This is a genomic window from Siminovitchia fortis (assembly GCF_003605365.2).
Classification (GTDB): Bacteria; Bacillota; Bacilli; order Bacillales; family Bacillaceae_C; genus Siminovitchia; species Siminovitchia fortis.
In genome coordinates, this window is record NZ_QYTU02000014.1 from 1 (window position 1) to 57,671 (window position 57,671).

Consider the following 57,671-nt stretch of genomic DNA (forward strand, 5'->3'; position numbering starts at 1 on the left):
GTGTCGCCATGGGAATCAAAATGGACGAGCGCGATTTTGCCGTATCTTTTATGGAAAGCACGAAGGTTGCCCAATGTGATCGAATGGTCTCCCCCCATAATGACAGGGATGACATTTTTCTCAAGCAGCGGCGTCAGTCCTTCGACCATGCTTTCATAAGTGCGGAGCGCATTTCCCGGAATGACGTTGATATCCCCGTAGTCGACCCCTGAGCAATATTCGAATATATCAATATCCATATCCGGATTGTAGGGACGGAGAAGGACGGAAAAATCACGAATATGCTGGGGGCCGAACCGCTGTCCTGTCCGGTTGGATGCTGCCGTGTCAAAAGGAACGCCAAGTACAGCGAAATCTATATCGTCAGTCGTTCTAACCTGCTCTAATCTCATAAAAGTCCTGTTTCCCACGAAACGGGGAGATTGTGATGAGTCTTTCGGTTTATACATATAATATTCCTCCTAAAATCCATTCTGCAGATGTTTCGTTTTTATACGAAGCAAAAAACGTGCCAACTATAAAATCCTATTCCTTTTGTTCCTTTTGGATTTTCTAAGAAAAGCGCAAGGCGCGCAGCCTTAGGCGTAAAGCTAGACTACGCTTCCGAAGGCGTAGTTTGCCTTCATCAGCGATTGGCTTAATCCTTGCGCCGATGGCGCCTGAAGCTGGACATATCACATCATCATTCCGTATAGAAACTTTCTTAAACAGCGAGAAAAAAATCCGCATTCGCATCAACAAACGGATTATTGATGCAAATGCGGATTTTGATTCGATTATGAATTAATTCCGTATTTTTGAAGCTTCCTGACGACGCTCGACTGGCTGATCCCAAGATAGTCCGCCATTTCATACGTAGTTTTATATTGTCTGTATGCCCTTTTCAGCCAACGGATTTCCACGTTTTGGATTGCTTCCTGGAGATTTTCCGCCTGCTCGGGGGTCTCTTCTGCTTCTTGTTCATCAGCAACTGAACGGGCCTCCTTCGTATGAAACGGAAGTGCGCTTGGATAAATGATCCGATTTTCTGTCGTAATCACGAGGCGCTCCATTAAATTTTCCAGTTCCCTGACGTTTCCCGGCCAGCTATAGTCGAGCATTTCATGGATCGTCGTCGCATGAAGCACTTTATCCGTTCCATATTTTTCATTGAACATCCCAAGAAAGTACTCGCATAACTGCAGCAGGTCATCCTTCCGCTCCCTTAAAGGAGGAACGGTAATCGGCACAACATTCAGCCGGTAAAAAAGATCTTCGCGGAATGTCCCTTCCTTCACCATCTCTGCCAGATCCCTGTTCGTCGAAGCGATGATTCGAAAATCGATCTGTTTGGGCTGCGTCCCGCCAACCCTTGTCATTTTTTTCTCCTGGATCACTTTCAGCAGCTTGGCCTGAAGGTTTAACGGCAGCTCTCCCACTTCATCAAGAAACAACGTCCCTTTATTGGCCAGCTCTATGAGGCCTGGTTTCCCTTCCTTGTTTGCCCCTGTAAAAGCACCTTTCTCATATCCGAACATTTCGGATTCAAAAAGCGATTCCGGAATAGCGCCGCAGTTCACTTCAATGAAAGCTTCCTTGCTCCGACTGCTTTTTTCATGAATGGCCCTTGCAAAAACATTTTTTCCGACTCCGGATTCACCCAGAAACACAACGGTCGCATCAGACGGAGCCACCCTTTGAATAAGCTGCCAGACATGATTCATCTCTTTACTTTTTAGCACAATGCCATCTGTATGCTGTTCCTTATCCCGTAACTCCTGGATTTCCGACTGATAATATTCCATCTTTGCCCGGAGTTCTTCGTAATCTTCTTTGATCTGCCTGAGCTCGGTCAGATCATGGGAAAAGCTGATGACCCTTATCATTTCGCCGCTTTCGTCAAACACGGGCAGGGCGGTTGCCATGACGGAGCGCCCCGTCAGCGTATGCTGCATGACTTGGACTTCCTTTTTCTCCTGAAGCACCCTTTTGGTAACCGAAGGGGAAAAAACCTCCATCTTTTCAAGTTCGTCCACCGTCTTTCCAATTAACTCTTCATTTTTCATTCCGTAAATGAATTGACAGTTGGGACTGCTCCTCAACACTTTCCCCTGCCCATCCGTGATGACAATATTATCATTAGATGCTTCAAGAATAGCCCTTAATTCCAGCTCACGAATGTCTTCTTCCATCATTTATTATCACTCCCTGCACCAGGGGGCATGCCCCCCCTATCCCTGCAGTCATTTTATCACGAGAGATTTGAATAGTGAAAATGTAGGGGCATATCCGACTTTCTTACTAAGGTGTCGGCAGCCTTTTTCTTTGGGTTCAACAGGAAAAACGGACTATTTTTTATTGTTCAGAAACCTTTTATCCAGTAAACCGTAATTTTTACAAAGGAGGTTTACATATGGCTGCTTCTGATTTGCAAAATGACAAAATGGGTTTCGGATGTATGACGTCGATTTTGGCGGTCTTCGCTTCCATCATTTTTTTCATAAAAGGCTATGCATGGATAGGATGGCTTTGCATAATCCCTACCCTCTTCCTCAATCTCATATCTTTTCTCAAATATTCTAAAGGCATCAAAAGAAATAGAGAAGAACTTTCGAAACAACTGGAAAATCTGAAACCGAAAACCGGCAACTTCAAAGCGGGGCAGACATTCATCTCATCCAACCAATTGACGAAAATCGCCGTGGACGAACAGGCAAAACGGATTTGTATATGGGCGCCTGAAAATCCGGATACTTCAGCAGCCCTGGCGGGAATGGCATATGAAACATTTGAATACGATTACTCTGATATTTTGGCGGTAGAAATGTCAGAAGACGGGGTATCCTTAGGAACCAAATCAAGCCAATCCCAAACAGCCCGTTCCCTATTGGAGGGCTTTATTTCCAAGGCAGACGGCACATTCATCGGCGGTGCGCAGCCGGCTGAAAAAAAGAAAAAGAATGTGGACTCATTGGACTTGACGATCATTGTAAACAGTCCGGCCCGCCCTCTGCATACAATCAACTTTTTTACATTTATAAGCGAAGGCAGTCAGCCTCCGCTGAAAAAAGGCTCCCCGGCCTATCGGGAACATATCAATAGGCTGAGACACTGGTATATGCTGCTAAGCTTTGTTATGCAAGAATCAACCGAGGAGGATAAGCCGGTGCATGAAACTGTGCTAAACGATATCCTTCCTGATATAGATACTTTATCCGCGATGGATGAATTGCTGGAGGAAAGCAAGCGAAGGCAGCAAGGAGGATAAAATTGACGTTTAAATTGCCGGCAGCTGAACATTCGCCGGCAATTTTATATGTTCCCAGGCATAGGAAAGAGGTATTCGGGCGATTTTGACAAATTCATGTAATCGTCTGTTATTTTCTTGAAAATTTTCAAGGAAAATGTTGACAGCTATGACAAAAGTCAGTAATCTAAACCTAAGTGAATAAGACAAAATTCCTATGAAGGAAGCAATGAAGTACGGTCCCATATATGGGCACCTGGGCCGTATGGAGCAAGTGGTGCAACCGGCCTTTCCGAATCTATTTGGAGAGGCCTTTTTTTACTGAGTAAAAAAGTATAAGATGTTTTAGCTTTAAAATTTTGAACAAAGCCTTTTGTTGTCTAGCTCCAGCGCCTATCGACTAGCAGACTTCGCACCTCCTACGATAAGTCAACATCGGCTCGTTCCTCGCCGTGTTTCCTTTATCTCGTCGGAGGCACTCCAGTCTGTACGTCGATGGGCAAGGCGCTTGCGCTTTTCTTATTACAATTTTCTACAAATTTAATTTATAATGAGGTAAATAATGGTAATTGCAGAAGGGCGGTCCGCCATATGTTGAAAAATATATGCAAATACATGTTGATCCTGTCATTGTTGGCATGGCTGCTGCCGCCTGAAATGGCAAAAGCTGCAGGCACCCTGCCCAAGGGAGGAACAATCGCCGGTATCGCTGTAGGCGGCCTTTCATATGAAAAAGCGTATGAGAAAGTGCAGTTGGAAGTGGACTCCTGGCTGACAGAGGCACCGATCCAGGCAGAAGGCACCGATGAAGCCATTTCGATCCCGAGGGACACTTTTCTTTTCGATATTGATAGAACGTTCGATGAATTGGAACAACAGACGAAGCGCCCATGGTACCTTTTTTTCCTGAAGTCTAAGCCTGTCCAGATTCCTCTCCATGTTCAAATAAGCGAAAATCATCAAATTGAATGGCTGGACTATGCTGATGCCGATGCAACACTGCAAAAAGCGAAAGAGGCAGCTGCCACTCTCGGCGACCAGCCTGTAACCATCATTTATAAGGAAGAATCGGAGCTGCCAAAGGGAAAAGTGGCCGAAACAACCTTCCAGATCCCGGATATCTCCCATGTAGAAATCGAGCAGATGGCAGATAAGATTGACGGACAGACCGTTGAACCGGATTCACAGTTTTCATTCATCTCTTCCGTACTGGAAGAAGTTCGCCCGACAGTTTCGCAGGAAGGCGCCAGCTTTTTCGCAACAGCCTTGTATGCTGCAATTTTAAAAACAAATATGGATATTATTGAGCGGCATTCACAAAGGAGCATTCCTTCATACTCTGAAGCCGGAATCGAGGCTGCTGCAGATCTCACGGCAAAAAAAGATTTCATTATATATAATCCAAACTTTCATTCTTATACATTCTCAGCGGAAGTAAAAGAAAACAAGCTTCATATATCTGTAAGCTCCGTAATGAAAGATACAAGCTACGGGTACCAGGTGGAGAACAAAAGCGAAGTGAAGCCACGGACATTGTACCGCTTTAGCTATAAGCTTGCTCCCGGACAGCGCGTCCCTATGGAGTCCGGTCAAAAAGGAATGCAAGTTGAAGTTTACCGTATAAGTTCGGTAAATGGGACTGTTCAGGAAAAAACACTGATCAGCCGTGACTTCTACCCTCCCACCCCGACTATTTTTCTAGTGTCTTCACAGGAGCCGCCTGAAGTGATGGAAGAGGTCAATGGGGAAAATGATGCCAGTCTGGAAGATACGGAGAATCCCGATGGTTCCCCTTCAAAAGGAACTGAGGATTTTGGGAAAGCAGATGAAAAAAAGGAAATGTTAAAAATCATCAATCAAGCGGCGTGCCGGCAGTTTGAGGATCAAACAAAACGGAAATCGTGCGAGCAAATTTTGAAAGACAATGGTTTGACTGAAGATGTTCAGAGCGAAACAGAAACAACAGATTAAAACGCAAAGGGGTGAGCGGAATGTCAAGAAAACGGCTGGGGGATTTACTTGTAGAGTCAGGATTAATCACAGAACAGCAGCTGGAAACGACGCTGCGCCGCAAATCACCGGAGGAAAAGCTCGGGGACGCTCTCTTACAGGAAGGGCATATCACCGAGCAGCAGCTGGCTGAAACACTTGAGCGGCAGCTCGGAATACCAAGGATCAACCTTTACCAATATCCGATGGATCCCGAAGTCATCCAGCTCATTCCGAGGGATCTGGCCAAACGCCATCAGGTCATGCCGATCCGAAAGGAAAATCACAAACTGTTTGTCGCAATGGCCGATCCGATGGATTACTTTGCCATCGAGGAGCTGCGCATGGCGACCGGTTATCAAATCATTCCTGCATTGGCAACGAAAGAAGAGCTTCAGAGGACCATTTCCAAACATTATGATTTGCAGGAATCACTCGATGAGGCGCTGAGCGGATATACAGTGGAAGAAACACTGGATGAAACCGGCATTACGGATGAAGATTCCCCTGTCGTCCGCCTTGTCAACCAGATCATCAACCATGCAGTCACACAAAGGGCAAGTGATATCCACTTTGACCCGATGGAAACTGAGCTGAAGGTCAGGTACCGCATTGACGGGATTTTAAGGACTGAACGTTCTTTGCCAAAGCATATGCAAAACGTCATCATTGCCAGGATCAAGATCATGGGAAATCTGAATATAACAGAAAGCCGCGTGCCGCAGGACGGCCGGATCAAAATGAATGTAAATTTTAAGCCGGTTGATATCAGGCTTTCCACTCTTCCATCCGTTTACGGCGAAAAAATTGTCATGCGGATCTTGGATTTGAGCAATGCATTGGGCGATTTGGAAAACCTTGGGTTCGCAGAAGACAATTTACATAAATTCATTGACATGATTGAAAAACCGAACGGAATTGTCCTGATCACCGGACCGACCGGATCGGGGAAATCATCGACGTTATACGCGGCTTTGAACCGCCTGAACAGCGAAGAAGTGAACATCATTACGATCGAAGACCCGGTTGAATATCAGTTGGATGGTGTCAATCAGGTACAGGTGAACGAGGATATCGGAATGACTTTCGCCAGCGGGCTCCGCTCGATTTTACGGCAGGACCCGGACATCATCATGATCGGAGAAATCCGCGATCTGGAAACCGCACAAATTTCGATCAGGTCTTCCCTGACTGGGCATCTGGTTTTGAGTACGCTTCATACAAACAGTGCTGTCGCCGCCCTGACCCGCCTGATTGATATGGGCATTGAACCGTTCCTGATCTCGTCTTCGCTCACGGGAGTCGTCGCCCAGCGGCTTGTCCGGAGGGTTTGCCGGGATTGCAGCGAGGTGCTCCCTCCGACAGAGCGTGAAAAGGAAATTTTTCAGGCGAGCGGGCTTGAAATCAATTATATCCATAAAGGACGGGGCTGTCCGAGCTGCACAATGACCGGATATCGCGGAAGGATTGCCATTCACGAAGTGCTTACGTTGGACAACCACATACGGGAGCTCATCATGAACGCAGAAAGCTCCTTTAAAATCCGCCAATATGTACAGGAATCGGGCATGAAATTTCTGCTTGCCGACGGCTTGTTGAAAGTGGCCGAGGGATTGACGACGACGGAAGAAGTACTGCGTGTCGCAGCGATGGAATAGGAGGCCTCGATATGCCATATGAAATAAACGATTTGTTGAAAAAAGCATACGCAGACGGTGCTTCCGACCTTCATATTTCAGTGGGATCACCGCCTGTTTACCGATTGAACGGATCTCTCCGCCCTTACGGGGAGGTCAGGCTGACGCCCGGAGTCACGGAAATCATGGCGAAAACCGTTATGCCGGAAGCTGATTGGAAAAAGTTGATGGAAAGCGGGGAAATCGATTTTTCTTACAGCATTGAAGATGTGGCACGCTATCGGATCAATGTGTTTTACGAACGCGGACAGATCAGTTTTGCAGCGCGTGTCATCCCGATGGAAATCCCGACGATTGAGCAGTTGAAAATGCCGGCAATTCTGCAGGAACTGGCCCAAAAGCCGCAAGGATTGATTTTGGTTACGGGGCCTACCGGTTCGGGGAAATCGACGACGCTAGCTGCGATGATCGATTACGTGAACCGCAATTTTGCAAAGCATATCGTGACTTTGGAAGATCCCATTGAGTATGTACATCGCCACCGGATGTCAATTGTCCATCAGAGGGAGATCGAATCGGATACAAGAAGTTTTTCGACCGGCCTGCGGGCTTCACTCCGCCAGGATCCGGATGTCATTTTAGTCGGGGAAATGCGAGATCTCGAAACGATATCCACTGCCATCACGGCAGCGGAGACGGGACATTTGGTCATGGCGACATTGCATACCAATAATGCGCCGCAGACGATCAACCGGATCATCGACGTATTCCCGCCGCACCAGCAAAAGCAGATCCGGATTCAGCTTTCAGCTGTCTTGGAAGGAATCATTTCCCAGCGGCTTTTTAAAAAGACGGACGGCTCGGGCAGGGTTGCCGCTACGGAAATTATGCTCAACCTCCCTTCGGTTGCCAATCTGATCCGGAACGAAAAGGTGGAGCAGATCCAAAACATCATGCAGACGAGCCGGTCCCAAGGCATGCATACACTGGATATGTCGATCAGTCAATTGCTGGCGTCGGGCCTCATCTCGCCTGAGACCGCCAGGCCATACATGGCAAACGCGGGTGGATTTTAATGCCGGTATACAAATTTGTCGGCCGCACTATGAAAGGGGCGGTCAAGCGCGGAACGATCGAAAGCGACAATCGGAACCAAGCCATCAAGCAGCTTCGTGAAAAAGGCATCAGTCCCCGTGAAGTGAACGAAACGAAAGCGACTATCTTCAACAAGAATATTTCTCTTGGGGGAAAAAATGTCAAAAATCAGCATTTTGTCGTGTACTGCCGCCAATTTGCAACGCTGATCCGCGCGGGGATTTCCATCGTGGATTCGACTCATATTTTAGCGGAACAGACGGAAAGCAAAGGCTTGGCAAACGCTTTGCGAGAGGTTGAAACGGAAATTCGGGGCGGCGTCGCTTTTTCAGATGCGGTGCAAAAGCATCCAAAGATCTTCCCGGCGATTTTCATCAACATGGTGAGGGCCGGCGAGATGACCGGTAACCTGGACGAAACGTTGGACAGGCTTGCCTCCTACTACGAAAAGCAATACAACTTGAAGAAAAAGATCCAGTCAACGATGGCTTATCCGATCGTGTTGATGGTACTGATTGTGGCGGTTGTCATTTTCCTTATGCTGTCAATCGTGCCGAACTTCACGTCCATGTTCGAGCAGTTTGGAGGAGACCTCCCTGCCATAACGAAATTTGTCGTGATGGTAAGTGATTGGATCCAGCAGCTTTGGTGGCTTGGCCTGATCTTTGTTGCAGGTATAACAGCGGCATTCCTGTTTTTATATAGAAGCAATAAGGAATTCAACTATTCCGTTCACGTGGCATTGCTGAAGATGCCGATTTTCGGGGCGTTACTGCAAAAGGCGGCGATTGCAAGAATGACGCGGACACTTTCATCGCTGTTTGCAAGCTCCGTCCCGATTTTGCAGGCACTCGATATTGTTGAAAAAGTGGCCGGGAACCCTGTCGTGGGACGGGTCGTCCGCGAATCCCGCAACAATTTGGAAAAAGGAAGCCCCCTTTCCGATCCATTGAAAAAAAGCTGGGTCTTCCCTCCTCTTGTCTCACATATGACAGCCATCGGGGAGCAGACAGGATCGCTCGATTACATGCTCGCCAAAATCGCCGACTTCTACGAGGACGAAGTCGAGCGGAGCGTCGACTCATTGAAATCACTCATCGAGCCGGTCATGATCGTAACATTGGCAACCGTCGTCGGATTCATCGTTCTGTCCATCATGATTCCGATGTTCACGATCTTTACCGAAATTCAATAAGGGCAATGTACTTTAAGGAGGTGATGGATAAGAGAGCTGGACGAAGTGCGCAGTTATTTATAAATTCTTATCCTATCAGACTATCAAATTATATTGGGGGCAATTTTATGAAAAAACTATTAACTAGATTTAAAAAGGACCAGCGTGGTTTGACACTTGTTGAACTGTTGGCGGTTGTCGTTATCTTGGCGATTGTTGCGGCGATTGCATTTGTAATGATCGGGAAAGTTATTGAGAATTCAAAGAAAGATGCTGTCGTTGCAGATGCCCAGCAAATGATTGCTGCTGCTAAATTATATGAAGCTAATGTTGATGAAGTAGGTACAACAGGGGTAACTGCTAAAGCCCTAAGTGATGAAGGGTTCCTTGGGGCGCTAACTGATCCCTGGACAAAAGACGCGTATGGAGAAACTGCTCTTAGTGGCTTCAAAGTAACAAAGGATGACAGCAATGTATACAGAGTTACATTGACAGGCAATGCAAAATGTAACATTAATAATCAAACAGAGGCAGATCTTAACAAAGATGGACGTAAAGTTTGTAATAAAGATTAAAATTAATTAGTTTTAACTAACAACTTTGCTCTCACGCCATGTCAATTAATAATTTTCCTTGCAAAGGACGATGGGAATGCTCAATCTACTTTTATACAGCTACTTGTTCATAATCGGTCTTGTTTTCGGCTCGTTTTTCAATGTGGTCGGCATTCGTACGGCTGATGGCGAGTCAATCGCAGCACCGCGTTCCCATTGTCCCCGCTGCAATCATTATTTGACGGCCTCGGAGTTGATTCCGGTCGTCTCTTATCTTTTGCAAAATGGGCGCTGCAAAAACTGCGGCTCCCCCATTTCTATCAGATATCCGCTGTTTGAATTGCTCACAGCATGTCTTTTTACGATTTCGCCCATGGTGGCGGGATGGTCAAAGGATTTGCTGGTTGTCCTTTTGCTAGTTTCGCTCGTCGTGATTGTTACTGTTTCAGATACGTATAAGATGCTCATTCCCAATCGTGTCCTATTATTCTTTTTCCCGGTCATGGTCATCGTCCGGCTCTTCATTCCGACAACCCCGTGGTGGGACGCCTACGCCGGGGCATTGCTCGGGTTTGCCCTGCTGCTCCTCATCGCTGTTGCCAGCAAAGGCGGGATGGGCGGTGGCGACATCAAATTGTTTGCCGTTCTGGGGCTGTTTTTAGGGATAAAAGGAACAGTCCTGACACTTGTATTGGCAGCAATTCTGGGCCTGCTCTATGCTCTTGTTTTACTCGCAGCTAAAAAACTCAACCGGAAAGAGCCGATACCTTTCGGACCTTTTATCGGGGCAGCCGCCCTGATAAGCTATGTGTATAGCGAATCAATCTGGGCTTCATATTTGAATCTATTAACCTAGGAGTTCAGGCAGGAGATGTACACCATGTTATCCTTTGGAAAATCAAAGAAATTCGCCAACATTGTCATCGACGATTACGTGATCCGCGTTGTTGAAAGCAACGGACCGCAATTGTTGAACGTGAAGCAGTTAAAAGAAAGGCCTATTCCCGCTGAGCTTATTGAACAAGGCAGGATTGCCGATGAAATCAAATTTTTCGACTTCATGAAGCAGCTCGTGCGGGATTGGAAATTGAAGCATTTGAATGTTCGCTTCTACGCACCCGAGTCACTTGTCATCATGCGGCAAGTGGAATATCCGGCCCATTTGAACGGAAACGAAGTCACCGACCACTTTACGTTCGAACTGGGCCAAAGCATTCATCTGCCGTTTGAAAATCCTGTTTTTGATATCCATCCAATGCCGGAAGGCGAACAGGCAAACGGAAGGAAAAAAGCAACATTGTTCGCGGCTCCGGAAGAAGAAATAAGCAAGTTCACCCATATTTTTACCGATGTACATCTTCAGCCGAAAGTCGTGGACGTCCGCCCGCTGGGGATTTACCGCTACTTCCATCACTTGGATAAAGACAGGCCGGGAGAAGTGTACCTATTCTTTGAACTGAATATGCTCTCCCTTAACATCAGCATTTTTTCAGATAACCGGCTGGAATTCTCCAGATTCCAGCCGCTGGATCTTGATCCTAACCACTTAAGCTACTCATTGAAAGACGAAGATCTATTCAATTGGAGCTATTCCGGGGATGAATCATTCCTGGAGCGCCTGCTCGACGATCAGATCAGCGAGCTTGATAGAATCATGGGCTTTTACCGCTACTCACTGTATAAAGGAGAGAAAAACGTTTCTCAGATCATCATGACAGGAGACCATCCCCTTTTGGAAAATGTAAAACAAAAAATTGAACAGCAGTACGGGCTTCCCGTCACACTTTTAAAGGCATATTTAGCGCCCTCCGGGGACAAAGAAACAGAAATAAGATTTGTTCCGGCACTCGGGCTTGTGCTCAAGGAGGGAGAATAGATGCTTCCTGATATAAACCTTCTGCCAAAGTACAAGAGAGAACGGTCCCTATTGTATATTTTATTTCTTGCCGGATTAATCCTGGCCATCCTTTTTACAGGCTTCCTTGGGTATCAATACATCACTGTACATAATGAGCTGAAGGAAACCAACGAGCAAAACAAAGAGTTGACTAAACAAAAGGAAACCCTGCAAGTGCAAACAGCCGAACAGGAGTCCAATCAAAAAGAGGCAATGAGAGAAGCGGTTGCCTATGCCGAAAAATATGTCATTCCTACGTCCAAATTGATCGATCAATTGATGACATTCCTTCCGACAACAGGATATATGAGCCAATACAATTACAACGAAGGGGAAGTCGTGATTGAATCCCACTTTGAGACAATGACAGACGCTTCATCCTATATGGCCAAGCTTAATGCTTCCGATTTTATAAAAAATCCTATTGTGAATCGCCTCGAAACTTTTGAGCTGGAAGCGCCCGAAGCGAATGCGGACTCCGAAGATGAAGCGGACAATCAAGCGGAATTAAGTATATTCGAACTGCTTCCGCGCTATCAGGTCACCTACTCCTTTGAAATCAATCCTGCCCAGTTAAAAAAGGAGACCGAAGAAAATGAATAATCTTTTTGAAGAAAAAAGGACACTGTTTCTGCTTTTATTATGCCTGGTCTTCCTGGGTCTCCTGGCATTGTACTTGTTCTTTCTTCAGCCCCTGTCCGCTGAATTGCAGAACACAAGAAATATGAATGCCTCGTTGGAATCGGAGTTAGCAGTCCTTGAAGCGAAGAAGGATCCCGAATCTGGTCAGGATATCGATACACTTTTACTGCAGAAAAAAGTGCCCCTGAACCCTGAGCTGGAAAAGCTTTTGCTAACATTCCAGCAGATCGAGCAGACAAGCGGAAGCCGGATTGAAGAAGTCGATTTTCTTTACGACGGAAGCGAGCCGGAGTTTGATTTCGTAAAGGAAGAAGATGAGGAGAGCAACAGAGTCGAACAGGATTCAACAAACGAAAAAGAGCCTTCATCCTCAGAGAAGACATCCAGCGAAAACAGTGAGGACACCGAAAAACCGGATAAACTTCATTTAGTTACGGCAAAGTTGAACGTCCTCTCCCCTGATCACGAACACTTTATTCATTTTTTACGTGAAATTGAAAAACTTGAAAGGGTTACACGGGTGGATCAGTTGCAAGTAAACAAACCGACGGAGCAAGTACTGGATTTCCATGAAAAACCGGACAAGACTGTATCCTTCACTGTTGATGTTACAACCTTTTATTATGAAAAATAGGTGTTCCGAAATCGGGGCACTTTTTTAAAATAGGCAGAATGGGTGATTTTGATGAAAGTATCAGAAGTTGAAATTTCAAATGAACATGGTGTGACACTCGTGGAGCTGCTAGCTTCAATCGTATTGATTACACTCATTTTGACTACTTTCATCACCATCTTTATCCAATCAGCCAAAACATATAAGACATCGGAAAATATAATTGACGCCACTTATGTAGCGCAAGCGGAAATGGAGAAGATTTATGCTGTGAGCGTCATAACCAATTATGGGGAAAGAAAGAATGCAATGATCTCCAAGCCGTTGGAATATCATTACTTGGGAAAAGAAGGAAATTGGCTGGTTTACGAAAAAACTGAAGATACCTACACAATTAAAATCAAGCTCGAGGAAAAACGGATAGAAATAAATATTGATGATGACAAACCGCCGATAGAAAGTGATATGAACCAAATTATCGTTGAAGCATTTGATGGTCCCGAACAAAAAGAAAGAGCCAAGATGCAAGGTATTCTTCATTGGGGGATTGATCGACAATGAGGAAGCTGCTCAATAACGGAAAAGGACTGACTCTTGTCGAAGTTCTGGCTGTCTTTGTCATTGGTGTTATTGTCCTGATTCTTATGACTGGTGTTGTAACATCCATTCAGAAGCAGTATAAGAAACAGTCCTCGGAAACGGGGAATTTATTTGAGGAGACCTATGCTGCAAAAGTGATTACAAAGGATGTCAGGGAAGCTGTGTCAGGTAAAGTCTGGATTTCTTCTGATGGTAAATCACTTGAAATAAAAAAAGTCGATGAGACAACCAAGTATTTTTTTCATGAGCCTGCAAAGACAATTGAAAAAAACGGTGTTCCTCTAAGCAAAAATATAAAGAAGTTTTGCGTATCTTTGCCGGATGATGATCCGTGTTCAAATGAATTAGAGGAAATGAATTTAATTGAAGTTGACCAGTTTAAACTGACAATAATCAGCCTTTCAGATAAAAAACTCGAGACAATAATCACCATAAGGAGCGGTGATAATGATGAAGAAGCAGAGACGAAATAAACATTATTTAAACGAGTCGGGCTATTCCCTTGTTGGTGTATTATTGCTGGTTGTTCTTATTTCCGTTTTGGGCTTAGGCCTGCTAACCGTGACAACAACTTCTGTCCAAACCACAACAAGCGAGCGCAGCGACCAATCGGCTTTTTACATTGCGGAGGCGGGGGCTACCGTGAAAATGGCAGAAATAGAAGAAATCGTCGCTGAGGAGGTCCAGGAGTTTGAAAAGACGAAAGATCAAAAAGATGAGAATGACATAAGTAGTAAAATCTATCATTTTTATGATGTCCTAACCGACAGGTTAATAGAATCGAAAAAGTCAACGGAAGAATACGGTTTGAACTTCGAAGAAACCTTTGGTAAGCCTGCCGAATTTGATGTTTCTACCAATGAAGACGGCGATGTTCAGATTAACAGCAAAGAACTTAAAGGCAGCAAGCAATTCAAAATCATCTCCACTGGTGCGATCGGCAACCAAAAAAGAACGGTTGAACAAGTGTTCACGGTCGAGTATGTGCCGGCTAAAGGTGGAAGTGGCGATGGTGGCGGCGGGGGCGGTGACGATAACACTGGAGGGCCGCAAATCGTTCCGTGTATGGCGGCGTATGTGAATGATACTATTAGAATGACCGACGGCGCTTATATTAAAGGCGATTTTACTAATGATGAAGATAAATGCGGAGTTCAGGCTGGAAGTATAGGTACAAGGAAGGCCGGCGCTGGAAGTATTACAGTCAGTGGCGGCCCCACTATAGAAGGATCGATTTATGTGCCGCCAGGTTCAGAAGGCAATGCTTTAACTGGAGACTCAGAAACAATAAGGAAATTGCCTAAACCTGCAGGAAAAGATATGGGAGAGCTGCCAAAGCTGCCTGATTTTCCACCGATTCCTGAAAATTATATGATTCCTCCGAATAAGGAAGTACAAAAGGATGGAAATAAACATCTTGTAATAGATAGCGGGAACATATTAGTCACACACTATGCTGCTAATAACTATGTCTTAGAAATGGAAAATCATATTAAACTTGACAAAATTGAAGTTAATAGTGATAGAAAATTATATATTGATACAAAAAAATCCAATAAGGAAATTGTCGTAAAGGATTTAAATATCACTAATGGACATATCTTCATAAAAGGCGAAGGCAAACTAACCATTTATGTTGAGAATTCAATTACCATGGGAAGCGGCAGCTCTATTAACAAAGATGGAGAAGTAAAACAGCTGAATGTCTTTTTAAAAGGATCCCACGACCCAAAAAACCCTAAAACATTAAAACTCGGCGGAGATCAAAAAATCTTTGGATCTTTATATGCAGAGGATGCGAATATTGAATTTGGCGCTGGCGGTGGATTTCAAGGTAATTTATTAACTGGAGGGAAAAGTATCAAACTATCCGGCGGTTCCAGAACCACCTCCGCACTGGTATTGGCACCAAATGCCAACGTGGAGCTCTCGGAAGGGGGCATGGTTACAGGCGCAGTCATTGCACAGTCGTTAAATATGAAAGGTGGCGCAGGTATCACCTACAAAAAAATAAAATTGCCTATTTTCGGTGGACCCGGCGACAATTCCGATTCGGATGAGGGTAAGGTTGAAGATCCGGATCTTGATCCTGGTGAAGGTAGGAATAAAGGGTCATTTAAGGTGACTAAGAAGGCTTTAAGAGAGCAATCGCCACGATAACTTAGTCCAAACTATGTCACAAACTTAAAATTAAATGAAGAAGAGGAGGAAAAACTGATGGAAGAAGTCAAAAAGCTGCCGGAAGCGGATGAAATTTTTGAACTTCCGATTTCGTATGAAGAAAAGGGAAAATTAGAAGGAAAAAGGGAAGTTGCCCGCCGAATGCTAAATAAAGGATTATCCGTAAACTTAATCGCTGAAGTTACCCAGCTGAATAAAGAAGAGATTGAAAAGCTTCGCAAGGAACTGTGACCCCTTCCCATTTTCTAATATGAAAACCTTTTGATTTAGCTGAGGAGGAAAACAGTGGAAAAATCTGAAAAACAGCCCTTTGAGAATGAAATTATGGAATTGCCCATTTCATATGAAGAAAAAGGAAAGGCGATTGGACGTGAAGAAGGAAGAATGGAAGGAAAGAAAGAAATAGCACTCCAAATGCTGCAAAAAGGTCTGTCCATAGATTTGATTGTTGAAATTACTCAATTGGATAAAGAGGAAATCGAAAAACTTCGAGACAAACTATGAGGCCCTGTCAAAAATAGGAGGACATTGCCACTCGATAGCAATGTCCCCCCTGGTTTCAACCAATCGGTCTCAACACAGCCCTCACCGGACTCCCATCCGCTCCTTCAATGGAAAGCGGCAAAGCGATCAATTCATAGTCTCCCGGTTCCACATCAGTCAGTACGATGTTTTCCAAAATATATACGCCGTTATCATTGAGCGAATGGTGGGCATCCATCGTTTTGCTGTCGACTGCATCGACGGAAGGGCTCTCCGTTCCAATCAGGCGGATTCCCTTTTCTTTTAGAAAAGGGCCGATATTTTCGCGGAAAACGGTGTATTTTTCCGGAAATCGGTTTAAGTCCCTTCCATCCGTTGTTTTAAGAAGCAGCCGTTCCACTCCTTCCAATTCAAACCGCTCCAGTTCTTCTTTTCCAACCATTTCACACCCTGTCACATCAACAACCCGTGCTCGCCCAACATACAAATTGAGATCCAGTTCGTGCACTTTCTTCCCGTGCTCGTCAAAATGATACGGGGCATCAACATGCGTCCCTGTATGGACACTTGTTGTAAATTGGCCGATGTTCACGGAGCCCGTTTGCTCCTTCGTAAAACTAAGCCTGAAAGCAAACGGCGTGTCCCCCGGCCAAACGCCGATATCATTCGTCAATGGCTGCGATATGTCGATCCATTTACGATCTTCCACTTTTTCCACCGCCTTAGTTAACACTTATCCTTTTATAATCCCTAGCGTATTCAAAAATACTAAAACAATTGTAACCGGCACAACCCATGTCATCAAGACGCGCCAAGAGGAATACAAGCCCGCTGAACCCGATCCGTTCAATTGGAACTCTTCTTTTACAAGCGCTTTGTCCATTCGGTGAATAATAAACAATGCAATCAGAAGGCTTCCAAATGGCAGCATGATGTTGCTGACAAGGTAGTCGGTCGCATCGAATACGCTTTTTCCAAAAATCGTGAATTCCGCCAGGCTGCTTGAAGAAAGTGCCGCAGGAATTGCTGCAATAATGATGACCAATCCGGCAATCCAGGTAACCGGCTTCCGTGAACGCTTTCCGTTCGCCGTGAATGCGGCTACAATAATTTCGTACAGGCTGAATGATGATGTCAAAGTAGCGAATAAAAATAAAATCAGGAATAAGCTCAGGAACAATTCGCCAAACGGCATTTGTGCAAATACCGAAGGCAATACGATGAACAGCAAGCCAGGTCCTTCGGCAGGTTCATATCCGAACGCAAAGACGACCGGAAAAATCGCCAGGCCTGCAAGCAGCGAAACAAAAATGTTCATTCCAACGACTGATCCCGCAGAAGAAGTCAAACTGACGTCCCTTTTTAAATAGGAACTATACGTCACCATACACGAAAAGCCGACTGCAAGCGAGAAAAACGACTGTCCCAAAGCGTATAGTATCGATTCACCTGTTATATTTGAGAAATCCGGTGCCAGGAAGAATTTGACCCCTTCCATTGCCCCGTCCAGCGTCAAAGCACGAACAACAAGAATAATAAAGAAGATGAACAAAAGCGGCATCATGTATTTATTTGCCTTTTCGATTCCGTTCTGGACTCCCATGGCAATGACTAAAATATTAATCAATGAAAATAGCAGCAATCCCAAAAGGGTCACCCCCGGGCTTCCGATGACAGAACCGAACAATTCAGGATAATTGGCGCCGTCGCCAATCACCTTGCCTACAACGGACATTCCGGTATAAATCAACACCCAGCCGCCGACAACACTGTAAAACGAAAGCAGCAGGAAACAGCCGAGCACTCCAAGCCTTCCGACCCATACCCAAAAACTGTCCGGAGCCAGCTTTTTATAAGCGCTGATCGCTTCAACACCGGACCCACGTCCGATGATAAATTCAGAAACCAGCATCGGAAGTCCGATTAATAATGTAAATGCGACGAAAATGAGGAAAAAGGCTCCTCCCCCGCTCATACCCGTTACATAAGGAAACTTCCAAATTGCACCAAGCCCGATTGCGGCACCCGCCGAAGCCAAAATAAAGCCCAGCTTGGATGACCATTGATCTTTTCTCTCCTCCATTGCTCTTCCCCCTGCTCTAAACCGTCTGATTATTTTTTATCTAAAACCATCACCAGCCCATATGCGCCAGTGATGGTTGCAAAACAGCCTTATAACTCAGTTCTCAAATCCCAAAGTTCAGGGAAAAATCGATGATCCAACACTTGCTTTAAGTAGTTGACCCCTGAAGATCCGCCGGTTCCCACTTTGAAGCCGATGATCCTTTCAACGGTTTTCATATGGCGGAAACGCCACTGCTGCAGCCAGTCTTCGATGTCGACAAGCTTTTCGGCAAGCTCATACAGGCTCCAATATTTGTCCACATTGCGGTACACTTCCCGCCAGGCTGCTGCTACGGTAGGGTCGCCGGCGTACACTTTTGAAAAGTTGCGGTCCAACAGTTCCGGATTGATATCAAACCCGGCACGGGCCAGCGCCTTGATAGCTACATCATAAATGCTTGGAGCTTTAAAAGCCAACTCCAGCGCCTCATGAACTTCCGGATCTTTTTCGTAGATTTTTAAAATATGGGTTGATTTATATCCGAGCGCAAATTCAATCAGTCTGTACTGATAAGACTGGAATCCGGATGCCTGGCCAAGGGAGTCCCGGAACTCCAAATATTCGGCCGGTGTCAAAGTTGACAGGACATCCCATGCCTGAATGATCTGCGTCTGTGTTTTGGACACACGTGCCAGCATCTTAAATGCAGAATGCATCTCGTCTTCATCAATCGCTTTGATGGCAGCTGTCAATTCGTGCAGAATCAGCTTCATCCACAGCTCACTCACCTGGTGGATAATGATGAACAACATTTCATCATGATGATCGGACAGCCGCTTTTGGCTTGATAAAATTTTATCCAGGTTCAAATAATCCCCGTAGGTCATGTTGTTTTTAAAATCGGTATGGATTCCCTTCTCGCTGTCTAGCTTTTTATAAAGCTCTGATATGGACTTTGACAATGTTGTCTCCTCCTTTTAATTTTGTGAGCGCCTTCAAACGAAAAGCGCAAGGCGCGCAGCCTTAGGCGCAAAGCTAGACGAGCGCTGAAGAAGGCGTAGTTTGCCTTCATCAGCGATTGGCTTAATCCTTACGCCGATGGCGCCTGGAGCTGGACATTACGTAACCCTTGTTTGAAGAGAAAATTCGGCAAAATTTTAACTGTTAAACAAGGACGTCCGGCAGAGCCGGCCTCCATCCCTGCTATGCGACAACATCACGTTTATTTTCAAATTTCTTGTATTCTTCATTTTGCATGATTTTTTTCAAAATCTGAACGACCTGCCACACTTCTTCAAATGTATTGTAAAGCGCGATCGGTGCCAGGCGGATCCCGTTCGGTGTACGGAAATCCGGTATGACGTTGTTTTCCTTCAATGCTTTGCAAATCCTCGCCGCTTCCTGATGTTCAAGGAAAATATGGCCGCCTCTTTTTTCATCATCCCTAGGATTGGCCACGGTAAAATCAAACCCGCTTAGTTCGGCATCAATCAACGTCATCATATACCCGGTCATTTTCAGCGACTTTTCGCGGATTTTTTCAATGCCCGCTTCCTCGAACATTTCCAGAGACCCCAATAGCGGTGCTGCGCTGAGCAAATGCGGTGTCCCCATTTGCATTGATCCGGCATCAGGTGCCGCCGTCAATTCATGCTCCATGTCAAACTGCTTATTTTTATCTGAACTGAACCAGCCTGCAAGCCCAGGGCTCGTTCCAAAGTGCTTCTTGTTCACATACATGCCGGCAACCGCACCTGGCCCGCCGTTTAGATGCTTATACGTACACCAGAAAGCGAAATCCACATCCCATTCGCTCAAGGAATGGGGAACGGAACCGATGGAGTGGCACAGATCAAACGCAATCAAAATGCCGCGTTCGTGTGCAGCTTTCGTCAAACGTTCCATATCCAAAATCTGTCCGCTCCTGTACAGGACGCCTGCCAGAACAATGATCGCCACTTCATCCGTCATCGCCTCAATGATGTCGTTCTCATCAAGCGTCTGTCCGTCCCGGCTTTTTACCTGGATCAAATGCTCTTCGGGATCAAGCCCGTGGACCCGAAGCTGGCTTTTGATCGCATAAATATCCGTTGGAAAGTTCAATTCATCCGCTAAAATTTTCGTCCTTTTCCCATTCGGCTTATAAAAAGTCGATAAGATTTGATGCAAATTGACAGTTGTGGATCCGGTTACAATCACTTCCTCCGGATCGGCACCAATCAATGGAGCGCTCATTTTACCGAGCTTTTCTGAAAAATAAAACCATGGATTGTCTCCTTTTAACCAACCATCAATTCCGAACTTCTTCCATGAATCAAGCATGGACAAAAGTGATTCTTCTGCTCTTTTTGACAATAGCCCAAGAGAATTCCCGTCAAAATAAATCGTTCCGGGCTGGATGTAAAACTCCTCCCTGTATTTCTTCAGTCCGTCCTCTTGATCTAACTGTCTGGCATATTCTCTTGATAATATCTCAGCCATTTTACCTACTCCTTCGCCCCTGAATTTTCAGTATAAATTTACTATAACCGAATCGAATACTGCTAGTCAATGATATTATGTCAATGACATTATATCATCATTTTGATTGCCTATAAACATAGAACGCGGTAAAATATTGCTAAACTGAGAGAAGGAGCGAATAGGATGGACGGCTCTGAACAACTATCCAAGCGGCAGCTCCAGGCGATGCGGACGAGGGAAAACCTTTTGAATGCGGGCCGCGAGGTCTTTTTGGAAAACGGTTTTCAAAAGGCGACTATGACGCAGATCAATAAGCTTGCGCACACGGGTTACGGCACTGCATACGTCTATTTCAAAAATAAAGACGAGCTGTTTACGGAATTGATGGAAACGATCATGAAAAAAATGTATGACGTCGCCGGCCTTCCTTTCAAGCCCCGCACCAAAGAGGAAGCCTTCGCGCAAATTCTAAAGCAGACACGCCTTTTCATGCAGTCAGCCTTGGAAGAAAAAGAAATGATGAAGGTTGTAAAAGAAGCGATAGGCGTTTCTCCAATCGTTGAAGAAAAATGGAATCATATCCGCGCCCGTTTTATCGGAGGAATTACAAAGGATATTCAATTTGTCCAGGAAGCAGGATTGGCAAATGAAAAGTTTGACGCCTCCCTGATCGCAAAGGGATGGTTTTACATGAATGAACAGGTTATGTGGGAGCTGGTTCTGGGGGAAATTGAAGAAAACTTGGATGCCGTCTCTGAAAACCTGGCGGAGCTCTATACCGGGGGACTTTATAAATAAGAAAAGCGGAAGGCGCCCGTTTAGCGACGTACAAACTGGAGCACTCCGTAATGAGATAAAGGATAAGGAAAGGCGGAGAGTGCCTGCTTATCGGCGACAAGCATAAGACGAGCGCTGAAGAAGGCGTAGTTTGCCTTCAGCAGCGATTGGCTTATGACCTCGAGCCGATGGCACTTGTAGCCGGACAACACGGCGACGAAGGCAGGCTCAAGATGCGACGTCCTGTCGCTTCGCCTGCACTAGCACATCCTGTGCGTCGGAGCCGATGTTGACTTATCGTAGTGCACTGAGCCACTTCCTCGAATAAACATCCGCGCAGAAAAAGCAAAGCCTTTTCGAGGAAAGGAGGGCGAAGTTTGCTAGTCGCTGGGCGCTGGAGCTGGACATATCGATCATCAATCCATATAGAAAGCCAGTCAAATTTTAAACTCCCTTAATCAGTTAAAAAGCGAAAAGCCTTTGAGCACCTTAACCGCTCAAAGGCTTTTCGCCAGTGCTTTTCCCCGTTCGTTACTGTCAATCAGTTCAAACCGTTCGCAAACCAGCAACAGATCCTCGGAAAATGTAAGTCCCTTTTCGTTCAACTCATTTGTGAAAAATCTCACATGGGTATCCCACCATTCCTCATAGGATCCTTCCCCTTCCGAAACAGCAAAATCCTCCGTCACTTCGTTCATCGGAACGACTTCAACTTCGGCTGTTCGAATGATGGCAACCGGCTGGTCTTCGCTGTCAAGAATGACACTGTAATCATCCACCTTTGGCAGCGGCTCATTTTCAAGGTCATAAAGCAGCCGGCATGAACACGTTGCCCGTTTTTTGCCGGCAATCACCAGGCGCGCCAGCTTATCCGCATCATCTCCGAACTGCCAGGCGCTTACGGAAGAAGGCTTTTTTTCACTTCCCCAGTATTCATTCCAATACGTTAAAGAAGCTTCATTCATTTGAAAAATACCTCCTACATGCCGAATCCCACTTTGGAAAAGTCCTCTTCTCCCCATTCCTGTGTGCGGGTTTTTTCGTTGGCTGCTTCCAGATTCTGTATAATGCCATCAATATCAACCGCTTGATCATAATGCCATTGAAGGGCTGCGGATGTGTACAGTTCATTCAATTGGGCAATGGAAAATTTTTCAGTTTGCTCGGCAATATAAAGAATGTCCGATTTCGCCATGAACCGCTCCATCTGTTTGTTTTGAAGTAAATATTGAAGGCGCAGTTCGAAGTCAGGACGCTTAATTTCGTAGGCACGGTCGAACCGGCCGGCACGGTTGATCAAAGCGGGATCAATTTTTTCCGGGTAATTGGTTGTGCCAATTAAGAAAATGCCCTCTTTCGAAGTCGCACCATCCAACGTGTTCAAGAATACGGATCTCGATGATTCCGGCATGGAGTCAATGTCCTCGATCACCAAAACCATCGGTGCCATCTTCGCTACAATGGAAAAGACCTCTTTAATCGAGTAGCTCGTTGTATACTCCGTGATCTGCCAATACGCAACAGGCGCATCAATACTGCCTGCAATGGATTTCACAAGCGTTGTTTTTCCATTGCCCGGCTGCCCGTAAAGCAGGATTCCTCTTTTATAAGGGATGTTATAAGTTTTAAAAAAGTCCCCGCTTTCGTTGAAAAATTCGTCAATCGAACGGTAAATTTCGGATTTCAATCCTTCTTCCAATAACACATCTTCTCTGCTTACAAGGGAAGTGACTTTCTCCTTTTCCCGTTCCACTCCTTCTTCCGTATCGGTGAAGACGCTGACGCAATCCTTCATGATTTCCTTTTGGCGCTCGTAAACGTATTGCAAAAATGAAAGCAGGCTTTCATCGTCTTTGGCATAGATGAATTCACGCTGATAATCTGTAAAGCTTTGAAAAATCGGCAGTTTGACCAACGCTATTTCATAATCCGGGTAAAAATAAACGGCATTGTTAATGGATGGTTTGATGACAAATCCATTATCGTTTTGCTCATAGTCAATGCACCCTGTTTCCACGTGGTCAAAAATGTAGGAAAGAAGCTCCGCTTTTCCGGAAGCCAAATCCTCTTCCAGCACATTCCAGATTTCTTCCACATTTTCATTGTCGAGATACATTTTTAAAATAAGCCCGGTCTGTTTTAAAATAAATCCGTGCACTTTGTCCAGCGCCACACCGTAATCGTAATAGTATGGCAAAATTTCTCGGTTGTTTTCCGGCAGTCGAATAATAAATGATTCTTTCAATGTCATTTCCTTCCGTCTATATAGGCTGTATTACTCATTTAGTTTACCGAAAAATTTGCAGCTTGAAAAGGCGCTTTGAATCGGAATATGCAGATCTAAAAAAAACAAAACAGGGCTTGCTGCTGATTTTCGATTGTGTTTTCCGATTGAAGAAAACTGGATGAGAAGCATATTCAAGGACGATGGCTGGAACAGGACATATATGAATGGATCAAGTTCCTGGGCATGGTTGACGGAAAGCAGTAAAAAGCGGGAACTTATCCATTCGTGTCTGGTTTCAGCGATGGAGGCAAACTTAGGGGCATCTCCGTCTGATTCGTGACCGTTTTTGGGGAGGTGGAGATAAATTCGGGAACTTATCCGGCTGTTTCGTGACCGTTTTTGAGAGATGGAGGATTATTTGGGAACTTATCCGGCCCATTCGTTACCGTTTTGGGGAGATGGAGGCCTATTCGGGAACTTATCCGTCACATTCGTGACCGTTTTCACAGCCAACACCAAAAAACGGGCACGAATATGCCCGCTTTCCTATTTTGAACCTGACCACTAGCGTTATTTTTAAAATTAAGCTAAGCAAAAACTACTGCATCCCCGGATGCCCTTTCGGGAATAATATGATCTCTTCCCTGAACGGAAACAGTTTCATTTCCCTCGCCTTTTCCCCGTGGTTGATCATGATTTCATGAAAGATTTCCTGATCGGTTTTTCCATCCGTGTTGACACCTAATTTTTCAGCTGCATTGTGAATCATCGCTTTTCGCACGTCCATCGCCACTTCGCGAAGGTCCCGGCCCTCCGTTTGAATGCCGTACTCTTTGGCATACTTCAGGATTTGTGCTTTCCGCACCTCGTACGTGAGCTCTTTCAGAGATTTGCCTTCACTGGAAATTCCCAGTTCAGAAGCTTCCTTTTTAACCTTTGCTCCTTTGATTTCTTTCTTTAAGGTTTTGATGTCTTTTTCCTGTGTGCTGATTCCATATTGCTGTGCAATTCTTGTCACCCAAACCTTTTCAATCTCTTTCTCCAATTGATCCGTGCTTTTTCCTTCAGTTGAAATGCCCAATCCTTCCGCATGCTTTTTAATGTAAACATCACGGATCTCTTTGTTGAGCGTTTCCATATCTTTGCCTTCTGTGTCGATTCCCAGCATTTCCGCATACTTCTTCGTCATTTCCGGGTCGCTTTTAAATTGGCGCTCCCCCCACTCCGCATCATGCATTTCAGCGGAGACAGCTGATCCCATGCCAACAATGACTCCAAGCGCAACGACTGCCGCAAGAAAATATGTAGCCAGCCTCTTCATTTTGAATTTCCTCCTTAAAGTGTATAGTTCGCTTTTTAGCATGCCCTTTAATAAAAATGCCATGAATAAGAAATGCGCAAGGCGCCCGTCTATCGGCGCAAAGCTAGACTACGCTTGCGAAGGCGTAGTTTGCCTTCATCAGCGATTGGCTTAATCCTTGCTCCGATGGCGCCTGAAGCTGGACATTACGTTAATCTTGTTTGAAGAGAAAATTCGGTAAAATCTTATGATTTCTTTAGCTTTTAAAAAAAAAGAATGCCGGACCCGGCATTTCCATTTCACTGATTCTCTTCCTTGCTTTCTTTTTTCTGCTCCTTTTGCTTAAGCAGAAAAAGCTGCAGCGGCTCCACGGAGCCGGTCATAAGTTTATAAACGTACGAGGAAGTGAGCTTGTAGCTGTTTTCGATTTTTTCAGCGAGGTAGTTGGCTCTTTCAAACAGGATCGAGCGGATGTTTGTAACTTGCCTCAGGATTTTTTCAGTGACCGCTTCTTGGCTGTCCAAACGGCTGATTACTTCCTGATGCCTTTCCTCTTGCTTCGAAATTTGTTCCGCCATTTCCCTTTGGAGTTCATATTGCTCGTTTAATTTTGTTAAAAGCTCTTCGTTGTCGGCTTCAACAGATTTCAAACGATTTTCGATTTCCTCATTCGTTCCACTGACCTGCAAAAGCTGCTCCATTACCTCTTTTTTAAAAAGAGTCTCCTCATCCAGCTTCTCCTCCAGCCTCCGGCTCTTTTCATCAATGGCCGTCAACTGCTCCTTCACATTTTCATGGACCTCATCATGTTTCCGGTCATTTCTTCTTAAATCTTTCAACTGATAGGATATTTTCTTCCATTGATTTTTTCGCACCTGCTCCTGATATTCCACCATTTTATTTAAATCCGAAAAGGATTGCTGCCAGATGGCATTAGCTTTTTTCTGCACCTCTAAAAATTCGGCCCATTCATCTATTTGAGCAACCGATTGGTTGGGTTCATCAATCTCTTCCACACTTTTATAAATATACAGGTGTTCTTCTTCATTAATATATAACCCCATATTCCTTGTACACCCCCTTGCTTTTAAATCCATGTATTAGCTTATGCAAAGCGGCTGCAAGGAGGGACGACAAAAATTGATCCGGAATATCATTAGAAAAAGCTTGTAGAAAAATCCGCTTTTTCTACAAGCTTTTTAAAAATTTATGGTCTCGGCTGAACCATTGTCATGCAATGGATATTGCCTCCGCTTAGAGACCACTCCTTCGTCGGAAGGCCGATCACTTTTCGATCCGGCATCAGTTCCTGAAGTTTTTGAACAGCTTCCTGATCCCGAGGGTCATTAAATTGAGGAACCAAAAATCCGCCATTCACGAAATATCCGTTAATATAAGTTACGGCCAGCGGCTGATTCGGCTCACGCGGCGCCGCATCCGCAGCAATATCAAATCCTTTGTTTTCCTCTTCTGTTATATGGATGACTTCCGGGATATGAATTTTATGGATTTCAAACTTTCTCCCTTTCGCATCCGTTTCATTGCTAAGGATATCATACGCTTCTTTGAACACCGGATATTGCGGGTGATTCACATCATCCACCCATGAAAGGGCGATGACGCCGGGTTTGATGAAAAAGAGGATATCATCCACATGCCCGTCCGTTTCATCATACAGCATCCCTCTTTTTAGCCAAATGACCTTGTCCAAACCAAGATATTCCTTGCAGTTCCTCTCCACTTCCTCTTTGGACATATCCCCGTTCCGATTCGGGTTCAAATTGCACTGCTCCGTCAAAATAATGGTGCCTTCTCCGTCTACCTGCGTTGCTCCGCCTTCAAGAATAAAGTGTTTGGCATCATAGGAATCTATATTTTCCAGTTCAAAAAGCTTTTGCGCAAATTGCTGGTCCAAATCCCATGGAAAATAGAGCCCTTCCTTTAGTCCACCATAAGCATTGAAGCCAAACTGGACTCCTCTCATTTCCCCTTCATCATTGATGACGTAAAATGCCCCTTTATCCTGGACCCATGATTCGTTCGTCGACATTTCCACAACCCGGACTTTTTCCGATAATCTTGCCCTTGCATTTTCATACTGGTCAGCGGAGCAGATCACCGTCATTTCTTCATATTCTGCGATTGTATTTGCTACGATCACAGCTACTTCCTGAGCAGGTTTTCCCCCATTCCGGAAAGCAAAGCCTTTTTCCGGCCAAATGATGATTGACCCTTTATGCGGTTCAAATTCTCCCGGAATTCTGAATCCATCTTTTTTAGGTGTGCTGTCTTTAATTGTTCTTGCCATAATGATTCTCCTCTTTTCATATGATGTAATTTTTTATATGTGTTATTGATCATTATTACTGAGTTCCGGCGGACTGACTTTAAAAAACTTGGTCAAATATAAAATATAGACAAAGCCGATCGCCGCCCAAACTACCCCAAGTATCATAGCACTTTTCTCAAGGCTGAACCACAAGTATATGTTAAATGCCAAACCTGCCCCTGGTATGATAATGGAAGTAATAATCGATTTGACGGACCGATTTTTTTCCCGCCTAAAGAAATAGACGATCACAGATAAGTTGACAAATGTGAAGGCCACAAAGGCTCCGAAGTTAATAAGCGAAGCTGCCTCCGTAAGATCCAAAAACATAGCTGTCAAGGCCAAAGCCCCTACAAGCAGGATATTAAACACCGGAAGCCCAGTCCGCGGGTGAACATATCCAAAAAATTTCTTGGGTAAGACTCCGTCACGCCCCATTCCATATAACAAGCGCGATGCGCTCATTTGCTGGGTGATGCCGCAGGCAAGTACCGCTACAACATAACCCGAAATGAATATAGAGTGGAACAAAGCCCCGCCAATATACCGCGCGATTTCCGGTGAAGCGCCTTCAATATCGCCGAAAACGGATACATCCGGAAATAAGGATTGCATGAAATAGGTTACGGTAACAAAGAAAGCTCCTGCGCTCAAGGCAATGATGAAGATCGCCCTGGGGATGTTCTTCTTTGGTTCAATCGTCTCTTCAGCCAACGTTGTTACTGCATCAAAACCAAGGAAAGAAAGTGCCAGAATGGATGCTCCTGCAAAAACAGCCGGAAAAGAAAGCTGTTCGGTATAAAACGGGTTAAGGGAAAATGTATTTCCGGTATCGCCATACATGATCATTCTGATAGTCAAAATAACAAAGATCACGGTGACCAACACTTGCAGAATAACCAAAAGGTAGTTAAAAATGACCGCCAGTTTGACCCCAAAAAGATTCAGCGCCGTTGTAATGACAATGGTCAAAAAAATCCATATCCACGATGGGACACCAGGAAAAGCGGACGACATATAAATACTTGCCAGCAGCGCGTTGATCATCGGAAGAAAAAGATAATCCAGCATGGCGGACCATCCGACAAGAAAACCTAAATGCGCATTCATTGTTTTTCTTGTATAGGTATAAACGGAGCCTGCCGACGGATATTTTTTTACCATTCTTCCGTAACTGTACGCTGTAAAAAAAATGGCCACAATGATCAATAGGTAGGCCGCCGGAACATGGCCGCCAGTAATGTCGGAGATGATGCCGAATGTATCAAAGACTGCCAAAGGCGACATATACGCCAAGCCGATAAAAACGACATGCCTTAGTTTTAAAGATCGCTTTAATTGTCCCCCGTCAGAAATTGCACTCTCTTGCAAGGAACCGTTTAATTCTTTTGCCTCACTCAGGTTCATATACTCCCCCCATTCAAAATAAACCTTATAAAACTTTTTAGGTTTTTCCAGTTTTCAAAGGGATTAAAAAATGCCCCTTTTCCATATAAAGTGGTTGCCACTTTCTAGAAACACTTCCTTTGCAGCAGGCGTGATTCCTTTTTGAGAAAATTGTTCATAACAAATGATGTCGCTTTCAAAGATATAAGTGCCCGAATTTTCTCAAGGAAAATTTGCAATGCTAGTCCAGAAAGATTCATAAATTTAAAATTTAATGCTATTCAGCCCCCTTCCTAAATGAACCAAGGGCTTAGTTCACTGCGCCTTGGATACTTGCATTTTTTAATATGCAAAATATATTCCACTTTTAATATTTTTGCAAATTGGCCTAACCTCAGGCCTTTTCTAAAAATAAAAATCCTCACAAGATATGATTCGAACCGATTTCGCATAAAACGATGCGATAGCGAATCGGATTTGCAGCTTCGTAAGCCGCAAATATAAAACATGAAAACAATGCAATGTTTGTCCATAACAAAACATATAGTTTATGAGGGGGGATGGGAATGATCACTTTGGTAAGGTGGGCGGTCGCCTACGTGTTCGTCGTTTCCGGTACAATGAAATTGATGAATCCGGAACTCGCCAACACATTTATTCAATTGAGGCTGCCGTATCCCGAACAGTTGATGATGGCAGTCGCGGTAACTGAAGTTGTGTGCGGGATTCTGATTTTAATCAATAGGGGGACGAGACTTGCCGTAATGCCATTAATGGGAATCATGGTCGCGGCATTGATTTTAACGAAAATACCATTGCTTTCATCCGGATTCATGGATTTTGCTTTCGGCGCAAGGCTGGACATCGTGATGCTTTTACTGCTTTTTGTTTTGCATAATCATCGGGGTATATTGAAATAAGGGAGAAAATCAGTTTTCTCCCTTGAAAATTGGACCTTGCGCTCCTCATTTTTCCACTGTAACATTGACCCCTGTTTCGCCGTATTTCTGATAGGCGGCATGGTATGTGGGGCCGACTCCGCGTTTAAATGTAATGGAGTGGCGAATGGCGGCTGTGATGAATTTTTTCGCTTCCTCCACAGCTTCCTGGACTGATTTTCCTTTTGCCAGCTGGGCCGTGATGGCGGCCGAGTAGCTGCATCCCGCTCCATTTGTATGGATTGTATCAATGCGCGGCGCTTCAAGCAGATGGAATTTCTCGCCGTCAAATAACACATCGACCGCCGGTCCTTCGAGACGCCCGCCTTTGACAAGGACATATTTCGGGCCGAGCTTTTGTAATTCGGCCGCTGCCTGTTTCAAATCATCAACGGAAGTAAGCTGCTGTTCAGTTTCCAACAGCCGCGCAGCTTCCGGCATATTCGGCGTAATGATTGTGGCTAATGGGATCAGTTTTGTTTTTACAGCCTCAATGGCGTCGTCTTTTAACAGCGCAGATCCCATTTTGCCAATCATGACCGGGTCCACGACAATATTGGGGGTGCCCGATTCCTCAATCCACTTGGCCACATGGGTGATGATTTCCTCTGTAAAAAGCATCCCTGTTTTTATCGCGTCCGCCCCAATATCGCGCAGCGCCGTATACACCTGTGCTTCAATAGCATCAAATGCAATCGGAAAAACACCCTGATCTGTGCGCGGATGATTGGCGACAATCGCAGTAATAGCACTTAACCCAAACACATCCATCTCCTGGAATGTCTTTAAATCCGCCTGAATTCCGGCTCCGCCCCTTGCAGCAGAACCCGCAATCGATAATGCTCTAGGTATGCTCATATGATCAATCCTCTCTGGCCAATCAATCAACTTTGTATCAGTTTTTTTATAAAAAATCCTAGTAACATTATCCTGTATCCAACCGGTACATTGCAAGGGTTTGACCCCGTGATTTGGGAACGTTTATTTTCTCTATATTCATACAGACGGGTCAGCATCCATGATTTAATGAATTCGATTCCGGAGCAAGCTGTTTATTAAAACTTATGTTGATCACATTGAAATTGGGATAAGGGGCTTGAATTACTGTGAAACTGGGCTTTCACACATTGAGGCTGAGCTGTGCCATATCTCTGTTTTTAAAAAATAGTCGCTGATCAAAACGACAACCATGGTCAGGCAAAAAACACGTATGACTACCGAAGAAGAGTTAAATTCAAATACTCGGGAGGCATTGGATACGTATGACTACCGAAGAAGCGTTAAATTCAAATACTCGGGAGGCATTGGATACGTATGACTACCGAAGAAGCGTTAAATTCAAATACTCGGGAGGCATTGGATACGTATGACTACCGAAGATAAGGCAAATCGAAAACCCAGCCGGGCAGCATTAATTTTCGCAAGTGGAACGCGCATTTTCGCCCATCAAAGCCGCCTCCCTTTAAGTCTTCCATACAAAAAATCCGGCTCAAAATAAACGAATCATTTTGAGCCGGACCAACTACCATCCCTGAATTATTCCTTCACAGGCAATTCAAACGTAACAGATTTCTCTTTAAACAGTTCCTTGGCGTTCTCATCTTTTAGCGGGCCAACCTGCATATCAAACTTTTTAAAGATGTCAAATTCGTCTTTCCTGAACAGGAAAACCGTGAGGAATTCATCTTTGTTCCCTGGGTTTGATGTACCGGAATAGTTCGGCTCAAGCATTCCCTGGTTGAACATGGTTCCGCGGTCCCCATCGATCGTCAATTTTCTGTCAACCAAAAATTTATCAAATGGCGTGTCGCTTCCGTTTTCAATGGTCATTTTTACAGTCAACGCCACCAGACCGCTATCCCCAAAGTTCGAAAACCTTTCCGCATGGCCGTCTGTCGGAGTTACGTCGGCATACTGCACGCCGTTAAGCGTTATTTTTACACCATCAATTTCTTTTGTTTCATTAATCTCAGTATTCTCAAAAAAGATTTCCTTGTCCGCAATATTGTCTGTCACCATTTTATCCTGATACAGTTCCCCTGATGCTGCGGCTTTTTCGGCCCCTTTATCATTAAATGGCAATTTAAAAACAGCGTCTTCGCCCAATCGTTTGGATGTGTCGTTATTCAGCCATAGCGCATCGATTCTCAATGTCGGTGAACTCAGCTTCTCAAATTGTGCTTTCGTCATTGAATGGGCGTTCATTCCGGTGAAGCTTTTTCCTTTGGAATATTGGGAAGCATCTTTCGTACTTTCATCCTTCAGCCATTGGTCTCGATCGACCAGATGCTGTCTCGGGATAATGTAATCCACCCCGTTATCCGCCAATAAGGTTACGCCGCCCGCATAAAATACGTCTTCATCGGACTTGTTATCCAATGTCATTTTATATGTAAGAACATAACCCTCATCCTCACCATCGAAGTTCGTCTTACTTGATTCATTCATATTGGAAACATGGACAATTTGATACTCATCAATTTCCATTGTCACCTTATCGCTGTACGCATGTTTCAATCCCGGGTTTTTATTCGTATACACCACTTTCACATCTGCGTCCAAATCCTCTGCGATATATGGATTCAACACTGATCCATCGTCTTCTTTTTCAGCGGACTCCTTTTCCTCTTCTTTCGGTTCGGCATCCGCTTCTACAGCCTTAGTATCGTCTGTTTTCTCTTCTGTCGTTGCCGGCTTCGCTTCTTCTTTTTTATCATCGGCCTTGCTTCCGCATGCGCCCAGCAATAGGACAGCCATTACAAACATGGCAAGTTTTTTAATGAGCATTCCATAGTCCCCTTTTACATTTTCTTTTCAAAGGTATCATAGCATTTACAAAGTGCACTGAGGGCTTTTTGAAAAAAACGAAACAATTGGCCTACCTGTTTAATTGGGCACTATTAGTACTTAAGACTTGTTTGTTTCCTTATATTAACAAATATAACTATCTATTGTTTTTAGTCGTTGTTTTTTCACATATTAGTTCAAATTTCGACATGGGACCATTTGACGAATGACACATTGTCATTTATACTGGAAGTGTAGACATGACATTGTGTCATAATAAAAATGAGGAGTGAAGCAGCTATGACTCCAATGGCAAATATCCCTCCTTTTATCCAGAGGGAGCTTGAAAAACTGAATGAGCTGATAACCCCTTTAATGAAAAAGGCGTCCAAATACGGATTTTGGTCCCTGCCTTTGATCCTTATTTCTGTTTTCAATCTGGTCACCATCTTATTTTTCATTCCGGACAGGCAGAACATGGTGCTGACCATCATCCTGTACGCAGTGCTGGGGGCACTTGGCATGGCGCTGTCCAAGGAAGCGAAACACCAACGGAAAGAAATTCAAAAAATCAGCGCGGATTATGTCATCAGCCGGATTGAAAAAAGCGACATGGCTTCGCCTTCACTAAAAAGGAAATACACGGCAATGGTGAAGGAATCGCCGGTACTGGCCATCAATCACTTTGTAAAATTTTTGGAAGCGGAAAATAGAGAAAATCAATATTAAAGGATGAAGGAATCATGCCTAAATTGACATTTTACAATTTACCCGATGAAAAAAGACAAACATTGATTCAAGCGCTCAAAAGTGAATTTTCAAGGGTACCTCTGTTTGAGGCTTCCGTTTCCAACATTGTAAAAGCAGCGGGAATCCCGCGTGGAAGCTTTTATCAATATTTCGAGGACAAAGACGATGCTTTTTTCTACCTGCTTAACGAACTGGCGGAGCAGGAAAAATATAATTTCCTCTCCATCCTCAGCATGCATAACGGAGACCCGTTTGAAACAGCCATTGATTTTTATAAACGAATGCTTGAAGAAGAGGAGCATTTCCACTTTTTGAAAAATGCTTTGTTAAACATGACGCAAAAAATTGAAAGTTTCTTTGGAAGAATGATCACCGACCCTGACAAAAACAGCGAAAACTTTAAAGCGACTGCTGCATTAGTTGATCGAAGCAGCTTAAATATATCCAGCGAAAAGGAGCTGTATCACGCTTTACAAATCATTTCGACCATTATATTTAGAAATTTAGCCGAAACATTTGCGCACAATCTATCCCCTCATGAATCTTTGGCTAATCTTAAAACAGAAATCAATCTGATTAAAAGAGGACTTGTCCGGGAATCTACACTCACAAAATAATGGCAGGGAATCGATATCCCTGTCATTATTTTTCCCAAAACAAGTCTCAGCTTTTTTATTTCCCATCAAAATTTTTCATGAATCCTAATAAATTAGGTTATTTTAAGTGAATTCGAAATGTCCTGACGGGCTTGGAAAATATTTCTCGGGAAATATGTCGAAACGGAGTGTTATTGGTGTTTCCCCCACCTTCTCCTATAAAATAGGTTATAGACAAAAAACAAGAAATATTTTTTAAGGAGTAAAAAAATGGGACCCATACAATTAACAATCACAATGGCTGCATTTGTAATCATCAAAAATTACTTTTATGAAAAAGAAAAAAGAAAAATTACTGTTACAGAAACCATTATAGAAATAATAGGAGTGGTTTCTCTTATCATGATCATTGACTACTTTATTTTAGATGGAATCAAAAAACTGAAAGGCGGGTAAAGCATGGTCAAGCTTCATTTTCATCCTGTTTGGGATAGCAAATTAACAAAGGAACAGAAGGATGAATTGGTGAAAATCTTAAAGTCACTGTCCAAACCATCAGGCGACCTGGAAGCTGCACTCGTCAGAGGGAAATATAAGAAAAACGGCGGATTGGTTGCAACTGTCCTATTATTGAACGGTCGGGAAAAGAGACTGGAAATCGGCCGCATCAAAGTACAAATAACGGACGATAAGGGAGTAGTTGTTGCAGAGGAAACTTTTGATCCAAGTCTGCATCTGGAGCCGGATACTGCACAGCCGTGGTCATTTGTCTTTTCCAAAGAATCAGTTCGAATACCAAACGCAAATCCCATGATTTGGAAAATAAACCTCCTGATAAACGGGCAAATATAAGAATTCGTTGTATTTGCCCGTTTTTTGCGTCTCCTTAACACGGCTGCTTCACATCCACAAACAATGTGTTGAGATCATTCACAATATAATCGGGATATATCTTGGCTTTGTCGACTTCCTCTTTTCTCGTCACACCAGTCAAGACGAGACAGGTACTAATTTCATTGAACTTTCCCAATAAAATATCGGTTTCCAGGCGGTCGCCTACGATCAGACACTGATCCCTGTCCACATTTAGCTCCTTAAGGATCCGCTCTCCGTAAAAAACGGAGGGTTTCCCAGTCACCTGGAAGATGGACTGACCTGAAGCGACTTCAATAGCACGGGCAATCGCATACGTGTCGGAAACGACCCCTCCCGGAACCGGACAGGTAGGATCCGGATTTGTCACAATAATTTTCGCACCGTTTCTGACAGCGTTCATGGCCAAGTTCAATTTGTCATACGTAAAAGTACGGTCAAGGCCGACCAGTACATGAGTCGCTTCCATCGGTTCTTCTGTCATGTTCAATTGAAAATAGTTAAATTCAGTCTTGATTGCTTCTTCGCCGACAACATAAATGACGGCGTCTGGAAAATTCTCTGCAAAATACAATGCAGATATGAACGGACCTGTAAGAATTTCCTCATGACAAACATCGATTCCCAATGTTTCCAGTCTCCGCTGGCAGTCTTCCCGTGTCTGCGTGGGTGAGTTTGTAATAAACAATAACTTTTTGTCGTTCATCCTTAACGCTTCCAGCATTTCTTTTGCACCAGGCAAAATTTCATTCCCCAAATAAATCGTACCGTCCAAATCGAAACAATACGCCTCAAAGTCATTTATATACATTCACTGTTCCCCCCAATATCAAGAAGAAGTTAGTAAAGCCCCATGATAAACTTCCAGGCTCTTTAGCCGTTTCTTTGTGCTTTTGTCGAATAAATGGATTGCATTTTCATTAAAAGAAAGATAAATTGGATCTCCCGTTTTCAAATGATCATCAGTCTTGCATTTGACCACAATCTGCTGGCCGGCCAACCGTGTATGCACGAGCATTTCCGCCCCATTGGTCTCAATTAAATCCACGACGCCTTTTATTGAGGTTTTTTCTGCGGAAATGGTGATATCCTCAGGCCTGACCCCCAGGATAACCGCCTTGCTCTTATGTTTCTTCAAAAGCAGCTGCTCACTTTTCGAAAGTGGATAGACCGCCTCTCCGGAACCGATGATAAATTGATTCCCTTCAATATTTCCTTCGAAAAAATTCATCCCGGGCTGCCCAATAAAACTGGCTACAAATACATTTTCAGGAGATCTGTACACTTCAGAAGGTGTGCCGATCTGCTGAATCTCACCGTCTCTCATGATGACAATTCTTGTCGCCATCGTCATCGCTTCCGTTTGATCGTGAGTTACATAAATCGTCGTTGTTCCCAACTGGCGGTGCAGCCTGATAATCTCAGCGCGCATTTGGACACGGAGCTTCGCGTCCAAATTGGACAGCGGTTCGTCCATCAGAAAAATACTGGAGTTCCGAACAATTGCCCTGCCAAGCGCAACTCTTTGCCTCTGCCCGCCGGAAAGTTCTTTCGGCTTCCTCTTCAGCAAGCTGCTCAACCCAAGGATTTCAGCCGCCTCTTCAACTTTCGCCTTCACTTCATTTTTCGGCACCTTTTGGCGTCTCAATCCAAAGGCCATATTTTCAAAAACAGTCATATGGGGATAAAGTGCATAGTTTTGAAAAACCATGGCAATACCCCGATTTTTCGGTTCCACATCATTGACTCTTTGGCCACCGATTAATAAATCCCCTCCTGAGATATCCTCTAAACCTGCAATCATCCTAAGGGTTGTTGATTTTCCACAACCAGAAGGGCCAACCAGTACAATAAATTCCTTTTCCTGAATATCCAGGTTGAAGTTCCGCACAGAATAATCGTTGCTTCCAAGATATTTTTTACACACGTCACGTAATTGAATGTTTGACATCCTGCATCCCCCAGCTATTGATTTTGACCAGATTCATCGAATGTTCAGCACGATCAACCGTATTTGTTTCAAATACATATTTGATCGGCCTGCCCTTTAACTCTTGCAAAAGTGGTTGAAAAGGGATCGTCCCTTCACCGATTTGCAAATGCTCGTCGCTTGAACCATGGTTGTCATTAATATGAAGGCCGTACAAATACGGGTATGCTTTCCGGCATTCATCTAAAAACCCAGCCTGCCCATTTATATAGCAGTGCCCTGTATCCAGCATTATGCCAGCACGCGGATCATCGATCATTTGGATGACTGAAACGAGCTCATCAATAGAGGTACCTATAGCATTTTCCGCATCAGGAACATTTTCAATCAGCAGCCTTGTTTTTTCAGGCAATTCCTGCAGCATTTTGTTTGAAAAATCGGCCGCTGATTTCAGCCCGCCATCAATGGAAGGATTGCTGCCCAGATGGAATAGCACATATTCCACTTCCAGTATTTTGGCTATCGACAAACATTTCTTCCAAATTTGTTCCGTCTCTTCATCTGGAGAAGCGGGATTGAACCCTTCAATGGGCAGATGAAATCCGAAAGAAACATCGTTCTCTTTTGCAAGTCTTGCCAAATTTCCGATTTCTGACCTTTCCATATACAGCAGGAGCCTGCCATGATACTTTCCTTCTCCCATGATTTCAATCGATTTCCAGCCGCCTTTTAACATAAGAGCTTCAACGGCCGGCTCAATGGGCAATGCGAATAATGTATAAGTCGAAATAGAGTAACCCAATAATCATCCGCCTTTCTGTTACTTGATTCCTGAATGCATGAAGCTTGATATGAACTGCCTTTGAAAAATGAAGAAAGCCATCAATAGCGGCAAAGCGACAAACAAAGTGGCAGCACCGACCACTCCCCACTGCGCTCCGGAGTCAGATGCTTTGGCAAACATCGAAAGCCCGACAGTCAGCGGCCGATTCATATCGGAATCCGTGATAATCAGCGGCCATAAAAAGTTGCTCCATTGATGGCATACTGATATAAGTCCAAAGGCGATATAAGTTGGCTTCGCCAAAGGCACATATACATGCCAAATCGTCTGAAGCCGGCTGCACCCTTCCATTTTTGCGGCTTCTTCCAATTCATAGGGAACACCTTTAAAGGTCTGCCTCAGCAAGAAAATTCCAAAAGCAGAAATGAAGTAAGGAACCATGATCGCCAGCTTAGTATCGTAGATTCCGAGCTGGGCAATCGTGTTTGAATTTGGAAAAATCAACAGCTCAATCGGAATCATAATTTGCACAAGGTACAAGAGGAACATCATCCCCTGTCCGATGAAATTCATCCGGGCAAATGCATAGGCAGCAAGCGTCATCGTGACAAGCTGGACAGCCAGAATGACAATGACAATAACGAGCGTATTGATATAATATTGCGCGAAAGGAGCCGTCCTCCAGGCTTCGGCAAAATTATTGAATGTCAGCGAAAATTTCTCTGCCTTTGTGTCTGTAAAGGCCATATAGATGATTCCGAAGAGCGGAAGGGCCCAAAGCAGAGCCAAAACATATGTCGAAATATTGATGAGGCGATTCAACTGTATACCACCTTAACTGTAATGAATTTTACGGTCTGCTCCAAAGAACTGAATGGCTGCGACCATCAGCATCAAAACTAACACAACCACTGTCGCAGTCGACGCTTTCCCGTAATCCATGAAACGGAAAGTACTTTCATAGATGTAGTAGAGCAGCAGATTGCTGGCATTGTTTGGGCCGCCCTGTGTCATCACGACAAGCTGGTCCACGGTTTTGAACGCATTCGTTGTCGCGATGATAAAAGAGAACAGGGTTGTCGGCATCAGCAATGGAAAGATGATTTTTCTAAATTGGACCCACTTGGACGCTCCGTCCATATAGGAAGCTTCAAGCAGTTCCTTAGGAATATTTTGTAGGGCGGCCAAATAAAAGATCATAAAGAATCCGGCTTCCTTCCAAATCACCATCACCATGATGGCAATAAGGGCTGTACTTGAATTCCCCAGCAGATTCATTTCCCCTGCTCCAAACATCTTGAACAGACTATTGACCATCCCGTACTCCGGCGTATAGAAAAACAGCCATATGAACGCCGCAGTCACCATCGGAATCACAACCGGGTAAAAGAAAAATGTCCTTGCAAGACTGCTCCCTTTCATTGCACGATTGACCAGCATTGCAAGCCCCATTCCGATCAACACGCTTGTTGGTACGGTCCCAACCGCAAACCAGATATTATTGATCAACGCCTTCCGAAACACCTCATCTTCCCACATCATTTTAAAATTGTCCGCACCGATATAAACGGGATCCGCTGTTGACAGATCTGATTGAAAAAAACTCGTAAACAGCGTCTTGATCATCGGATACAACGTAAACATGATGAGGAATATGAGGGACGGAAGGAGAAAAAGCCATGCTGTTGCATTTTCTTTCATGTTTTTTCCCAATTCCTTCACCTCATGAAAACTTATTTATATGGCTTTAACAGGGATTCAGCCTGTTCTTGAGCCTGATCCAATGTTTTGTCCACGTCAGCTCCATCAATTGCCGCCTGAATGGCATCTGATAAAATCTTGATGATTTTCCCTTGCTCGTAAACCGAGATTTCCTTATGTGCATTTTCCAGCTGCTGCATGGCAGTCAGGGCCTGCGGGAATGAATCTGTGTACTCTTTTAATGCTGGAGTTTCATAGCTTGATTGACGTGTTGCAATATAGCCTGTGTCAATGCTCCATTCCGCTGCACGCTCAGGATCCGCAATCCATTTAATAAATTCCATGGACGCAAGCTGTCTTTCTTCTGCAATATCCTTGAAGATATAGAAGTTCCCCCCGCCTGTCGGAGTAGCAGCGCGCTTATTTTCCGGCAAGAAGGCAACGCCAAATTCAAAATCAGCGTTATTTTTAACATTCGTCAGGTTCCCTGTGGTAGAAAGCATCATAGCCGTTTTACCTTCAATGAAGTCAGTAGGAACAGTATTCCAGTCAAGTACGCCTTCGGGCATCACCTTGTGTGTCTTAGAAAGGTCAATCCAATATTTTAGAGCTTCCTTGGCCGGTTCGGAATCAAAATAAACCTCTTTTCCGTCGTCACTCATCAGGTTTCCTTCACCAGCCTGGAGTGCTAAAGCCTGATAGATCCAATAACCGCTGATCGTAGCCGGCAATTCAATCCCCCATTGGCCGTCCTTCGTAAGCTTTTTACCATACTCCACAACCTCATCCCAGTTGGCAGGAGCAGCTTCCGGGTCGAGGCCCACTTCCTTGAACAGATCCTTGTTGTAATAAAGCAGGACCGTGCTTCGCTGGAACGGGACAGACCATGTTTTCCCTTCCGCCTGGGAATTCAGCATGAATCCAGGGAAGAAGTCATCCATCATTTTTTTTGCTTCCGGATCTTTTTCAATCATATCGTCCAGTGGCAGGATAGAGTCCTTCAATTGGAAGAGGTCAACGGACAGAAGAACCGCCATATCCGGGGACTTTCCGTTTTTTACAGCCGTCTGGACCTTCGTCATGGACTCATCATAGTTCCCGCTGTAGACCGGCGAGACCGTTACTTTTTTTCCATTCACTTCAATTCCTTCTTTATTGAACTCCTCTGCATATCCGTCAATCACTTCCGTAATTTCACCGCCGACGTTCACCGGGTAATACCACGTCAGATCGATCGTCTCTCCGTCAGTTGTTTCGGACTTAGCACCATCCGAATTGCTATTGGAACCGGCACTGTTGCTGCCGCATGCGCTTAATAAGCTAAAAATAAACAGGAAGAGTGCAAGAAATATGGGAGTTTTCCTCAACGCTTTCAACCTCTTTCTTTTGGAGATATTTTTACTGATAAATTGGATGCCTGTATAACGCTTAGTAGACCGGATTCCCCCCTTTTTATTAGAAAAGCGCAAGCGCCCGCCTAGCGACGTACAAACTGGAGTGGCTCCGACGAGATAAAGGAAACACGGCGACGTAGGCCGCCTCAAAACGCCACATCCTGTGGCTTCGGTGGCACTAGNCGCCTCAAAACGCCACATCCTGTGGCTGCGGTGGCACTAGGACGTCCTGGCCGTCGGCATGCTCAGAACGCGACATCCTGTCGCGTCGCTTGCACTAGTACTTCCTGTACGTCGGAGCCGATGTTGACTTATCGTAGGAGGAGGCGCGAAGTTTGCTAGTCGCTGGGCTCTGGAGCTAGACAAAGCCCCCTCCCTTTTTAAGGGGAAGCTTAGTCTGACTATTTGCTTTCTTCACGGACGAAAAGAGACCACAAATATACTGTTCATCACAACAGATATTTGCGGCCTCTCTCATTGCGCCTGTTTGCTATCTACTTTTCACTTATGAATATACTGGACTATTATTTAGCTCCCATTAATGTAATGTAAAGATTTGTTAAAGTTGGTTGAAATCAAGTTTCCACAGCTTGGCATTCGAGGTGGTAACGGCTGCAGCTCCGCGTTCCAACGCTTCTTTCGCATGGTCAGAGGTTGTCAGCAAACCACCTGTGATGACTGGAACAGGGGACACCTTCGACAGTTTTTCCAGGAAATCAGGTGCCCTGCTCGGCATAATCTCAATAATATCAGCCTGCAGGTGATCGAAACTATCCAGCAGATGCTCATAGACCTCGGTATCAATAAGAAAAACCCGTTGAATCACGAACATTCCTTTTGATTTGGCCCTCTTGATAATGCTCGACTTTGTGGTGACAATCGCAAATGGCTTGACGTAGTCGGTAATAAAATCGATTCCGTAGGGGTCCACCTGCAACCCGCCAATTTTCTCCACATGCAAAATGACTGGGAGCCCTTCCTTGTGCAGTACATCCACATACTCTTTTGCAGTTAAGATATTTCCTGTCATCAAAATGACAGCCGAAATGTTCTCCTTATATTTGATCGCCCTCTCAATCGATTTAGGCTCCTTAATGGCAGCAATCAGCTTGCGCCGCTCTAATCTCTCCCGAAACATTTTTTTCATAGGTTCATTCACTTCTGGCCCCCCCTTGTCCAGGTATTTAAGATGCTACTCCAAGTGTAACCCAATATACTTCGCCATTCACTTTGAATCCAATAAAAGAAGACGGCCATTTGCGCCGCCTCCCCTAGGATTCCATTGAGATTTCCAATCCCTCAATCTCTTTAATTTTGCCAATCAGATATTCACTTTCCGTCACAATGTAGCTTTCTTCCTCGTGAGCAATATTCACCAGCCACGGTTTCCCTTTTTTCAGAAAAGACAAATCCTCCGGCAGGTCAGGCTGCAGCCAAGAATGGAGGGAATTGGCCGTTTTTTTAACAACCTCCCTGGCGTAATCATCCGTATGATAATAATAAACTTTCGCTTTTTGTCCCCCAACCAGTATTGTACCTGTCCACTCATTCGTTTTCTTCATCACTTTCAGGGAGCCTTCCAGCTCCTTCAGCACAGGTTGAAGCTTCCGAGTGGAACCCAAATCCTTTCGGACGACGAGGTGGAACTCATCGCAAATATCAAAAGCCAAATCTATCAGCTGTTCGTAGACTTTTCCTTGAGGGTCTTTTTCTATAAAAATCATGGCTAAAGTTCCTCTCATATTCGTTAATAATTTTCAGAAAATTAATCTTTACAATTTATTATTGTGTAGGTATACTAAAGGCAGCCAGGGCCAAAGCAAGAGAGAGTTATTTCTTTTTGTATAAAGAAATAACTGCGGCGACCACTGATACGATTAGGCCTGCAGCCACTTCCTCGATCAAGGGGAGTGGCTGCTGCCCATTCTGCCTGTATGGACCAACTATTCCTTCGGCGTCCTACGCTTCCTTTTAACAACATAATAAATCCCCACTCCAATCAGCACCAAAAGAATAATGATTGGCAAATTCCCTACAAGGAACACAACCAACCCCGATGCCGCAGCAAGCAAAAAGTTCAGGCTGACAGCCAGCTGCTTTTTCGTCTTTTCCCATGTATTTAGATCATTGCCGCCCACTCCGGGCACAACGACTTTGCTTTCCTGCATGAAGATTTCGACCGTTGAATAGGACGTCTGATTTTCGAGATACTTCATCTTGCCGACAAGGACTTCAATCTCTTCCTGCACTTTCGCCAAGTCACTGGAAATTTTTAATAAATCCTCAGTCTTTTGCGCGTCCTTCATAAAATCAAGGAGCCTTTCCTCCACAGCCCGCTTTGATTTCAAGCGTGATTCCAGATCCACATATTCCTCCGTGACGTCTTGACCCGAAACATTTCTGCCCAACACCTCAGCAGCTTCATCTTCTGCATCATTCAAAAAAGCCTGGAAATGTTTTTCCGGAATCCGGACGATAACATGCCCGCTCATCAGTTCATTTTCATCCCGATATTCGTTAGACTCTACGACATAGCCGCCGTATCCCTTCACTTTCTTCTCGATATTTTGCTTAGCTTTTTTAAGGTTCTTCACCTGAACTTCCAAATTTGCCCGATGAATGATCATTCGGTCACTTGTTTCAATCTGACTTTCTTTCGGCTCTTCAGCTGTGGCCGCATCTTCCTGATCTTCCCCATCAAGTACGGCCATCTCATTCGAGCCCGCAGACTCGTTCATTTGAGCCATATCATTCGCCGACTTTGATTCCTCGGAATCGCTCGAACTGCACGCACCCAAAAAGATAAGAAGAACTGCAGCGAAAAAACCATTCAAGCATCTCTTGTTCATCCATTGATCCCCCTTTCTACATTAGACGTTTCAATGTTAAAAAAATTACAGGTTTAATCGTCCAAAGCCATATCTGTCTCCATATCATATTTGCTTAGCGAACAAGATTTCTTGGCCTGCTGGACAGACTTAATTTCAGCCTCTGACTTTGGCGGGCAAGTGATGAAGGTTTCGATCCCTTCTTTTTTATCGGTAAAATTGAACGCAGAATCAATTGCTGGTGAAAGGGCTTGTACTTTTTCAACGAGCGCGGTTAGCCTTTTCCATTCTTCCTCAGATTCCGAAAAAGGCTGCCCTATTTCAAGACGGACCCCCAACATGGCTTCAGTTTCATCGAAACGTGGAATCTCAGGCCCTTTTACGATATCCAAGCTCTCATAAGTGGCATAGCTCGTATCAACCGATGCGCCAGGATAAATTTCTTTTGCAATGGGCCGGACCGCGTCCTTCAATTGGCGTGCCCATAAAACTTCAGGATAAATATCCACATATGTATATTCCGCAAAGCCTTCCTCCGCATAAAACTCAAGCTCTGGATCCGATGCAGGATAAAACCACGCACCGTAGCTTCCATCTTTAAAATTGTAAAAAGACTCTTTCAGGGTAAAATTCTGTTCATATTTTTTCTCCAAGTAGTTCTCCAGTTTCGCAGCCACCGCCTTTTCCTTCCAGGGCAAACCATAAACGCCGCTTGCAATCCAAGCTGCAATCCCTATCACGATGACCACGGCCGAAATAATTAAAAACCTTTTTCTGCTTTTCATAAAGTTCCCCTTTTAATGATTTCTCTTTTTCTATAGTATATAGGAAAATGCAATGGAAAATTATGCCCTTATTAAAAATTCGAAATTTCACGGAGGCGTAGAAAAAATAGCTGCCGGGGCTATTGGAAGCCTTGAAAGGGATCGAGATGTGCTACGGACAAACACAGGAATGCACGACAAAAAAACTTTCCTAATTGACAATCCTTGCGGATGATAATGACAATAGCCATTTTGTGTTTTTTCATAAAAAAGGGGTGTACTGTAGATGGAAATGCGTAAATTAAAAATGACTGAAGGTGTGTCAGCACCTTCAGCCTATACAATAGCTTGGTTCCCTTCAAGGGAACCGGTAGCAGAGGAAATAAGCCACCTGAGCCGAACTCAAGAGTGGATTATTTTTTTGAAATGACAGTAGCGCTATACAGCAGCGTTTTCTAACAATATCAATTATATTATCTTTGAGACTACATTAATGGTCAGCTTGAATACGCTCTTAATTAGACCAGATGAATTATTTTTTAAAAAAGGCTGAGCATCACTGTATCCATATTCCATTAAATTCCTATATTAATTACCTTGCCTCTTCGGCTTGAAACGTCCAAATAACGTCATTGGTGGTTCCGGCTGCAACGAGCCCTGGTGACTTACGCAAAAAATATTTATCCGAATGATAGACATCGGTTATCATTTGACCGGACTTTTCTTCACCGGGGGCAAGTTCGCCCTCTATTGATTCAATGCTGCTAAAATAACTGGATACATCCGAATAACCCGACCCCTCCAGATCTTCAGTTATTTCGAGTGATCCTACAAGGTCTGACGCGTCCAAACTTTTCTCGCTTGTGTTCTTTACAGTAAGGTCTAACACAATCAGCTCATCTAATTGTGGGGTTTCGCCATCCAACTCTTCAATTAATTTAGCGCTATGCAGTGTAATTTCATAAGTTCCCAAAGTTGTATCAAACTTAGCCGTATCCCCCATCTGTAAATCTAATTGATCCTCTGCTTCAACTTTAAAACCACCGCTTTTTGACTCTTTAACCTTGGAAGCATCATCCGCTGCCGTTTCAGATGGTTCTTGAGTTTCGGATTCAACCTTTTTTGAACCTTCACTTCCAGACCCACAAGCTGAGGCAAGCACCATAAATGCAAACAATAAGAGAACAACAAAAAATCTTTTTAGCATTATATCCTCCCAAATTAGTATTTGATTACCAATAAATCTAGCATTCCTATACTCATCTAATTAGTAAAACTTTATTTTTCCGTATGATTGTACAAATAATATAACATAATAACGTTTATTTCAAATATTCCCACAACCTAACTCCTCCTCCTTGTCTCCAAAGGCAAAAGCCACATTTTCAAACTTTTCCTGTTCTCCCCCCTTCTATGTTAAGATGGCAATGGTATTTTGAAAAGAAAGGATTGAATGAAAAATTACGAAGCATACAACCCAAACCAAACTGTTTATGGAGTATCTCTCCATTATTTTTGGAGCCGCTTTGGTCGGCTTATCATATAATATTTTTCTCTTGCCGGCCAGGCTGGCAGCAGGCGGAGTATCCGGCATTAGTACAATTCTTTATGAATTGTACCAGTATAACCCCGCCTATGTTCAATTGCTCATAAATATTCCCGTCTTTATTGCCGGCTTTCTGCTTCTTGGCAAAGAGTTCAGCTTAAAGACACTGGCAGGCACCTTCTTCGTCCCGTTCACCATTTGGATCAGTGCCGACATCCCTTTTTCAACTGATAACCCTTTGCTGGCCGCGATCTACGGGGGAAGCCTCCTGGGAATTGGCCTTGGAATTGTTTACCGGGGAAATGGATCGACCGGGGGGCTGGCGACCGTGGCGCAAATCGTGAAGAAATATACAGGCCTGTCCAGCGGCTACTCGCAATTAATAGTTGACGGATTAGTTGTCGTTAGTTCTGCGTTCATCTTTAGCTTTGAACTGGCTTTATATGCGATGATGGCCATTTATGTGACGAGCAAAGTGATCGACTTTGTCCAGCTGCAATCTTCACCATCAAAGCTTGTGCTCATCATCACTGAGGAGGAAGAACGCGTACAAACCATTATCAAGGAAGAGATTGACCGGGGCCTTACAAAAATCCGTTCAATCGGCGGCTTTTCCAACAAAGAAAAAACAATGATCCTCTGTGTTGTCGAGCAGCAGGAAGCCGTTTATTTGAAAAAAATAATGCAGGAACAGGAACCTGACTCCTTTGTCGTCTTCCTCAACGCATCCGAAATCCTTGGTAGAGGCTTTTCCCTATCCAAGGTCCATGATACCGCAAAGTGAAAAAGACAAGCCCATTTTTCGAATCAGAAGCTCTTGATTAAAGGAGAGCTTCTGATACCTTTTGAAAAAGGCGGCTTTACATGTGACTCTTTATCCCATCTTCAGATTCCAGTTTGTGTGTAATGACAGTAAAGTTGTTTATTTACACCGTCCGGAAATGTGGACAAATAACTTACTCAAATATATGTCCCGTTTGTTGAGGATTAAAGGGCTGGCACTGTTAAACAACTTTATTGCCACTCAACAGTTTGCCCCTCCATTTTCACATGACAAGAACTGCAGCTTCAGGAGAGCTTTGTGAAATGAATATACGATTCCACAAAACTTGGATGAATAGCCTGTTCCCCATTAACTCCCCTTCCATAGACGGATCAAATAGAACTTGGTACCATGAAATTACGCTTGAAAAGAGTCTCTGCTGAAAACTCCTGAAGAAAGCGAGGTTTTATGAATTGTCCTTATTGGCCTTTATAACCATTCTGATTTCGGCTTTCATGCATGCAACGTGGAATTATTTAGCGAAACAATCAGAGGGTGGATTCAATTTTGTCTGGCTCTATATGGCCGTCAGCACAATCATTTATCTGCCCTTCGTTATCGTTTTCTTTTTTCTGGGCGAAATGCGCTTTGGCTGGCCGGAACTGGCTTTTATATCCGGAAGTGCCGTTATCCATATGGCTTATGCCTTGACACTGCAAAAAGGGTACAAAGTAGGCGACCTTTCTATCGTTTACCCGTTAGCCCGGGGATCCGCGCCCATGCTGATTGCAGTTGCGGCCCTCTTTCTCTACGGAGAAAGACTGTCGTTTGCAGGAATGTTCGGAATCGGATTGATCGTTTTCAGCATTTTTATTTTAACGGGGGACTTGCGCCGGTTTAAGCAGCCAAACAGCGGAAAAGCGATTTTTTATGGATTATTGACCGGCTTGCTGATTTCCTGCTACACCTTGTTGGATAAAGGCGCCGTAAGTGTTGCCCTCATGTCACCATTACTATTAAACTATGGCTCTATCCTGGGCCAATTTCTGTTAATGACTCCTTTGGCCTTTAAAGACAAGGAAAAAGTGAAGAAGGAGTGGGCCATGAACAAAAAGAAAGCAGTCGGCGTCGGAATCCTAAGTCCATTGGCCTATATTCTCGTACTGATTACAATGCAGGTAACACCCGTGAGCCATGTGGCTCCTGTTCGTGAGATCAGCATCTTAATCGGCACCGTGATGGGGGCGAAAATGCTCACCGAAGGGGTCGGTGTCCGAAGGCCGGTCGCTGCCGCCATCATGGTCGCGGGAATCATATCTGTGGCCCTGAGCCAATGAAGGGGTCAGAACCCCTTTAACTGACTAAAGGGGACACCCCCTCCAACAACAAAAAAACAGACCCTGCACAGGGCCTGTCATAAGCTTTCATTAAGCTTTTTGAACGTTTGAAGCTTGTGGGCCGCGCTGGCCTTGTTCAACGTCAAAAGTTACCTTTTGACCTTCGTCTAAAGATTTGAAGCCTTCACTTTGGATCGCAGAGAAATGAACGAATACATCTTCTCCTGCTTCACGCTCGATAAACCCGAAACCTTTGTCTGCATTAAACCACTTAACTGTACCTTGTTCCATTATTTGTTTGCCTCCTGGTGCGGTAATCCGCACTTTGTTACTATCCTTGCTCAAATACTTAGACGAAAATCAAAATCTCTTCTCAATCTGAAAGAGCAAAAATAACTCTTCTTAAGATTAACGGATATGTCTTAAAATAGCAAATTTTTTCGTCTGCCAAATTCCGACAAAGATAACAAACTGCCGGCATATATCAGCGATTTTCATAATACGAATACCCACCATTAGGTTGATCTAGCTTATTTGACTCATCAAAATAAATGGCGTAATTCATTTTCTCCTCCATTTTTGACTTGAGTTATAGCAGAATGCATACTATAATTTTAATCAACAAATACTTCCGTTGGGCAATGTCTTTCCCCGCTGCCATTTTGCAGGGCTGGAGTTGGGGGGACTAATTGCTGTTCTCGATGGATTTCCATCCGGACTGCAATTTGTTTGGTCCATAAACACCCTTTCCCCGCTACCACTTTGCATGGCTAGGGTGTTTTTTATTATTATAACATACATGAGAACCAACGTTCCCTTTGTAAGGGAACTTTTTCATAAATGCTACGCCACATTTTTCACTACCTATCATCCTACACCAGTTTAGCTACCTTTACAGGGACAACTATTAAAAGGTAAATGGGCCACGGCGAAAACGAAAACGCGGACCAAAAAAAGGACGTCGACGGAAACGGAAACGTGGACCACCTATGAAGAATGGCATAAAAAAATTCCCCCTTTATGGAATGATATTATAGGTTATGCCACAAAGGTGCTCGGGGACATAGACATATATGGAGAAATCAAAAAATCAAGTAAAGTTAATACCCACAGTAGCACAAGGGATCGTTCAGTTTTTAGAAAAGTGTTTTAATTTTCGGTGCCCCGACCTGAAGTTTGCTAAATTTTGTTGAATGATGAATAGAATTAATCTGTTCCCATCAATTGATTTCTTCATTCACTCGCCCCTCGAAACCCTTACAAAAAGAATCTTTTATAACCAACAAACAATTCTCCACCATAATGATCAAGTGTAGATTGAATCAATACAATTAGTTCAGATTTATCATTTGTATTCATGTATGTTTTTGTATATTTAACTAGTTTATCGCACATATCTTTATCATATGATTTAAGGTTCCTGGCAACCCACTTTCCTTCACCAAACCAATGGCCATCTGCCCTTAAAATCAGTTCAGTTAACGTATTTATTAACTTATTTAAAATAAATAAACTTTCTTCAAAGTCTTCCGAACTTCTAAAGTCTGACAATAAATCTGTCATTTGATACCTTGCTTTATTTATTTGGTCCTCACCCCAAAGTTGTGGACCCTGTTCATAAAGTATTTTTGCCTCCTGTTGGAGTTCCTTTCCATTCCCTTGTTTATCTTCTATAAGCAGACCTTCGGCACACATTTTAATGATGGTGGGCATTCCTATATGCCTAGCTGTTTGAAATTCAACCTCCAGAGATAAAGCCGTAAAAATAAAAGCCTCTATTTTCCATCCAAGAAAGTGATAACATTCAATTCTTGGTGTTTCTGTTTCATCCATAATAATTAAGTCAATATCAGATTCTGTTGTTAAATTTCCATAAACAGCACTTCCACCTATCAAGACGATATCTGATTCAGGAAAGTGGGAATCGATAAACTGTTGAGCTATTCGCTTGATCGAGTCTCTCATATGAAACACCTCCCATATCAGGATATTCATGTAGATGGTTAGTGTTCTTGAACGCAGGAGCTGCCTGTAAGGCCGGCAGCACGACTGTCCGTGAGGAAGCAAAGTTTATCCCTGCGAAAATGGTGAAAGTACAGCACATCGAACATGCCTACGAATGTAAGGCATGCAAACAGGATGTCTCTTTGCCCGCACAAATAAAACGGGGAAATGCGCCCCAGCCGGCTATTCAGCGCAGCATTGCCAGCTCAAGCGTCCTTGCGAAGGTGCTGCACGACAAGTTCGTTCTCTAAAATAGAAAATTTCGGCCTCTCCCATCCAATTCATCGAAATATCCCAGTATCGTCCTTGCTGCTATTGCTATGCTCCATCTTTTCTCGGCAAAACCCGGCAACCTACACTGACCCCACTTTTTTATCCTATTTTTCCTTTATCGGCCTCTTCAATTTTCGCTTCTATCTGATGTTTTTCTTCACTCCACCAAAGCACCCGGTCCGTTTCTTCTAAGACTTCTTTGATTTCTTCTTCACCGGCAACTGCTGGCGGGGAACCACGGAGGGGTTTACCGGATGTACTTTTTAGAAATAAAGTAACAACCACAATCCCAATGGCCGAAGCGAATATGAGGTAATAGGCTGGCATGAGGCGATTGGCGGTCATGGCAATCAACCAGGAAATCAATAAAGGAGCCGTACCTCCAAATAATGAAGCGGAAATATTGTAAGCAATGGCCAAGCCTCCGTATCGGACTTCTGTAAAAAATAGAGAGGGTAATAGAGAAGTCATCGTACCTTTTATGGATGATAAGAGCGTTCCTAAAATCAATAATCCAAAGAAAACCTGCCAGTTACTGCCTTCCCCAATTAATAAAAAGGAGGGAATGGATAATACAATAACCCCTATCAAGCTTATTTGAATGATCCGTTTATTTCCAACTTGGTCAGCAAAATATCCCATAGCTAATACAATCGGGATCATAATAAACATGACAATCAAAATCAACAGAAGCCCTTTGGTTTCCCCATATCCTAAAACCGCCGTTAAGTGGGAGGGCATATACGTTAAGACCGTATAGTCTATCACATTATAAAAGAAGACTAACACGAGGCATAATAACAGCGATCGCCGATGGAACTGAAACAGTTCTTTCATGGAAACATGCGGCTTTCTTCCCATTTCTTCAATTTTCTCTTCCATCGCTGCAAAGGCAGGTGATTCCTCGAGTTGGTTTCGGAGATACAGCCCGATCATTCCCATCGGACCCGCAATCAGAAACGGCACTCTCCAGCCCCAATCATGCATGGTTTCTGTTCCCAAACCGTAGGTGAGTGCTGTAACCAATCCTGCCCCGAGAATATATCCGGCCAGTGTCCCCACTTCCAATCCGCTTGCCATAAACCCGCGTTTTTTATCCGGAGTCGATTCAGCAATAAAGGTCATCGCCCCTGCATATTCTCCTCCCGTAGAAAATCCTTGTATCAATCGTGCACACAGCAACAAAATAGGTGCAGTGATTCCAATGGATTCATAACTTGGGATCAGTCCGATACTGAATGTGGCAATGGCCATCATAATTAAGGTAACAGCCAAAATCTTTTTACGGCCTAATCGGTCCCCCAGCATTCCAAAAAACATCCCGCCGATGGGCCGAACGAGAAAGGCAACCGCAAAGGTGCCAAAGCTAAATACCAACTGGGCCGAATCACTGACACCCGAGTAAAACACTGTCCCGATGATGACAACCAAATAAGAATAAATTCCAAAATCAAACCATTCCATGGCATTCCCTAATGCGGTAGCCACCACAGTCTTTTTCGCAACATCCGTGTCTACAACTGTAATTTCGTCCTTACTAAATTTGTATTTTTTTCGTTTTCCTTTTTTACGATCCATTCACAAAATCCTCCTTACACTCCTTCCTTATTTAATTTCCTTAGTAATCAACTGTATAAACATCTTTAACTTGTTAACTTGGTATTTGAAGGTTAAAAAAGGCGGCTGTTTAAAGGCTGAAAACACAAAATATTTTTCTGTTTGCTTATCTGCGACGGGCCATTCATGGTTTTGAAAAAAAGAAGCCGGATCCATCTTAGTCCGGCTGTAAAGCTTGTCTTTTTCAATTTTATATAGATGTATGATCTAAAAGGTTATGTTGACTGGACTAGCTGGATTCGAACCAACGACACGGATTCAAAGTCCGATGCCTGCCACTTGACTATAGTCCAACAAACACTAAAGGCTAACCTCTAGCCCATTTAGTTTGTATTAATGGCTTAACATTATTCACACACAAAAAAACAAATATGGCTGTGGCGAACAAACTGTTCCAGGGTAAAACGGTCTCCAAAAAAGCCCACTATATAGAAAACCCCAACAAGTTGGCTCTCCAAACCATCTTTCAAGAATACTCCCGGTAAGGGTTATTCAACCGCTTGTATCGAATCTAGAGCCTTTACTAATTCTTTCGGAATCCGGGAGCCAATATTGCGCCTCTCTTCCCCAAATTCATGATATCAAAATTCAAATATATATTAAAAATTCCTAATCTAATCAAAATCTTACCCGCTGTTACTTTACATGAAAAGCGGGTATGAATATAATAGGGATACAAGCATATAATGAAAAAAGGGATACCAGCGGGCACTGGCATCCCGAGTATACAAGCTACATTGCATGAAATGCAGCGGCCCGACACAAGAAATAGCTCTTCTCGCTGGGCAAAAGCAAGGGAGAGTTATTTCTTTTTTTGTGCTGAAATAACTACGGCAATTACTGATACGATTAGGCTTGAAAACATAAACATCAAGACCACTACTTCGTACAGGCTTACCATCAGCGTCACCTCCCCTCAAGAGGAAGTGGCCGCTGCCCACCCTGCTTATGTAGTTGTATACCCTTTTATTTTAACATAGATATCAGAAAATTAGGGTATTATTCTCTAGCAAAATCCATCTAGAGGTTCCTCTCAGCGTCCGCATTCAAAGGTGGATAAATTTCTTCAGTGGTATTCCTACATGTCAATTTAATTATACTTTCATTCACCTAAATATCTCCCCACGAATCACCTTAAACACCCTGCTCGGCTGTTTCTCCAGCAACTCAAGCATTATCCGCTTTCGCACCTCTTCCCCGTGCAGCACTTGGATCTCCCCCGCATTCCGATCAAGCACCACCGAATCATGCCCAATTTGATAAGCTTGAATTTTTCTGGCACGATCAACATATTCCTCATCCAACTCTGTATGGACTTCCGTAGTCAGCCTCCGCAGCATCCGCCAAAGCTTCACTTCTTCCCCAGACTTCATAAACAGTTCTGGCAATTCCTTCGCCTGCATAAGTAGATGCTTGGTCGTTAAAACATAGCTCTGAATGCCGTAGCCCACTGGCCGTATCGTTTCCTTTAAAGTCTGCCAGCGGTCAATATGGAAACGGACCCTCGGTTGATTTCCTACACTTTCCACAATTTCCACATCAGAAATTTCACCAAAAAAATGAATGCCGTTCTGGACACCCGTCTGAATGGCCGCTGCCTCCGTCACATATAACGCAAGAAGTTCAGCTTTTTGCCACTCCCCTTTGAGTTGGCTAGCGCCAATCTCAAAATATCGACCTCTTTTAAACTTCTGATAGTCTCCAATATTATTGACCGACCCCACCAGCACCACTTCTTCCAGTTGGGATTCCCAAAATGAGATAGACCCTTTCGGCAAGATCCCCTCCTGCTGCAATTCCTCCGGGTTGCTCTCTACCAACCGGTCGATGAATCGCTCAACCAGCTTCGTGGACATCGGTAAAAATGGCAAACCTCCGATGTTCACCTTATTAATGCTTTGATAAAAAGGATGCCTCTCATAGTTGTCTTCATCCTGCCATGGGAACAAGACGTAAGCACCGAAGGCAAACCGTTCATACGGACCTCCCTGTGAAACCACATGAGCATCGCGGTATCGGTGCATCGTATTGATATCTTCCTCCAATGGGCCAGGATTCTCCCCTTTTAAATCAACCCGATATTTCGCGTCAAAAATATAGTCATACGTATAGTTTTTTCCCTTTTTCTCAATCTCCAGCATAATGTCTGGCTTTTGTGGAACGGTAGGAAGGTTCTTGGAGCGCTTCTGGAAGGATAAGGTGATCCTCTCCCCGGTCTGCGAATGCCTGAACACCTGCTTTGCCCGTTGATTCTGAACGAGATCAACGAACAGTTGCCCTTGCCTAACCAATAAGACACTCTGATCCACTGCCACGTATTTCCGCCTTAAAATCTGACCCACTTTCAAATACGTCCAATATTCATATAAGGTAGCCACGTCTTTGACAGACATCTTTAGCAGTTCACCTTGCAAAGCCAGGCCTCTGTTAACAATCAAATAAATCCGAAACGCGTCGCGGTAGCCCACCTTCATTTGCATGACCATGTTTAATACACTTTGCTTGATCGTTCCCAAGCTACTCCAAAAAGGCTTCCTTAAAAAACTTCTCAACCGAAAAATCATTGAATCAATTCTTCGGACAAGCCTCTCATCCACCTGAAAATTATAAATCTCACTTGGCGTAACCACTCTTCTTTTTAAATCGGTCAATTGATGGATGAGCCGCTCCATCATCCATTTCACAAAGCGGTTTTCTACCGTATCAAAGGAAAGGGACTTTTTTACGTTCAATCCTTTCTCAGGAAAAATCGTCCTCCCGCCGATAGGAATCCCGCGTTCCGTTTCGTAAAAGAGCTGTGGGTTCTTTCTTAAATGATTTCTTCCTTTTGAGTCTAAGCGCTTAATACGGTCCGCCCGTACCTTTTCATAACGAGAAACCAACTCATGATGTGGTTGGGCTTCAATGCGATCGATCGCTTGGCAAAAAGACGGAAAATAATGTTCCACCAGTCTGAAAAACTCAGTGGGCGAAGGCTTGTCTGAAAGGGTTGGAGACGCCTCTAGAAATGTCTTCTTTATAAAGTGAAAGGCCAGGTTATAGATCTCTTCACTTACTTCGTTCAATAATCGTTGATAGTCTTCCTTATAATTTAACTTGGAAGGAAAAATTTCAAACGTGATTTCCAGCAGCTTCTCTTTTCCACTATAGATTGCAAAGGTCGTTAACCCGACTTCATTCATGAATTGAAGGTTCCCCATCAAAATCTGATGGGGCTCTTTTCCAACAGGAGTGACCGCCTCACGAATACCTGGATGCTCGTGGTAAAAAAAGAGCTTCCGATCCGTTTTGGGCGTGATCACAAGCTGGTACACTCGATTTTCAAAAAAGATGGGAGCAAAGTCTTTTTCTTGTATTGGAACAAGGCGATCCGTTTCTACGTCATACAGCTCGACGCTATCCCACTGCTTCGCATCAAAGCGAAAAGACATCGTTTCATTTTCCAATCCTGCCCTTTGCTTATACTCCTTCAAACTCTCATATCGCTCGTCAAACGGCTCCCCCTTCATATAAAGGGAGAAGTCAGGCGTTTCAACGACCAGCAATTCCTTTGTTTCATTCATATGAGCCAACACCCCTTAGCCAAGCCAAAAAGAAGTGAACCCTTCATGATTCGCTTTTTTAATCATACTTGCGAGCTTCGCAGTGGACTGAGGAAAACGACTCTCTGTTGAAGTATCGATATCCGCTTCCCACGCATGACCGGTGCAGTAGCTATACAATTCCTTCAGAACTTTTTCCGTATCCGCATCATTCCCCGAAATCCGAGGTAAAATCTTCTGATGGAGCTGCAGATCAAACACCTGCTCCTTCGGCATCAACTGTCCTTGCTCGTTGTAAATCATATAAAAACAGATCTCATCACGTACCCGGTAGCCAAAGTGATGCTTCACTTTTTCCAATATCTGATTCACTTCAACTAGCCAGCCGGTTACCTCTCGGATTAACTCCTCATGATCAGCAAAAGCGTCTTTCAAAGTGATGAACTCTCCTGCCAACTGCTCGTTGGCTACAGCAACTGCCTTTGGCTCCTCTGTTTGATCAAAAATAGAAAAATTATTCAATTGAACGTCGTTATATTCGATCGTATTCGCGCGGTCCAGCACCTTCGGGCTGAAAGGGTGAGTCGTTTCATCCATATTTACCGTACCAATGATAAAAACATTATTCCTTAACAGCAACCGACCAATTTCAACTTCCGGGCGATCAACCACGGGTATAGAGATATACTCGTCCCCCTTTTTCTCCCTGCTCTCCATCACACTCAACAAATCGCTGAAATAATACTCCACCCGTGCCAGATTCATCTCATCCAAAAGGATAAAATAGGGCTTGTTCCGATTCTCTGGCTTATTGGCCTCGACAAGGACCTTCGTCAGCGGACCTGGTTTGAAATCTCCCCTAATATCCTCAAAGCCAATCAAATCTGATCCGTCGCTCCAATCTGGACGGACAGGGATCAATTTAAACTGCCCATTCTCTTCCGTTGCTCCCACACTCTCGGCAAACAGCTGGACAATCTTTGTTTTTCCGGTTCCTGATATGCCAGACAGGATCACAAATGGTTTTGTTTTAAGAGATAGATATAAATTCTTGGTGTTTTCTTCTGTAAAATAAAAGCCCTTGTTCGTTATGTAGGAGTGGATGTGGGAGATGAGGGCATCGTCAGAATCAAACTTAGAAACTTTTGGTCGACTCTCATCAATAGGTAGCAATTCAATAAGCTCTTTTGGAAAACGATCCATAAACATATGTATAATATTCTTTGCAAAATCATTTGACGTGGTGTAAAAATACCCTTGTTTTACATCACCGTTAGTATCAAATGGCCCGTCTTCCTTAAGTCTCCATTCATGAGGAATCTCTCCTCTTTCTATCGGAGATTTAAGTTTAAAGTATTTGACTTCTAATAAGTTACCTTCTGTTTCCCACAGATCGGTTGCTAATGATGTTGGTTTATTAGACGATCTTGCTTCTTTTATAACTTTACAGATTGAACGGATAGCTCCATTTGAGTAGGCAAAAACGATATCTCCTGGTTGCGCTTTTAATAGGTCCGTATGGTGTGTAAAGGCTCTACCATTTTTCCCTTTTTTAGGTGCCCATAAAAACCCACCATCTATTTGAGCCTTGGCACTTTTACCTTGATTAACCCACCAATAAGAAACTGAATTCATCTCTCCCTCTCTTTCACGAATGACATTAAAATTTTCGTCAATTATATTTGTATTTTGTAACCAGCCAAGGGTGTTGGATAAGTTTCGTTTTGCAACTGACTCTGTAATTCCATAAACTGCTACACTGTGGGGAAATTTAATGTTCAAAATTGAGCTTCTTCCATTTTCTCCAACAAGGAAACTCCTTAATGAAAAAAAGGAGTGATTTCCAATTTATTTGCCCGCAAATTTTTTACATATACCAGCCGCCTTCTTCAGGCGGCCGGTTTATTCCTACAATGCATCACCAATTTGTAGCGAGCTATATTGAGGTAACTGTTTGCGATGTAATAATTTTGTTAAGCATTTTACTAATATACGTTTCCTTGTCATCTTTCTGGAACAGGATATGCTGCTCTTCCATTTCCTCTTTTGAAAGTTTCGTACCCGTATCAAGCAAATCGCTATAATATGAATTGGAAATTGTAAATGCATTTAATATAACAGACGTATCACCCATTTTTTCTTCAAGTTCTTTTATGTGGCGATAAAACTGAAGCTTGCCATCCGTTATAGAGTGGTTTCGGATTCCTTTCGGGTCTGCAAACGTAATGTATTGTTTATTTTGATGAATGATCCAAATTATAAAGTCCGGATAAAATCCTCCTGCTTCAAAGAACCCAATTCCTTTACCCCTGCTTTGGTTTCTTAACAAGAATAACTCCTTATCACGAAAGAATTCTTTGTTACTTTCGTAATATAACTTCAAGTCTTTTACAAACACATATTCACCCTCATTTAAAGGGACAGGTGAGATTTTAATTACAGCTCCTTCAAGAGTAATGAGCGGTTGATAAAGGTGCTGTGAAAAGGTAAAAGAAGTGAATCCACCAAATTCAAAATGTGACAGTTTATTTTTGGAAAGCGCTTCTTTTATTTGTTTAAGCTTCTCAATCATGCTATCGTCATTTAAGTCCACTGAAATCTTATAT

At 43.8% G+C, this 57,671-nt stretch carries 56 protein-coding genes, 1 tRNA gene, 1 pseudogene and 1 riboswitch (1 of these 59 running past the window's edge); of the genes and pseudogenes, 25 read left to right on the forward strand and 33 right to left on the reverse strand.

Annotation, left to right across the window (positions count from 1 at the left end; all coding sequences use genetic code 11):
- Positions 1-449 (reverse strand): arginase family protein (locus D4N35_RS07875; RefSeq protein ID WP_208646283.1); only part of this gene is annotated, 449 nt, incomplete at its 3' end.
- 327 nt (positions 450-776) lie between these two features.
- Positions 777-2,174: a sigma-54 interaction domain-containing protein gene (locus D4N35_RS07880; protein ID WP_430722748.1), complete on the reverse strand. Its 1,398-nt coding sequence runs from the start codon at positions 2,172-2,174 to the stop codon at positions 777-779.
- A 218-nt stretch (positions 2,175-2,392) separates the two neighbouring features.
- Between D4N35_RS07880 and D4N35_RS07885 the strand changes: the two genes are divergently transcribed.
- The 15 genes from D4N35_RS07885 to D4N35_RS07955 all read left to right on the forward strand — a co-directional run bounded on the left by D4N35_RS07885 (position 2,393) and on the right by D4N35_RS07955 (position 16,112).
- A complete protein-coding gene (locus D4N35_RS07885; RefSeq protein WP_120072218.1) occupies positions 2,393-3,247 on the forward strand; it encodes a hypothetical protein in 855 nt (284 codons plus the stop codon).
- A gap of 192 nt (positions 3,248-3,439) precedes the next feature.
- Positions 3,440-3,524, forward strand: a riboswitch (cyclic di-GMP riboswitch).
- A gap of 293 nt (positions 3,525-3,817) precedes the next feature.
- Positions 3,818-5,197 carry a VanW family protein gene (locus tag D4N35_RS07890; protein WP_164876312.1) on the forward strand — a complete coding sequence of 460 codons (1,380 nt, stop codon included), beginning with the start codon at positions 3,818-3,820 and terminating at the stop codon, positions 5,195-5,197.
- Positions 5,198-5,217: 20 nt separating this feature from the next.
- Positions 5,218-6,873, forward strand: a complete 1,656-nt coding sequence (locus D4N35_RS07895) for a GspE/PulE family protein (protein ID WP_120072222.1) — start codon at positions 5,218-5,220, stop codon at positions 6,871-6,873.
- Positions 6,874-6,884: 11 nt separating this feature from the next.
- On the forward strand, positions 6,885-7,928 hold the full coding sequence (locus D4N35_RS07900) for a type IV pilus twitching motility protein PilT (protein ID WP_120072224.1): 1,044 nt from the start codon (positions 6,885-6,887) through the stop codon (positions 7,926-7,928).
- Positions 7,928-9,142 (forward strand): type II secretion system F family protein, encoded by a 1,215-nt coding sequence (locus tag D4N35_RS07905; RefSeq protein WP_120072226.1) that lies wholly within the window; start codon positions 7,928-7,930, stop codon positions 9,140-9,142. The genes D4N35_RS07900 and D4N35_RS07905 overlap by 1 nt, the downstream gene beginning before the upstream one ends.
- Positions 9,143-9,249: 107 nt before the next feature.
- Positions 9,250-9,696, forward strand: a complete 447-nt coding sequence (locus tag D4N35_RS07910; RefSeq protein ID WP_120072334.1) for a type II secretion system protein — start codon at positions 9,250-9,252, stop codon at positions 9,694-9,696.
- A 76-nt stretch (positions 9,697-9,772) separates the two neighbouring features.
- The gene (locus D4N35_RS07915) at positions 9,773-10,531 is read left to right on the forward strand and encodes a prepilin peptidase (protein ID WP_120072228.1); all 759 of its coding nucleotides are present in this window, start codon (positions 9,773-9,775) and stop codon (positions 10,529-10,531) included.
- 24 nt (positions 10,532-10,555) lie between these two features.
- Positions 10,556-11,551 (forward strand): type IV pilus biogenesis protein PilM, encoded by a 996-nt coding sequence (gene pilM, locus D4N35_RS07920; protein WP_164876313.1) that lies wholly within the window; start codon positions 10,556-10,558, stop codon positions 11,549-11,551.
- Positions 11,552-12,175: a PilN domain-containing protein gene (locus D4N35_RS07925; protein ID WP_120072232.1), complete on the forward strand. Its 624-nt coding sequence runs from the start codon at positions 11,552-11,554 to the stop codon at positions 12,173-12,175.
- Complete coding sequence (locus D4N35_RS07930) at positions 12,168-12,848, forward strand: hypothetical protein (protein WP_120072234.1); 681 nt, start codon at positions 12,168-12,170, stop codon at positions 12,846-12,848. The genes D4N35_RS07925 and D4N35_RS07930 overlap by 8 nt, the downstream gene beginning before the upstream one ends.
- A 51-nt stretch (positions 12,849-12,899) precedes the next feature.
- Entirely contained in the window at positions 12,900-13,388 is a 489-nt protein-coding gene (locus D4N35_RS07935; RefSeq protein WP_120072236.1) for a type IV pilus modification PilV family protein, read from the forward strand.
- Positions 13,385-13,900: a PilW family protein gene (locus D4N35_RS07940; RefSeq protein WP_120072238.1), complete on the forward strand. Its 516-nt coding sequence runs from the start codon at positions 13,385-13,387 to the stop codon at positions 13,898-13,900. The genes D4N35_RS07935 and D4N35_RS07940 overlap by 4 nt, the downstream gene beginning before the upstream one ends.
- A complete protein-coding gene (locus D4N35_RS07945) occupies positions 13,875-15,587 on the forward strand; it encodes a DUF7305 domain-containing protein (RefSeq protein ID WP_120072240.1) in 1,713 nt (570 codons plus the stop codon). Before D4N35_RS07940 ends, D4N35_RS07945 begins: the two co-directional genes overlap by 26 nt.
- A 57-nt stretch (positions 15,588-15,644) precedes the next feature.
- Positions 15,645-15,839 (forward strand): Rpn/YhgA-type helix-turn-helix domain-containing protein, encoded by a 195-nt coding sequence (locus D4N35_RS07950; protein WP_120072242.1) that lies wholly within the window; start codon positions 15,645-15,647, stop codon positions 15,837-15,839.
- Between the two features lie 54 nt (positions 15,840-15,893).
- Positions 15,894-16,112, forward strand: coding sequence for an Rpn/YhgA-type helix-turn-helix domain-containing protein (locus tag D4N35_RS07955; RefSeq protein WP_120072244.1), 219 nt, complete (start codon positions 15,894-15,896; stop codon positions 16,110-16,112).
- A gap of 55 nt (positions 16,113-16,167) precedes the next feature.
- On the opposite strand, the gene kynB is transcribed toward D4N35_RS07955, so the two are convergent.
- From kynB to kynU, 4 genes are all read right to left on the reverse strand, one after another.
- Positions 16,168-16,800: an arylformamidase gene (gene kynB, locus D4N35_RS07960; protein ID WP_120072246.1), complete on the reverse strand. Its 633-nt coding sequence runs from the start codon at positions 16,798-16,800 to the stop codon at positions 16,168-16,170.
- Between the two features lie 24 nt (positions 16,801-16,824).
- Positions 16,825-18,174 carry a sodium-dependent transporter gene (locus D4N35_RS07965; RefSeq protein ID WP_120072249.1) on the reverse strand — a complete coding sequence of 450 codons (1,350 nt, stop codon included), beginning with the start codon at positions 18,172-18,174 and terminating at the stop codon, positions 16,825-16,827.
- 89 nt (positions 18,175-18,263) lie between these two features.
- On the reverse strand, positions 18,264-19,043 hold the full coding sequence (gene kynA, locus D4N35_RS07970) for a tryptophan 2,3-dioxygenase (RefSeq protein WP_235870335.1): 780 nt from the start codon (positions 19,041-19,043) through the stop codon (positions 18,264-18,266).
- A gap of 316 nt (positions 19,044-19,359) precedes the next feature.
- On the reverse strand, positions 19,360-20,637 hold the full coding sequence (gene kynU, locus D4N35_RS07975) for a kynureninase (protein WP_120072251.1): 1,278 nt from the start codon (positions 20,635-20,637) through the stop codon (positions 19,360-19,362).
- 165 nt (positions 20,638-20,802) lie between these two features.
- Here kynU and D4N35_RS07980 point away from each other — a divergent pair, with 165 nt between their 5' ends.
- Complete coding sequence (locus D4N35_RS07980) at positions 20,803-21,417, forward strand: TetR/AcrR family transcriptional regulator (RefSeq protein ID WP_120072253.1); 615 nt, start codon at positions 20,803-20,805, stop codon at positions 21,415-21,417.
- Positions 21,418-21,893: 476 nt separating this feature from the next.
- On the opposite strand, the gene D4N35_RS07985 is transcribed toward D4N35_RS07980, so the two are convergent.
- The 6 genes from D4N35_RS07985 to D4N35_RS08010 form a co-directional block, all read right to left on the reverse strand.
- Positions 21,894-22,361 (reverse strand): ASCH domain-containing protein, encoded by a 468-nt coding sequence (locus tag D4N35_RS07985; RefSeq protein ID WP_120072255.1) that lies wholly within the window; start codon positions 22,359-22,361, stop codon positions 21,894-21,896.
- A gap of 14 nt (positions 22,362-22,375) precedes the next feature.
- Positions 22,376-23,647 (reverse strand): ATP-binding protein, encoded by a 1,272-nt coding sequence (locus D4N35_RS07990; protein WP_120072257.1) that lies wholly within the window; start codon positions 23,645-23,647, stop codon positions 22,376-22,378.
- 574 nt (positions 23,648-24,221) lie between these two features.
- Positions 24,222-24,944, reverse strand: a complete 723-nt coding sequence (locus D4N35_RS07995; protein WP_120072259.1) for a hypothetical protein — start codon at positions 24,942-24,944, stop codon at positions 24,222-24,224.
- Between the two features lie 278 nt (positions 24,945-25,222).
- A complete protein-coding gene (locus tag D4N35_RS08000) occupies positions 25,223-25,987 on the reverse strand; it encodes a hypothetical protein (protein ID WP_120072261.1) in 765 nt (254 codons plus the stop codon).
- A gap of 143 nt (positions 25,988-26,130) precedes the next feature.
- Positions 26,131-27,231: an agmatine deiminase gene (aguA, locus tag D4N35_RS08005; protein WP_120072263.1), complete on the reverse strand. Its 1,101-nt coding sequence runs from the start codon at positions 27,229-27,231 to the stop codon at positions 26,131-26,133.
- Positions 27,232-27,273: 42 nt separating this feature from the next.
- Positions 27,274-28,608: an APC family permease gene (locus D4N35_RS08010; protein ID WP_120072338.1), complete on the reverse strand. Its 1,335-nt coding sequence runs from the start codon at positions 28,606-28,608 to the stop codon at positions 27,274-27,276.
- Positions 28,609-29,204: 596 nt separating this feature from the next.
- On the opposite strand from D4N35_RS08010, the gene D4N35_RS08015 reads away from it, so the two are divergent.
- Positions 29,205-29,558 carry a DoxX family protein gene (locus tag D4N35_RS08015; RefSeq protein WP_120072265.1) on the forward strand — a complete coding sequence of 118 codons (354 nt, stop codon included), beginning with the start codon at positions 29,205-29,207 and terminating at the stop codon, positions 29,556-29,558.
- Positions 29,559-29,603: 45 nt separating this feature from the next.
- Here D4N35_RS08015 and thiD read toward each other — a convergent pair whose 3' ends face one another.
- Together thiD and D4N35_RS08025 are read right to left on the reverse strand one after the other, a co-directional pair.
- On the reverse strand, positions 29,604-30,434 hold the full coding sequence (gene thiD / locus D4N35_RS08020) for a bifunctional hydroxymethylpyrimidine kinase/phosphomethylpyrimidine kinase (RefSeq protein ID WP_120072267.1): 831 nt from the start codon (positions 30,432-30,434) through the stop codon (positions 29,604-29,606).
- Between the two features lie 678 nt (positions 30,435-31,112).
- Entirely contained in the window at positions 31,113-32,363 is a 1,251-nt protein-coding gene (locus D4N35_RS08025; protein WP_120072269.1) for a DUF5068 domain-containing protein, read from the reverse strand.
- A gap of 300 nt (positions 32,364-32,663) precedes the next feature.
- Here D4N35_RS08025 and D4N35_RS08030 point away from each other — a divergent pair, with 300 nt between their 5' ends.
- From D4N35_RS08030 to D4N35_RS08045, 4 genes are all read left to right on the forward strand, one after another.
- Entirely contained in the window at positions 32,664-33,092 is a 429-nt protein-coding gene (locus D4N35_RS08030) for a DUF5392 family protein (RefSeq protein ID WP_120072272.1), read from the forward strand.
- A gap of 14 nt (positions 33,093-33,106) precedes the next feature.
- Positions 33,107-33,730: a TetR/AcrR family transcriptional regulator gene (locus D4N35_RS08035; RefSeq protein WP_120072274.1), complete on the forward strand. Its 624-nt coding sequence runs from the start codon at positions 33,107-33,109 to the stop codon at positions 33,728-33,730.
- A gap of 249 nt (positions 33,731-33,979) precedes the next feature.
- Positions 33,980-34,165, forward strand: a complete 186-nt coding sequence (locus tag D4N35_RS08040; protein ID WP_120072276.1) for a hypothetical protein — start codon at positions 33,980-33,982, stop codon at positions 34,163-34,165.
- Positions 34,166-34,168: 3 nt separating this feature from the next.
- Entirely contained in the window at positions 34,169-34,561 is a 393-nt protein-coding gene (locus tag D4N35_RS08045; protein ID WP_120072278.1) for an SLAP domain-containing protein, read from the forward strand.
- A gap of 34 nt (positions 34,562-34,595) precedes the next feature.
- On the opposite strand, the gene D4N35_RS08050 is transcribed toward D4N35_RS08045, so the two are convergent.
- From D4N35_RS08050 to D4N35_RS08095, 10 genes are all read right to left on the reverse strand, one after another.
- Positions 34,596-35,393 (reverse strand): HAD-IIA family hydrolase, encoded by a 798-nt coding sequence (locus tag D4N35_RS08050; RefSeq protein WP_120072280.1) that lies wholly within the window; start codon positions 35,391-35,393, stop codon positions 34,596-34,598.
- An 18-nt stretch (positions 35,394-35,411) separates the two neighbouring features.
- Positions 35,412-36,533 carry an ABC transporter ATP-binding protein gene (locus D4N35_RS08055; protein WP_120072283.1) on the reverse strand — a complete coding sequence of 374 codons (1,122 nt, stop codon included), beginning with the start codon at positions 36,531-36,533 and terminating at the stop codon, positions 35,412-35,414.
- Positions 36,511-37,314: a sugar phosphate isomerase/epimerase family protein gene (locus tag D4N35_RS08060; protein WP_120072285.1), complete on the reverse strand. Its 804-nt coding sequence runs from the start codon at positions 37,312-37,314 to the stop codon at positions 36,511-36,513. The genes D4N35_RS08055 and D4N35_RS08060 overlap by 23 nt, the downstream gene beginning before the upstream one ends.
- An 18-nt stretch (positions 37,315-37,332) precedes the next feature.
- Positions 37,333-38,118, reverse strand: a complete 786-nt coding sequence (locus tag D4N35_RS08065; protein WP_120072287.1) for a carbohydrate ABC transporter permease — start codon at positions 38,116-38,118, stop codon at positions 37,333-37,335.
- Positions 38,119-38,130: 12 nt separating this feature from the next.
- A complete protein-coding gene (locus D4N35_RS08070) occupies positions 38,131-39,018 on the reverse strand; it encodes a carbohydrate ABC transporter permease (RefSeq protein WP_430722747.1) in 888 nt (295 codons plus the stop codon).
- A gap of 11 nt (positions 39,019-39,029) precedes the next feature.
- Positions 39,030-40,364 carry an ABC transporter substrate-binding protein gene (locus D4N35_RS08075; protein ID WP_120072289.1) on the reverse strand — a complete coding sequence of 445 codons (1,335 nt, stop codon included), beginning with the start codon at positions 40,362-40,364 and terminating at the stop codon, positions 39,030-39,032.
- A 586-nt stretch (positions 40,365-40,950) separates the two neighbouring features.
- On the reverse strand, positions 40,951-41,550 hold the full coding sequence (locus D4N35_RS08080; RefSeq protein WP_235870333.1) for a glycerol-3-phosphate responsive antiterminator: 600 nt from the start codon (positions 41,548-41,550) through the stop codon (positions 40,951-40,953).
- A gap of 112 nt (positions 41,551-41,662) precedes the next feature.
- On the reverse strand, positions 41,663-42,115 hold the full coding sequence (locus D4N35_RS08085; protein ID WP_120072291.1) for a stage III sporulation protein AH: 453 nt from the start codon (positions 42,113-42,115) through the stop codon (positions 41,663-41,665).
- A 219-nt stretch (positions 42,116-42,334) separates the two neighbouring features.
- A complete protein-coding gene (locus tag D4N35_RS08090) occupies positions 42,335-43,240 on the reverse strand; it encodes a DUF4349 domain-containing protein (RefSeq protein ID WP_120072293.1) in 906 nt (301 codons plus the stop codon).
- Between the two features lie 53 nt (positions 43,241-43,293).
- Positions 43,294-44,004, reverse strand: coding sequence for a YfjL-like protein (locus D4N35_RS08095; protein ID WP_120072295.1), 711 nt, complete (start codon positions 44,002-44,004; stop codon positions 43,294-43,296).
- Between the two features lie 265 nt (positions 44,005-44,269).
- On the opposite strand from D4N35_RS08095, the gene D4N35_RS18075 reads away from it, so the two are divergent.
- Positions 44,270-44,413: a hypothetical protein gene (locus tag D4N35_RS18075; protein ID WP_164876314.1), complete on the forward strand. Its 144-nt coding sequence runs from the start codon at positions 44,270-44,272 to the stop codon at positions 44,411-44,413.
- A 162-nt stretch (positions 44,414-44,575) separates the two neighbouring features.
- On the opposite strand, the gene D4N35_RS08100 is transcribed toward D4N35_RS18075, so the two are convergent.
- Positions 44,576-45,190: a hypothetical protein gene (locus D4N35_RS08100; protein ID WP_120072297.1), complete on the reverse strand. Its 615-nt coding sequence runs from the start codon at positions 45,188-45,190 to the stop codon at positions 44,576-44,578.
- Positions 45,191-45,476: 286 nt separating this feature from the next.
- Between D4N35_RS08100 and D4N35_RS08105 the strand changes: the two genes are divergently transcribed.
- Together D4N35_RS08105 and D4N35_RS08110 are read left to right on the forward strand one after the other, a co-directional pair.
- Positions 45,477-46,313, forward strand: a complete 837-nt coding sequence (locus D4N35_RS08105; RefSeq protein WP_120072299.1) for a YitT family protein — start codon at positions 45,477-45,479, stop codon at positions 46,311-46,313.
- Between the two features lie 452 nt (positions 46,314-46,765).
- Positions 46,766-47,629, forward strand: coding sequence for an EamA family transporter (locus D4N35_RS08110; protein ID WP_120072301.1), 864 nt, complete (start codon positions 46,766-46,768; stop codon positions 47,627-47,629).
- A 90-nt stretch (positions 47,630-47,719) separates the two neighbouring features.
- Here the strand turns inward: D4N35_RS08110 and D4N35_RS08115 are convergent, their stop codons facing one another.
- Both D4N35_RS08115 and D4N35_RS08120 read right to left on the reverse strand, forming a co-directional pair.
- Positions 47,720-47,920, reverse strand: a complete 201-nt coding sequence (locus D4N35_RS08115; RefSeq protein WP_120072303.1) for a cold-shock protein — start codon at positions 47,918-47,920, stop codon at positions 47,720-47,722.
- Positions 47,921-48,886: 966 nt separating this feature from the next.
- A complete protein-coding gene (locus D4N35_RS08120; RefSeq protein ID WP_120072305.1) occupies positions 48,887-49,594 on the reverse strand; it encodes a nucleotidyltransferase domain-containing protein in 708 nt (235 codons plus the stop codon).
- A gap of 71 nt (positions 49,595-49,665) precedes the next feature.
- On the opposite strand from D4N35_RS08120, the pseudogene D4N35_RS08125 reads away from it, so the two are divergent.
- Positions 49,666-49,878: pseudogene (locus D4N35_RS08125) on the forward strand (IS66 family transposase zinc-finger binding domain-containing protein); the annotation flags it as partial.
- 127 nt (positions 49,879-50,005) lie between these two features.
- On the opposite strand, the gene D4N35_RS08130 reads toward D4N35_RS08125, so the two are convergent.
- The 6 genes from D4N35_RS08130 to D4N35_RS08150 all read right to left on the reverse strand — a co-directional run.
- Positions 50,006-51,484, reverse strand: a complete 1,479-nt coding sequence (locus D4N35_RS08130) for an MFS transporter (protein WP_120072307.1) — start codon at positions 51,482-51,484, stop codon at positions 50,006-50,008.
- Positions 51,485-51,747: 263 nt separating this feature from the next.
- Positions 51,748-51,816: transfer RNA gene (locus tag D4N35_RS08135), tRNA-Gln, on the reverse strand.
- Between the two features lie 509 nt (positions 51,817-52,325).
- Positions 52,326-52,424, reverse strand: a complete 99-nt coding sequence (locus D4N35_RS18645) for a putative holin-like toxin (RefSeq protein ID WP_222119370.1) — start codon at positions 52,422-52,424, stop codon at positions 52,326-52,328.
- Positions 52,425-52,629: 205 nt separating this feature from the next.
- Positions 52,630-55,086 (reverse strand): restriction endonuclease-like protein, encoded by a 2,457-nt coding sequence (locus tag D4N35_RS08140; RefSeq protein ID WP_120072309.1) that lies wholly within the window; start codon positions 55,084-55,086, stop codon positions 52,630-52,632.
- Positions 55,087-55,101: 15 nt separating this feature from the next.
- Positions 55,102-56,847, reverse strand: coding sequence for an McrB family protein (locus D4N35_RS08145; protein ID WP_120072311.1), 1,746 nt, complete (start codon positions 56,845-56,847; stop codon positions 55,102-55,104).
- A 154-nt stretch (positions 56,848-57,001) separates the two neighbouring features.
- Positions 57,002-57,671 carry the 3' end of a DEAD/DEAH box helicase family protein gene (locus D4N35_RS08150; protein ID WP_120072313.1) on the reverse strand. Its footprint extends 2,504 nt past the window's final position, so only the last 670 of its 3,174 coding nucleotides appear in the window; its start codon lies off the right edge, out of view; it ends in the stop codon at positions 57,002-57,004.

Excerpts from the sequence above, each read along its gene's own strand:
- D4N35_RS07910 (WP_120072334.1), top strand. The coding sequence starts at position 9,250 with ATGAAAAAACTATTAACTAGATTTAAAAAGGACCAGCGTGGTTTGACA.
- D4N35_RS08050 (WP_120072280.1), bottom strand. The coding sequence starts at position 35,393 with ATGTATATAAATGACTTTGAGGCGTATTGTTTCGATTTGGACGGTACG.
- D4N35_RS07930 (WP_120072234.1), top strand. The coding sequence starts at position 12,168 with ATGAATAATCTTTTTGAAGAAAAAAGGACACTGTTTCTGCTTTTATTA.
- D4N35_RS08095 (WP_120072295.1), bottom strand. The coding sequence starts at position 44,004 with ATGAAAAGCAGAAAAAGGTTTTTAATTATTTCGGCCGTGGTCATCGTG.
- D4N35_RS07895 (WP_120072222.1), top strand. The coding sequence starts at position 5,218 with ATGTCAAGAAAACGGCTGGGGGATTTACTTGTAGAGTCAGGATTAATC.
- D4N35_RS07940 (WP_120072238.1), top strand. The coding sequence starts at position 13,385 with ATGAGGAAGCTGCTCAATAACGGAAAAGGACTGACTCTTGTCGAAGTT.
- D4N35_RS07890 (WP_164876312.1), top strand. The coding sequence starts at position 3,818 with ATGTTGAAAAATATATGCAAATACATGTTGATCCTGTCATTGTTGGCA.
- D4N35_RS07980 (WP_120072253.1), top strand. The coding sequence starts at position 20,803 with ATGGACGGCTCTGAACAACTATCCAAGCGGCAGCTCCAGGCGATGCGG.
- D4N35_RS08115 (WP_120072303.1), bottom strand. The coding sequence starts at position 47,920 with ATGGAACAAGGTACAGTTAAGTGGTTTAATGCAGACAAAGGTTTCGGG.
- D4N35_RS08105 (WP_120072299.1), top strand. The coding sequence starts at position 45,477 with ATGGAGTATCTCTCCATTATTTTTGGAGCCGCTTTGGTCGGCTTATCA.
- D4N35_RS08130 (WP_120072307.1), bottom strand. The coding sequence starts at position 51,484 with ATGGATCGTAAAAAAGGAAAACGAAAAAAATACAAATTTAGTAAGGAC.
- D4N35_RS08090 (WP_120072293.1), bottom strand. The coding sequence starts at position 43,240 with ATGAACAAGAGATGCTTGAATGGTTTTTTCGCTGCAGTTCTTCTTATC.
- D4N35_RS08120 (WP_120072305.1), bottom strand. The coding sequence starts at position 49,594 with ATGAGAGACTCGATCAAGCGAATAGCTCAACAGTTTATCGATTCCCAC.
- D4N35_RS08140 (WP_120072309.1), bottom strand. The coding sequence starts at position 55,086 with ATGAATGAAACAAAGGAATTGCTGGTCGTTGAAACGCCTGACTTCTCC.
- D4N35_RS07915 (WP_120072228.1), top strand. The coding sequence starts at position 9,773 with ATGCTCAATCTACTTTTATACAGCTACTTGTTCATAATCGGTCTTGTT.
- D4N35_RS08030 (WP_120072272.1), top strand. The coding sequence starts at position 32,664 with ATGACTCCAATGGCAAATATCCCTCCTTTTATCCAGAGGGAGCTTGAA.
- D4N35_RS08040 (WP_120072276.1), top strand. The coding sequence starts at position 33,980 with ATGGGACCCATACAATTAACAATCACAATGGCTGCATTTGTAATCATC.
- D4N35_RS07935 (WP_120072236.1), top strand. The coding sequence starts at position 12,900 with ATGAAAGTATCAGAAGTTGAAATTTCAAATGAACATGGTGTGACACTC.
- D4N35_RS07965 (WP_120072249.1), bottom strand. The coding sequence starts at position 18,174 with ATGGAGGAGAGAAAAGATCAATGGTCATCCAAGCTGGGCTTTATTTTG.
- D4N35_RS07900 (WP_120072224.1), top strand. The coding sequence starts at position 6,885 with ATGCCATATGAAATAAACGATTTGTTGAAAAAAGCATACGCAGACGGT.
- D4N35_RS08045 (WP_120072278.1), top strand. The coding sequence starts at position 34,169 with ATGGTCAAGCTTCATTTTCATCCTGTTTGGGATAGCAAATTAACAAAG.
- D4N35_RS08035 (WP_120072274.1), top strand. The coding sequence starts at position 33,107 with ATGCCTAAATTGACATTTTACAATTTACCCGATGAAAAAAGACAAACA.
- D4N35_RS07880 (WP_430722748.1), bottom strand. The coding sequence starts at position 2,174 with ATGATGGAAGAAGACATTCGTGAGCTGGAATTAAGGGCTATTCTTGAA.
- D4N35_RS08015 (WP_120072265.1), top strand. The coding sequence starts at position 29,205 with ATGATCACTTTGGTAAGGTGGGCGGTCGCCTACGTGTTCGTCGTTTCC.
- aguA (WP_120072263.1), bottom strand. The coding sequence starts at position 27,231 with ATGGCAAGAACAATTAAAGACAGCACACCTAAAAAAGATGGATTCAGA.
- D4N35_RS07945 (WP_120072240.1), top strand. The coding sequence starts at position 13,875 with ATGATGAAGAAGCAGAGACGAAATAAACATTATTTAAACGAGTCGGGC.
- D4N35_RS07985 (WP_120072255.1), bottom strand. The coding sequence starts at position 22,361 with ATGAATGAAGCTTCTTTAACGTATTGGAATGAATACTGGGGAAGTGAA.
- D4N35_RS08100 (WP_120072297.1), bottom strand. The coding sequence starts at position 45,190 with ATGCTAAAAAGATTTTTTGTTGTTCTCTTATTGTTTGCATTTATGGTG.
- D4N35_RS08055 (WP_120072283.1), bottom strand. The coding sequence starts at position 36,533 with ATGTCAAACATTCAATTACGTGACGTGTGTAAAAAATATCTTGGAAGC.
- D4N35_RS07990 (WP_120072257.1), bottom strand. The coding sequence starts at position 23,647 with ATGACATTGAAAGAATCATTTATTATTCGACTGCCGGAAAACAACCGA.
- D4N35_RS18075 (WP_164876314.1), top strand. The coding sequence starts at position 44,270 with ATGGAAATGCGTAAATTAAAAATGACTGAAGGTGTGTCAGCACCTTCA.
- D4N35_RS08085 (WP_120072291.1), bottom strand. The coding sequence starts at position 42,115 with ATGATTTTTATAGAAAAAGACCCTCAAGGAAAAGTCTACGAACAGCTG.
- D4N35_RS07905 (WP_120072226.1), top strand. The coding sequence starts at position 7,928 with ATGCCGGTATACAAATTTGTCGGCCGCACTATGAAAGGGGCGGTCAAG.
- kynU (WP_120072251.1), bottom strand. The coding sequence starts at position 20,637 with ATGGCTGAGATATTATCAAGAGAATATGCCAGACAGTTAGATCAAGAG.
- D4N35_RS07925 (WP_120072232.1), top strand. The coding sequence starts at position 11,552 with ATGCTTCCTGATATAAACCTTCTGCCAAAGTACAAGAGAGAACGGTCC.
- D4N35_RS07950 (WP_120072242.1), top strand. The coding sequence starts at position 15,645 with ATGGAAGAAGTCAAAAAGCTGCCGGAAGCGGATGAAATTTTTGAACTT.
- D4N35_RS08025 (WP_120072269.1), bottom strand. The coding sequence starts at position 32,363 with ATGCTCATTAAAAAACTTGCCATGTTTGTAATGGCTGTCCTATTGCTG.
- kynA (WP_235870335.1), bottom strand. The coding sequence starts at position 19,043 with ATGACCTACGGGGATTATTTGAACCTGGATAAAATTTTATCAAGCCAA.
- thiD (WP_120072267.1), bottom strand. The coding sequence starts at position 30,434 with ATGAGCATACCTAGAGCATTATCGATTGCGGGTTCTGCTGCAAGGGGC.
- D4N35_RS08000 (WP_120072261.1), bottom strand. The coding sequence starts at position 25,987 with ATGGGGTTATATATTAATGAAGAAGAACACCTGTATATTTATAAAAGT.
- D4N35_RS18645 (WP_222119370.1), bottom strand. The coding sequence starts at position 52,424 with ATGGTAAGCCTGTACGAAGTAGTGGTCTTGATGTTTATGTTTTCAAGC.
- pilM (WP_164876313.1), top strand. The coding sequence starts at position 10,556 with ATGTTATCCTTTGGAAAATCAAAGAAATTCGCCAACATTGTCATCGAC.
- D4N35_RS07885 (WP_120072218.1), top strand. The coding sequence starts at position 2,393 with ATGGCTGCTTCTGATTTGCAAAATGACAAAATGGGTTTCGGATGTATG.
- D4N35_RS07995 (WP_120072259.1), bottom strand. The coding sequence starts at position 24,944 with ATGAAGAGGCTGGCTACATATTTTCTTGCGGCAGTCGTTGCGCTTGGA.